Annotated in this window: 59 protein-coding genes (1 of these 59 cut by a window edge); 22 read left to right on the plus strand and 37 right to left on the minus strand. The window is 53.0% G+C overall.

Annotation, left to right across the window (positions count from 1 at the left end):
- Positions 1 to 104 precede the first annotated feature (104 nt).
- The 11 genes from rpoS to I9W95_RS07275 form a co-directional block, all read right to left on the minus strand.
- Positions 105 to 1,079 (minus strand): RNA polymerase sigma factor RpoS, encoded by a 975-nt coding sequence (gene rpoS, locus I9W95_RS07225; RefSeq protein WP_263866130.1) that lies wholly within the window; start codon positions 1,077 to 1,079, stop codon positions 105 to 107.
- Positions 1,080 to 1,162: 83 nt separating this feature from the next.
- Positions 1,163 to 1,939, minus strand: a complete 777-nt coding sequence (locus tag I9W95_RS07230; RefSeq protein WP_225673362.1) for a peptidoglycan DD-metalloendopeptidase family protein — start codon at positions 1,937 to 1,939, stop codon at positions 1,163 to 1,165.
- A gap of 249 nt (positions 1,940 to 2,188) precedes the next feature.
- The gene (locus I9W95_RS07235) at positions 2,189 to 3,082 is read right to left on the minus strand and encodes a DUF368 domain-containing protein (RefSeq protein ID WP_225673365.1); all 894 of its coding nucleotides are present in this window, start codon (positions 3,080 to 3,082) and stop codon (positions 2,189 to 2,191) included.
- Between the two features lie 35 nt (positions 3,083 to 3,117).
- A complete protein-coding gene (locus I9W95_RS07240) occupies positions 3,118 to 3,750 on the minus strand; it encodes a protein-L-isoaspartate(D-aspartate) O-methyltransferase (protein ID WP_263866132.1) in 633 nt (210 codons plus the stop codon).
- 40 nt (positions 3,751 to 3,790) lie between these two features.
- The gene (gene surE / locus I9W95_RS07245; protein ID WP_225673367.1) at positions 3,791 to 4,528 is read right to left on the minus strand and encodes a 5'/3'-nucleotidase SurE; all 738 of its coding nucleotides are present in this window, start codon (positions 4,526 to 4,528) and stop codon (positions 3,791 to 3,793) included.
- Positions 4,506 to 5,513 (minus strand): tRNA pseudouridine(13) synthase TruD, encoded by a 1,008-nt coding sequence (gene truD / locus I9W95_RS07250; RefSeq protein ID WP_225673369.1) that lies wholly within the window; start codon positions 5,511 to 5,513, stop codon positions 4,506 to 4,508. The genes surE and truD overlap by 23 nt, the downstream gene beginning before the upstream one ends.
- Positions 5,510 to 5,992 (minus strand): 2-C-methyl-D-erythritol 2,4-cyclodiphosphate synthase, encoded by a 483-nt coding sequence (ispF, locus tag I9W95_RS07255; protein WP_225673371.1) that lies wholly within the window; start codon positions 5,990 to 5,992, stop codon positions 5,510 to 5,512. The genes truD and ispF overlap by 4 nt, the downstream gene beginning before the upstream one ends.
- 9 nt (positions 5,993 to 6,001) lie before the next feature.
- Positions 6,002 to 6,700 carry a 2-C-methyl-D-erythritol 4-phosphate cytidylyltransferase gene (gene ispD, locus I9W95_RS07260; RefSeq protein ID WP_225673373.1) on the minus strand — a complete coding sequence of 233 codons (699 nt, stop codon included), beginning with the start codon at positions 6,698 to 6,700 and terminating at the stop codon, positions 6,002 to 6,004.
- Positions 6,697 to 7,017 (minus strand): FtsB family cell division protein, encoded by a 321-nt coding sequence (locus I9W95_RS07265; RefSeq protein ID WP_225673375.1) that lies wholly within the window; start codon positions 7,015 to 7,017, stop codon positions 6,697 to 6,699. The genes ispD and I9W95_RS07265 overlap by 4 nt, the downstream gene beginning before the upstream one ends.
- A gap of 127 nt (positions 7,018 to 7,144) precedes the next feature.
- A complete protein-coding gene (eno, locus tag I9W95_RS07270; protein WP_225673377.1) occupies positions 7,145 to 8,437 on the minus strand; it encodes a phosphopyruvate hydratase in 1,293 nt (430 codons plus the stop codon).
- A 36-nt stretch (positions 8,438 to 8,473) separates the two neighbouring features.
- Positions 8,474 to 10,102 carry a CTP synthase gene (locus I9W95_RS07275; protein ID WP_225673379.1) on the minus strand — a complete coding sequence of 543 codons (1,629 nt, stop codon included), beginning with the start codon at positions 10,100 to 10,102 and terminating at the stop codon, positions 8,474 to 8,476.
- A 394-nt stretch (positions 10,103 to 10,496) separates the two neighbouring features.
- Here I9W95_RS07275 and I9W95_RS07280 point away from each other — a divergent pair, with 394 nt between their 5' ends.
- The 4 genes from I9W95_RS07280 (at position 10,497) to I9W95_RS07295 (ending at position 14,331) form a co-directional block, all read left to right on the plus strand.
- On the plus strand, positions 10,497 to 11,414 hold the full coding sequence (locus I9W95_RS07280; protein ID WP_225673381.1) for a DMT family transporter: 918 nt from the start codon (positions 10,497 to 10,499) through the stop codon (positions 11,412 to 11,414).
- A gap of 93 nt (positions 11,415 to 11,507) precedes the next feature.
- Positions 11,508 to 12,164: an Ig-like domain-containing protein gene (locus I9W95_RS07285; RefSeq protein ID WP_225673383.1), complete on the plus strand. Its 657-nt coding sequence runs from the start codon at positions 11,508 to 11,510 to the stop codon at positions 12,162 to 12,164.
- Between the two features lie 81 nt (positions 12,165 to 12,245).
- A complete protein-coding gene (locus tag I9W95_RS07290) occupies positions 12,246 to 13,823 on the plus strand; it encodes a S8 family serine peptidase (protein WP_225673385.1) in 1,578 nt (525 codons plus the stop codon).
- Between the two features lie 10 nt (positions 13,824 to 13,833).
- Positions 13,834 to 14,331: a hypothetical protein gene (locus tag I9W95_RS07295; RefSeq protein ID WP_225673387.1), complete on the plus strand. Its 498-nt coding sequence runs from the start codon at positions 13,834 to 13,836 to the stop codon at positions 14,329 to 14,331.
- Between the two features lie 49 nt (positions 14,332 to 14,380).
- Here I9W95_RS07295 and I9W95_RS07300 read toward each other — a convergent pair whose 3' ends face one another.
- Both I9W95_RS07300 and I9W95_RS07305 read right to left on the minus strand, forming a co-directional pair.
- Positions 14,381 to 15,358 (minus strand): HD domain-containing phosphohydrolase, encoded by a 978-nt coding sequence (locus tag I9W95_RS07300; protein ID WP_263866131.1) that lies wholly within the window; start codon positions 15,356 to 15,358, stop codon positions 14,381 to 14,383.
- Positions 15,359 to 15,522: 164 nt separating this feature from the next.
- Positions 15,523 to 16,281 (minus strand): Nif3-like dinuclear metal center hexameric protein, encoded by a 759-nt coding sequence (locus I9W95_RS07305; protein ID WP_225673391.1) that lies wholly within the window; start codon positions 16,279 to 16,281, stop codon positions 15,523 to 15,525.
- A gap of 71 nt (positions 16,282 to 16,352) precedes the next feature.
- On the opposite strand from I9W95_RS07305, the gene I9W95_RS07310 reads away from it, so the two are divergent.
- Together I9W95_RS07310 and I9W95_RS07315 are read left to right on the plus strand one after the other, a co-directional pair.
- Positions 16,353 to 17,522, plus strand: coding sequence for a trypsin-like peptidase domain-containing protein (locus tag I9W95_RS07310; RefSeq protein ID WP_318653598.1), 1,170 nt, complete (start codon positions 16,353 to 16,355; stop codon positions 17,520 to 17,522).
- A 62-nt stretch (positions 17,523 to 17,584) separates the two neighbouring features.
- On the plus strand, positions 17,585 to 18,700 hold the full coding sequence (locus I9W95_RS07315; protein WP_225673393.1) for a catalase family protein: 1,116 nt from the start codon (positions 17,585 to 17,587) through the stop codon (positions 18,698 to 18,700).
- A 94-nt stretch (positions 18,701 to 18,794) separates the two neighbouring features.
- Here the strand turns inward: I9W95_RS07315 and I9W95_RS07320 are convergent, their stop codons facing one another.
- The 3 genes from I9W95_RS07320 to I9W95_RS07330 form a co-directional block, all read right to left on the minus strand.
- Positions 18,795 to 19,283, minus strand: coding sequence for a hypothetical protein (locus I9W95_RS07320; RefSeq protein WP_225673395.1), 489 nt, complete (start codon positions 19,281 to 19,283; stop codon positions 18,795 to 18,797).
- An 86-nt stretch (positions 19,284 to 19,369) separates the two neighbouring features.
- A complete protein-coding gene (locus I9W95_RS07325) occupies positions 19,370 to 19,549 on the minus strand; it encodes a hypothetical protein (protein WP_225673397.1) in 180 nt (59 codons plus the stop codon).
- 2 nt (positions 19,550 to 19,551) lie between these two features.
- The gene (locus I9W95_RS07330; RefSeq protein WP_225673400.1) at positions 19,552 to 20,259 is read right to left on the minus strand and encodes a hypothetical protein; all 708 of its coding nucleotides are present in this window, start codon (positions 20,257 to 20,259) and stop codon (positions 19,552 to 19,554) included.
- A gap of 617 nt (positions 20,260 to 20,876) precedes the next feature.
- Here I9W95_RS07330 and I9W95_RS07335 point away from each other — a divergent pair.
- A complete protein-coding gene (locus tag I9W95_RS07335; RefSeq protein ID WP_225673402.1) occupies positions 20,877 to 21,872 on the plus strand; it encodes a transposase in 996 nt (331 codons plus the stop codon).
- A 637-nt stretch (positions 21,873 to 22,509) separates the two neighbouring features.
- Here I9W95_RS07335 and I9W95_RS07340 read toward each other — a convergent pair.
- From I9W95_RS07340 to I9W95_RS07390, 11 genes are all read right to left on the minus strand, one after another.
- Entirely contained in the window at positions 22,510 to 23,589 is a 1,080-nt protein-coding gene (locus tag I9W95_RS07340; RefSeq protein ID WP_225673404.1) for a hypothetical protein, read from the minus strand.
- A 473-nt stretch (positions 23,590 to 24,062) separates the two neighbouring features.
- A complete protein-coding gene (gene hisC, locus I9W95_RS07345) occupies positions 24,063 to 25,115 on the minus strand; it encodes a histidinol-phosphate transaminase (RefSeq protein ID WP_225673405.1) in 1,053 nt (350 codons plus the stop codon).
- Between the two features lie 6 nt (positions 25,116 to 25,121).
- Positions 25,122 to 26,426 carry a histidinol dehydrogenase gene (hisD, locus tag I9W95_RS07350; protein WP_225673407.1) on the minus strand — a complete coding sequence of 435 codons (1,305 nt, stop codon included), beginning with the start codon at positions 26,424 to 26,426 and terminating at the stop codon, positions 25,122 to 25,124.
- An 11-nt stretch (positions 26,427 to 26,437) separates the two neighbouring features.
- Entirely contained in the window at positions 26,438 to 27,088 is a 651-nt protein-coding gene (gene hisG / locus I9W95_RS07355; RefSeq protein WP_225673409.1) for an ATP phosphoribosyltransferase, read from the minus strand.
- Between the two features lie 134 nt (positions 27,089 to 27,222).
- Complete coding sequence (murA, locus tag I9W95_RS07360; RefSeq protein ID WP_225673411.1) at positions 27,223 to 28,488, minus strand: UDP-N-acetylglucosamine 1-carboxyvinyltransferase; 1,266 nt, start codon at positions 28,486 to 28,488, stop codon at positions 27,223 to 27,225.
- A gap of 13 nt (positions 28,489 to 28,501) precedes the next feature.
- Positions 28,502 to 28,738: a BolA family protein gene (locus I9W95_RS07365; protein WP_225673413.1), complete on the minus strand. Its 237-nt coding sequence runs from the start codon at positions 28,736 to 28,738 to the stop codon at positions 28,502 to 28,504.
- Positions 28,739 to 28,852: 114 nt separating this feature from the next.
- Complete coding sequence (locus I9W95_RS07370; RefSeq protein ID WP_225673415.1) at positions 28,853 to 29,158, minus strand: STAS domain-containing protein; 306 nt, start codon at positions 29,156 to 29,158, stop codon at positions 28,853 to 28,855.
- An 11-nt stretch (positions 29,159 to 29,169) separates the two neighbouring features.
- Complete coding sequence (locus I9W95_RS07375; protein ID WP_225673417.1) at positions 29,170 to 29,829, minus strand: MlaC/ttg2D family ABC transporter substrate-binding protein; 660 nt, start codon at positions 29,827 to 29,829, stop codon at positions 29,170 to 29,172.
- Positions 29,830 to 29,840: 11 nt separating this feature from the next.
- Complete coding sequence (gene mlaD / locus I9W95_RS07380) at positions 29,841 to 30,299, minus strand: outer membrane lipid asymmetry maintenance protein MlaD (protein WP_225673419.1); 459 nt, start codon at positions 30,297 to 30,299, stop codon at positions 29,841 to 29,843.
- 1 nt (position 30,300) lies between these two features.
- Entirely contained in the window at positions 30,301 to 31,083 is a 783-nt protein-coding gene (mlaE, locus tag I9W95_RS07385) for a lipid asymmetry maintenance ABC transporter permease subunit MlaE (RefSeq protein ID WP_225673421.1), read from the minus strand.
- The gene (locus I9W95_RS07390; RefSeq protein WP_225673422.1) at positions 31,083 to 31,895 is read right to left on the minus strand and encodes an ATP-binding cassette domain-containing protein; all 813 of its coding nucleotides are present in this window, start codon (positions 31,893 to 31,895) and stop codon (positions 31,083 to 31,085) included. The genes mlaE and I9W95_RS07390 overlap by 1 nt, the downstream gene beginning before the upstream one ends.
- Before the next feature lie 180 nt (positions 31,896 to 32,075).
- On the opposite strand from I9W95_RS07390, the gene I9W95_RS07395 reads away from it, so the two are divergent.
- The 12 genes from I9W95_RS07395 to yjgA all read left to right on the plus strand — a co-directional run bounded on the left by I9W95_RS07395 (position 32,076) and on the right by yjgA (position 41,383).
- On the plus strand, positions 32,076 to 33,038 hold the full coding sequence (locus I9W95_RS07395) for a calcium/sodium antiporter (protein WP_225673423.1): 963 nt from the start codon (positions 32,076 to 32,078) through the stop codon (positions 33,036 to 33,038).
- Positions 33,035 to 34,009: a KpsF/GutQ family sugar-phosphate isomerase gene (locus I9W95_RS07400; protein WP_225673424.1), complete on the plus strand. Its 975-nt coding sequence runs from the start codon at positions 33,035 to 33,037 to the stop codon at positions 34,007 to 34,009. The genes I9W95_RS07395 and I9W95_RS07400 overlap by 4 nt, the downstream gene beginning before the upstream one ends.
- Positions 34,009 to 34,557, plus strand: coding sequence for an LPS export ABC transporter periplasmic protein LptC (lptC, locus tag I9W95_RS07405; RefSeq protein ID WP_225673425.1), 549 nt, complete (start codon positions 34,009 to 34,011; stop codon positions 34,555 to 34,557). The genes I9W95_RS07400 and lptC overlap by 1 nt, the downstream gene beginning before the upstream one ends.
- Positions 34,547 to 35,122: a lipopolysaccharide transport periplasmic protein LptA gene (lptA, locus tag I9W95_RS07410; RefSeq protein WP_225673426.1), complete on the plus strand. Its 576-nt coding sequence runs from the start codon at positions 34,547 to 34,549 to the stop codon at positions 35,120 to 35,122. Before lptC ends, lptA begins: the two co-directional genes overlap by 11 nt.
- Positions 35,119 to 35,844: an LPS export ABC transporter ATP-binding protein gene (lptB, locus tag I9W95_RS07415; RefSeq protein ID WP_225673427.1), complete on the plus strand. Its 726-nt coding sequence runs from the start codon at positions 35,119 to 35,121 to the stop codon at positions 35,842 to 35,844. The genes lptA and lptB overlap by 4 nt, the downstream gene beginning before the upstream one ends.
- Before the next feature lie 95 nt (positions 35,845 to 35,939).
- Positions 35,940 to 37,427, plus strand: coding sequence for an RNA polymerase factor sigma-54 (locus tag I9W95_RS07420; RefSeq protein ID WP_225673428.1), 1,488 nt, complete (start codon positions 35,940 to 35,942; stop codon positions 37,425 to 37,427).
- A 41-nt stretch (positions 37,428 to 37,468) separates the two neighbouring features.
- Positions 37,469 to 37,771 (plus strand): ribosome hibernation-promoting factor, HPF/YfiA family, encoded by a 303-nt coding sequence (hpf, locus tag I9W95_RS07425; RefSeq protein WP_225673429.1) that lies wholly within the window; start codon positions 37,469 to 37,471, stop codon positions 37,769 to 37,771.
- 3 nt (positions 37,772 to 37,774) lie between these two features.
- Positions 37,775 to 38,233, plus strand: coding sequence for a PTS IIA-like nitrogen regulatory protein PtsN (gene ptsN, locus I9W95_RS07430; protein ID WP_225673430.1), 459 nt, complete (start codon positions 37,775 to 37,777; stop codon positions 38,231 to 38,233).
- Between the two features lie 22 nt (positions 38,234 to 38,255).
- On the plus strand, positions 38,256 to 39,128 hold the full coding sequence (gene rapZ, locus I9W95_RS07435) for an RNase adapter RapZ (RefSeq protein WP_225673431.1): 873 nt from the start codon (positions 38,256 to 38,258) through the stop codon (positions 39,126 to 39,128).
- Positions 39,125 to 39,394 carry an HPr family phosphocarrier protein gene (locus I9W95_RS07440; protein ID WP_225673432.1) on the plus strand — a complete coding sequence of 90 codons (270 nt, stop codon included), beginning with the start codon at positions 39,125 to 39,127 and terminating at the stop codon, positions 39,392 to 39,394. Before rapZ ends, I9W95_RS07440 begins: the two co-directional genes overlap by 4 nt.
- A 106-nt stretch (positions 39,395 to 39,500) precedes the next feature.
- Positions 39,501 to 40,856: a magnesium transporter gene (mgtE, locus tag I9W95_RS07445; RefSeq protein ID WP_225673433.1), complete on the plus strand. Its 1,356-nt coding sequence runs from the start codon at positions 39,501 to 39,503 to the stop codon at positions 40,854 to 40,856.
- Positions 40,857 to 40,876: 20 nt separating this feature from the next.
- A complete protein-coding gene (yjgA, locus tag I9W95_RS07450; RefSeq protein WP_225673434.1) occupies positions 40,877 to 41,383 on the plus strand; it encodes a ribosome biogenesis factor YjgA in 507 nt (168 codons plus the stop codon).
- 24 nt (positions 41,384 to 41,407) lie between these two features.
- Here yjgA and I9W95_RS07455 read toward each other — a convergent pair whose 3' ends face one another.
- The 8 genes from I9W95_RS07455 to I9W95_RS07490 form a co-directional block, all read right to left on the minus strand.
- Positions 41,408 to 42,805 (minus strand): sodium/proline symporter, encoded by a 1,398-nt coding sequence (locus tag I9W95_RS07455; RefSeq protein ID WP_225673435.1) that lies wholly within the window; start codon positions 42,803 to 42,805, stop codon positions 41,408 to 41,410.
- Between the two features lie 217 nt (positions 42,806 to 43,022).
- Positions 43,023 to 43,817 (minus strand): carbon-nitrogen hydrolase family protein, encoded by a 795-nt coding sequence (locus I9W95_RS07460; RefSeq protein WP_225673436.1) that lies wholly within the window; start codon positions 43,815 to 43,817, stop codon positions 43,023 to 43,025.
- Entirely contained in the window at positions 43,817 to 47,836 is a 4,020-nt protein-coding gene (locus tag I9W95_RS07465; RefSeq protein WP_225673437.1) for a YhdP family protein, read from the minus strand. Before I9W95_RS07465 ends, I9W95_RS07460 begins: the two co-directional genes overlap by 1 nt.
- An 11-nt stretch (positions 47,837 to 47,847) precedes the next feature.
- Entirely contained in the window at positions 47,848 to 49,299 is a 1,452-nt protein-coding gene (gene rng, locus I9W95_RS07470; protein ID WP_225673438.1) for a ribonuclease G, read from the minus strand.
- Positions 49,300 to 49,303: 4 nt separating this feature from the next.
- Complete coding sequence (locus I9W95_RS07475; protein ID WP_318653599.1) at positions 49,304 to 49,957, minus strand: Maf family protein; 654 nt, start codon at positions 49,955 to 49,957, stop codon at positions 49,304 to 49,306.
- Positions 49,870 to 50,349, minus strand: coding sequence for a rod shape-determining protein MreD (gene mreD / locus I9W95_RS07480; RefSeq protein ID WP_225673439.1), 480 nt, complete (start codon positions 50,347 to 50,349; stop codon positions 49,870 to 49,872). Before mreD ends, I9W95_RS07475 begins: the two co-directional genes overlap by 88 nt.
- A gap of 2 nt (positions 50,350 to 50,351) precedes the next feature.
- Complete coding sequence (gene mreC / locus I9W95_RS07485) at positions 50,352 to 51,194, minus strand: rod shape-determining protein MreC (RefSeq protein WP_225673440.1); 843 nt, start codon at positions 51,192 to 51,194, stop codon at positions 50,352 to 50,354.
- Between the two features lie 164 nt (positions 51,195 to 51,358).
- Complete coding sequence (locus I9W95_RS07490; RefSeq protein WP_225673442.1) at positions 51,359 to 52,396, minus strand: rod shape-determining protein; 1,038 nt, start codon at positions 52,394 to 52,396, stop codon at positions 51,359 to 51,361.
- A gap of 151 nt (positions 52,397 to 52,547) precedes the next feature.
- Here I9W95_RS07490 and gatC point away from each other — a divergent pair, with 151 nt between their 5' ends.
- From gatC to gatB, 3 genes are read left to right on the plus strand one after another with little or no spacing between them, the layout of a single operon-like run.
- On the plus strand, positions 52,548 to 52,835 hold the full coding sequence (gene gatC / locus I9W95_RS07495; protein WP_225673444.1) for an Asp-tRNA(Asn)/Glu-tRNA(Gln) amidotransferase subunit GatC: 288 nt from the start codon (positions 52,548 to 52,550) through the stop codon (positions 52,833 to 52,835).
- 56 nt (positions 52,836 to 52,891) lie between these two features.
- Positions 52,892 to 54,343, plus strand: a complete 1,452-nt coding sequence (gene gatA, locus I9W95_RS07500) for an Asp-tRNA(Asn)/Glu-tRNA(Gln) amidotransferase subunit GatA (RefSeq protein ID WP_225673445.1) — start codon at positions 52,892 to 52,894, stop codon at positions 54,341 to 54,343.
- An 11-nt stretch (positions 54,344 to 54,354) separates the two neighbouring features.
- Positions 54,355 to 55,818 (plus strand): Asp-tRNA(Asn)/Glu-tRNA(Gln) amidotransferase subunit GatB, encoded by a 1,464-nt coding sequence (gatB, locus tag I9W95_RS07505; protein ID WP_225673447.1) that lies wholly within the window; start codon positions 54,355 to 54,357, stop codon positions 55,816 to 55,818.
- Between the two features lie 90 nt (positions 55,819 to 55,908).
- On the opposite strand, the gene I9W95_RS07510 is transcribed toward gatB, so the two are convergent.
- Both I9W95_RS07510 and I9W95_RS07515 read right to left on the minus strand, forming a co-directional pair.
- Complete coding sequence (locus tag I9W95_RS07510; RefSeq protein WP_225673449.1) at positions 55,909 to 56,571, minus strand: hypothetical protein; 663 nt, start codon at positions 56,569 to 56,571, stop codon at positions 55,909 to 55,911.
- Positions 56,568 to 56,818: the end of a pesticin C-terminus-like muramidase gene (locus I9W95_RS07515; RefSeq protein WP_225673451.1), read on the minus strand. 307 nt of this gene lie beyond the right edge of the window; 251 of the gene's 558 nt are visible here — the last part of the coding sequence; the start codon falls outside the window, past its right edge — the gene reads right to left on this strand; its stop codon occupies positions 56,568 to 56,570. The genes I9W95_RS07510 and I9W95_RS07515 overlap by 4 nt, the downstream gene beginning before the upstream one ends.

Here is a 56,818-nt window from a genome sequence, read left to right on the forward strand (position 1 = left end):
TATGGGTACCGGGACAACGACTACTTCTTTTTGAAAATCAAAGCGGCGTTTCCCGGTAAAGTGCGATGAACCTTTTTTTATGGGAATGGGAAGTACAGCGGGTATTACACTTCACCGAACAGAGTTGCAGCATTCAGACCCTGTTTTTCCATAATTTCACGCAGACGTTTCAGCGCTTCTACCTGGATCTGACGAACACGTTCACGTGTCAGACCGATTTCGCGACCCACATCTTCCAGCGTGCTGGTTTCATAACCACGCAGACCGAAACGACGGGACAGAACTTCACGTTGCTTTTCAGGCAGTTCTTCAATCCAGCGATCCAGATTGGACTGGATGTCCTGATTCTGCAGCTCTTCACCCGGATCCGTGACACGCTCATCAGCGATGGTGTCGAGGATCGACTTGTCAGATGAAGGCCCCAGAGGGGTATCAATGGAGGTTACACGCTCATTCAGCTTGAGCATGCGTTTAACATCTTCTACCGGCTTCTCCAGCAGCTCAGCGATTTCTTCCGCTGTAGGCTCGTGGTCGAGCTTCTGGGTCAGCTCACGGGCTGCACGCAGGTAGACATTCAATTCTTTAACCACATGAATCGGCAGACGAATAGTACGGGTCTGGTTCATGATGGCACGTTCGATGGTCTGACGAATCCACCAGGTCGCGTAGGTTGAGAAACGGAAGCCACGCTCCGGATCAAACTTTTCAACCGCACGAATCAGACCGAGGTTACCCTCTTCGATCAGATCCAGCAGTGATAAACCGCGGTTAACATAGCGGCGGGAAATTTTGACCACCAGTCGCAGGTTACTTTCGATCATGCGACGGCGACCCATTTCGTCACCTTTGCGGGCCAGACGTGCATAGTGCACTTCTTCTTCCGCAGACAGCAGTGGAGAGAATCCGATCTCATTCAGATACAACTGAGTGGCATCCATTGCTCGGTGCGATGTATCAGCGGCAAAGCGCTCAACCTCTTCTGAAGCTTCAGACTCAGATTCCTCTTCGTCTACCAGCGCCAGTGCTTCTACATCGTCAAAAACGTCTTCTTCACGTATTTCTCGTTGTTGTACTGCCATGTTCATTCCCGCCTTTGGTGGTCATCCTGAACCTGAACCGAAACAGGTTTTGTGCCAGAACGACTGGTTAATTTATGACCACTCTAGCCACCAGGCCTTTCAGGCAGGTATCTGAGTGGATCAACCGGCTTGCCGTTTCGTCGGATCTCAAAGTGAAGTTTCACTTTGTCGGTACCAGTAGATCCTATTTCGGCAATTTTCTGGCCCGCTTTAACGACTTCTTGTTCGCTGACCAGAATGCGGCTGGTGTGGGCGTAGGCGCTGAGAAATGTCTCGTTGTGTTTGACGATGACTAAATTCCCGTAACCTCGCAGTCCCTGACCCGCGTAAACCACGGTTCCTGCCGCTGCTGCCAAAACAGATTCTCCCAAAGACCCGTCGATATCAATCCCCTTGTTTACGGGCTTTTTGGTTGAAAAATAACCAATCAAACGACCGTTTGACGGCCATTTCCAGTCAGTTTCGGCAGGATCGGCGGGCTTTTCTGGCGGGATTTGACTGATTTTCGGTTCAGGACGGGAAACGCTTTGTTTTTTTGGCGAGGGTTTTGACGGTTTTTCGACAGCTGCTACCTTAGTGGAGGGCTGGGATTTAGGGATATTTCGGATGTCAATTTTTTGACCGGGATAGATAACATAAGGGCTGGCGATTGAGTTAGCGTTCGCCAACTCCCGAAAGTCGATTCCATAACGCCAGGCGATGGAAAACAGGGTATCCCCTCGTTCAACGAGATGGAAACCCGTCACGGTTTGCCCTTTACTGAACTTCTCTTCAACTGAGACAAATTCTCGACCGCTGATACACCCAGTTAACAGTGTAGCTATCGTGACTAAAGTGACAGTGCCCAGTACTTTCATCATCGTCCGCCGGTGGTTGTTTTTTGACACTCAAAAATGACAGCTTTTTGAGTTTTTCCACTAACCCGTTTCTTTTTAACCTTTCGAGCTTACAAGGAAAACTTATATTCCAAAAAACTCTAAAAAAAAGGGAATTATTTTCTGAATGCCTGCTTGTTTACCAGAAATGCATAGTGAGTCACAAAGTACCTGCTTGAAAAACTTGCATATCCGTATTTTTAGTTAACACTCGTTCTCTTTTGATTCTGACGATTAATCGTCTTTTGCGACCTTTTCCAGCAGCAAAACCAGACCCAGACCTGCGCCAGCCAGCAGCAATGCCAGTACCGCAGTAGTGGCAGAATCCGGCAGAATATTGCTCTGAATAAACGGCACTTCCACACCTTTGCTGTTTATCCGGGTCAGCAACGTCTCTTTCCAGGGCCACACTTTCACCAGAGATCCCGCCATAAAACCGGTCAGTAAGGCGAACATCACGCTCTGATAATGATGCAGTAACCAGCTCAGCAGACGCGAGAACAGCATTAACCCCAGTCCGGCACCAACGGCAAATAAGCCCATAATGCCTAGGTCCAGAGCTTTAACGGCCCCCAGAATGGGTTCATACAGCCCCATCAACAGCAGAATAAAGCTACCGGAAATACCAGGCAGAATCATGGCACAGATGGCAACGCTGCCGGCCAGGAAGACAATCATTGGCGTCGCCTCAATCTGAGTGGGAGACGCCACACTGATCCAGGCAGCGATAATCGCACCGGCAGCCAGAGCGGCCAGTTCCTGCCAGCGCCAGCGTGGAATTTCCTTTCCTATATGCCAGCACGAGGCCACGATCAGTCCGAAGAAGAACGACCATACCCAGATCGGGTGATTCAGCAGCAAGTAGTGAATGCCGCGCGCCAGGGTAATTAATGCGATCAGGATGCCGCTCAGCAGCGTCAGCAGGAAAGTACCGTTAATGGCCTTCCAGAAGGCCGGAACGCCGTCACGAAAGAGGATCTTCAGAGCATTAAGGTTAATGCTCTTAATAGAATCGAGAAGTTCGGTGTAAATACCAGTGATGAATGCGATGGTTCCGCCGGAAACCCCCGGGACAACATCTGCCGCCCCCATTGCCAGCCCTTTGAGGAACAGCCAGATATGTTTCATTGCTTACTTGTCCTTAAGCAGGTACAGAATAAAAATCAGCGCTGAACCCCAGGTAAAAAGGGAACAAAGCGCACGCTTTCGAGTGTTTTACGGCTGAAATGATCGCCGTGACGGGTAATAAGAACGAGCTTCTGCTCTTCGGTTCCGACCGGCATCACCAGACGGCCACCATCAGCCAGTTGCTCGAGCAGAGAGTCGGGTACATCTTCTGGCGCTGCGGCAGCGAGAATACCATCATAAGGGCCATGTTCCGGCCAGCCCCATGTGCCATCAGACAGTTTCAGCCGCACATTGCTATAACCCAGAGAATCGAGACGCTGTACCGCACGTACATGCAGAGGTTCGATGCGTTCAACGCTGAACAACTTGTCCACCAGCGGGCTCAGTACCGCCGTCTGATAACCAGAGCCGGTACCGATTTCCAGCACGCGCTTAAGCGGGCCTGCCGCCAGCAGCACTTCGGTCATACGCGCAACGGTATACGGCTGGCTGATCGTCTGCCCATTGCCAATCGGCAGTGCAGTGTCTTCATAGGCGCGATGGGATAGTGCCTCATCGACAAACAGATGGCGTGGCGTGGAAGCGATAACATCGAGAACGTCATCATTGCGAATTCCACTTTCCCGCAGGCGCTGCACCAGACGGTTACGCGTCCGCTGGGAAGTCATACCAATGCCATTGCGCAGATGTTCAATCACGTCCCGGTCCTCAAGCCAAAGTGCTGCGCACCAGGTCCAGTGTTGAATGCTGGGTCATATCCATCTGCACCGGGGTCACTGAAACGTTACCCTGTTCAATCGCATAGATATCGGTACCGGGACCAGCATCGGCGAAATCGCCAGCAGCGGATATCCAGTAGCAATCCTTGCCACGCGGGTTAGTCGTAAGAACCGGATTATCCGATTTGTGACGATGACCCAGGCGGGTTACCTCAACGCCGTTGAGCTGCTCATAAGGACAGTCGGGGACGTTGATATTAATAATCGAATTGGCAGGTAACTGCAGAGTTTCCAGCTGTGGCATCAGTTCGAGCACCACGCGGGCTGCGGTTTCAAAATGTTGCTTACCGCACAGGCTTACAGCAATGGGTGTTTTCGCCAGGAAACGTCCTTCCATCGCCGCAGCAACGGTGCCCGAATAGATAACATCATCGCCCAGATTAGCGCCTGCATTGATACCAGAGACCACTCGCTCGCACGTATCTTTGTAGAAAGCGTTGATACCCAGGTGTACACAGTCGGTCGGCGTGCCATTAACACTGATAAAGCCGTTATCCAGCGTCACCGGGTGCAGTGGACGATCCAGTGTCAGCGAGTTACTGGCACCGCTGCGATCGCGGTCGGGCGCTACCACATGGATGTCATAACCTGCCTGCTCCAGCGAGCGGGCCAAGGTACGAAGCCCCGGCGCATGAACTCCATCATCATTCGACAGCATCAGCTTCATGAACAAACTTCCTTTCGGGTTCCTCGGTGGTCATTATTTCCCGGATAACGGACGTCGCATAATAACCGGCAGGCAGGGAAAACGTGAGTACTAAATCGGTACCTGATTCACCTTGCTGCCATTCCCAGCGCAGGTTGTCAGGAACGGCAGCTACGGCACGCCGTTCCTGCTTCAGGCCAGCATGTTCCAGGCCATCACACAGGTCGGCATGTTCGCCACTGACGGATTGTTCCAGAGCCAGCGCGTCGTCGGTGGTTGCCAGGCGGCCACGCCCCCACATTGGCGCCGTCACCTGCCCCATATCGTCGGTCAAATCACCGGCGATGCTCTTCCCCCACAGACCTTGCCGGATACGTGCGGCAATGACGTTGTTAAAAATCAGTGAGCGCACCGCCGACAGGTAAATGCCCTTTTTATTGCTGTTACGCACACGGATCTCACCTGCCAGCATGGCGCGGCCAGATTCAATGTTATTGCCACCGTGACCAAAGCGCTGTTCGCCGAAATAGTTGGGCACACCGTGCTCACGAATCTGCTGCAGGTTGGCATCGACGCTTGCCTGCTCAGCGGCAACATTGCGCAGCGTCAGGGTGAAACGGTTGCCCAGCAGATCGCCTCGACGCAGCTTTTTGCTGTGACGGGTCTGAGTCAGCACCGTCATTTCTTCGTCATTAAGCTGGGCAAAATCCGGCGTCGTGCCCTTAGGCATGTAAATGCTGAACCACTGGCGGGTAATGGCGTTACGGTCTTTCATACCGGCGTAGCCAACGTCCATTTCTTTCACACCTGCCAGCTCAGCCAGTCGTTTGGCGACCCAACCTGTGTTGGCACCATTCTTTTCGATATGCAGCCAGACATGCTCGCCTTCGCCGGATGGCATCTGCAGCGGCAGCTCATCCACGCGGAAGTCTTCGTTGTGTTGCTTCAGAACCCCATGGGCTCCGGTTGCGGGATAGGCCAGCGGCCACTCAGGTAACAGGCTCACAGATTCTCCGCCTTCATTAATAGTGCAACGGCATGCACAGCAATGCCTTCTTTACGCCCGACATAACCGAGTTTTTCGGTGGTCGTCGCTTTTACATTCACGTCATCCAGATGAACGCGCAGGTCTGCGGCAATGCACTCGCGCATAGTCGCGATATGCGGCGCCATTTTCGGCGCCTGGGCAATGATAGTTACATCCACATTGCCCACGCGGTAACCCTTATCGGTAATAAGAGTCACCACGTGACGCAACAGCTCGCGGCTGTCAGCACCGGCGTAGGCGTCATCGGTATCGGGGAAATGCTGGCCGATATCACCCAGTGCCGCCGCACCGAGCAGCGCATCGGCCAGAGCGTGCAATGCAACGTCACCATCGGAGTGGGCTTTCAGCCCCTGATTGTGGGGAATCTGCACACCACCGAGGGTGATAAAGTCGCCATCTTCAAAGGCGTGTACATCGAAGCCATGACCAATACGCATAGGGATTCCTCAGGACCGGGATAAAAAGAATTCAGCCAGCGCCAGATCTTCCGGGCGCGTAACTTTAATATTGTCAGAACGACCTTCCACCAGCAGTGGCGACTGCCCGCAGTGCTCAATAGCGGATGCTTCATCAGTGACTTCGAAGCCATCATCCAGACACTGTGTCAGTGCCTGTTGCAGCTGACCATAGCGAAATACCTGTGGTGTCAGGGCATGCCATAGCTGAGTACGGTCAACAGTGTGATCAATCACACTACCCTCACCACTATGATGGCCGCGTTTCATGGTATCGCGCGTCGGTACTGCCAGAATCGCGCCCGGATCCTGCAACTCATGAAACAGCTGATCCAGATCGCTGTGACGTAAACACGGGCGGGCAACGTCGTGCACCACCACCCAGTCTTCGTCCTGTGCCACACCTTCCAGCGCAGCCAGTCCGTTAAGTACCGAATAGCAGCGTTCGCTACCACCGGGAGCGCGAATCACCCGCGAGTCACCGGCAAACTCGCTCGCTGACCAGTAAGGATCTTCGTCAGATAGCACCACAACCGCGCGCTCGAATAACGGATAGCTGAGCATACGTTCGAGGGTGTGATCCATCAGATAGCGCCCCTGCAGGGACAGGTATTGCTTGGGACGATCAGCCTTCATACGGCTGCCGACACCAGCGGCTGGCAGAACTGGCCAGTAGCGGACGTTACTCATGGTTTCGCTGGGGACTTGGGATCAATAAACAGGATAAAACTCTCGCCTTCACGCACCATGCCCAGATCTTCGCGGGCTTTCTCTTCCAGTAAGGAACTGCCCTGACGCAGGTCCTGCACTTCAGCCATCAGGGCATCGTTCTCAGCCTGCTGCACTTCGTTGTCTTCATGCAGCTTGCTGATGCGATGCTCCAGCGCGCGCGAAGCGACAACGCCACTGTCGTCAAACCAGATACGGTATTGCAGTACCAGTAACAGCAGCAATGGAATCAACAGCAGTAATGCTGCTTTCAGATTGAATGTCAGCTTGTCAGTCATAGCCGGGCGGTGCCCTTATTGTCGTTTGTGCTGAGTCTTACATAACCTTGGCAGACTGTCGCTAACGGCAGTGCCAACACAAACAAAAAACGGGCCTTAAAGCCCGTTTTTTGCAGAAGGCCGGTAATTACTGGCCTTTGATCTCGGAGCGACCTTTGTAAGGTGCGGCAGCACCCAGTTGCTCTTCGATACGCAGCAGACGGTTGTACTTGGATACACGGTCTGAACGACACAGGGAACCAGTCTTGATCTGGCCAGCTGCAGTACCTACTGCCAGGTCAGCGATGGTTGCGTCTTCAGTTTCACCGGAACGGTGAGAGATCACAGCTGTGTAGCCTGCGTCTTTCGCCATTTTGATCGCATCCAGAGTTTCGGACAGAGAACCGATCTGGTTGAACTTGATCAGGATGGAGTTACCGATACCTTTCTCGATGCCTTCTTTCAGGATCTTGGTGTTAGTTACGAACAGGTCGTCACCCACCAGCTGAACTTTGGCACCCAGTTTTTCAGTCTGGTATTTCCAGCCATCCCAGTCAGACTCATCCTGACCGTCTTCGATAGAGACGATAGGGTACTGGTCACACAGCTCTGCCAGGTAGTCAGAGAAACCTTCGGAAGTGAAAACTTTGCCTTCGCCTTTCAGATCGTACTTGCCGTCTTTGTAGAACTCAGAAGATGCGCAGTCCAGAGCCAAAGTCACGTTATTGCCCAGCTCGTAGCCAGCAGAAGATACCGCTTCTTTGATCGCAGCCAGCGCATCAGCGTTGGATGCCAGGTTAGGAGCGAAACCACCTTCGTCACCCACTGCAGTGTTCAGACCCTGTGAAGACAGAACCTTTTTCAGTGCGTGGAAGATTTCAGCGCCGCAACGCAGAGCTTCAGCGAAAGTAGGCGCGCCAACTGGCTGTACCATGAATTCCTGAATATCAACGTTGTTATCCGCGTGCTCACCACCGTTGATGATGTTCATCATTGGTACTGGCATAGAGTACTGACCAGCAGTGCCGTTGATATCGGCGATGTGAACGTACAGCTCAACACCTTTTGCCGCCGCAGCCGCTTTGGCAGCAGCCAGAGACACAGCCAGAATCGCGTTGGCGCCCAGCTTGGACTTGTTTTCAGTACCGTCCAGCTCCAGCATTTTGTTGTCCAGGCCGCGCTGGTCCAGAGCGTCCATACCAATCAGTGCTGGCTTGATGATGTCGTTGATGTTGGCAACAGCTTTCAGTACGCCTTTACCCAGGTAACGGCTCTTATCGCCATCACGCAGTTCCAGTGCTTCGCGGGTACCAGTCGATGCACCGCTTGGCGCGCATGCAGTACCGAAGAAGCCACCTTCCAGAGTTACGTCAGCTTCAACGGTAGGGTTACCGCGGGAATCCAGCACTTCACGCGCTTTGATATCGATAATGTTGGCCATGTGTGTCTCCAATATACAGAGGCTGTTAATTGTTAATCAGTTAGAATTCTTGTGGTCGAAGGCAGCCGCAATAAAGGCGGAGAACAGACCGTGACCGTCGCGTGGCGTCGAAGTAAATTCCGGATGGAACTGACAGCCCACAAACCATGGGTGATCAGCGACTTCCACAACTTCCACCAGATCGCCGTCGATAGAACGACCAGCAATACGCAGACCGGCTTTTTCCAGATCAGCAATGATGGTGGCGTTCACTTCATAACGGTGACGGTGACGCTCAACAATCACGTCTTTGCCATAGGCTGCAGAGGTCAGCGAGCCTTCGGTCAGACGACACTCCTGACCACCCAGGCGCATAGTGCCGCCCAGATCAGAGTTCTCATCACGAGTCTCGGTGTTACCGGACGCATCAGTCCACTCGGTAATCAGACCCACTACCGGGTGTTTGGTGTCGTTGCTGAATTCAGTCGAGTGCGCGTCACTCCAACCCACCACGTTACGGGCGAATTCGATCACGGCACTTTGCATACCCAGACAGATGCCCAGGAATGGGATTTTGTTTTCACGAGCGTGCTGAACCGTGCGGATCTTGCCTTCCACACCACGGTTACCGAAACCACCCGGAACCAGGATCGCATCAACGCCCGCCAGAACTTCAACACCTTTACGCTCAACGTCTTCTGCGTCGATGTAGCGGATGTTTACTTTGGCTTTGTGATGAATACCGGCGTGATCGATGGCTTCGATCAGTGACTTATAGGCATCCAGCAGATCCATGTACTTGCCGACCATCGCAATGGTGACTTCTTTTTCAGGATTCAGCTTGGCGTCAGCGACGTTGTCCCACTCGCCCAGATCCGCTTCAGAACAGGTCAGGTCGAATTTCTCAACGATCAGATCATCCAGGCCCGCTTCGTGCAGCATGCGTGGAATCTTGTAAATGGTGTCGGCATCTTCCAGAGGAATAACGGCACGCTCTTCCACGTTGGTGAACAGTGCAATCTTGCGCAGGGCAGAAGCATCGATCTTGTGATCGGAACGACAGATCAGTACATCTGGCTGCAGACCAATAGTGCGCATCTCTTTTACTGAGTGCTGAGTTGGCTTGGTCTTGGTCTCGCCAGCAGTCGCGATATAAGGAACCAGAGTCAGGTGCAGAGACAGAGCACGCTTGGAGCCCAGCTCTACTTTCATCTGACGAACGGCTTCGAGGAATGGCTGGGATTCGATATCACCAACGGTACCACCGATTTCCACCAGTGCCACGTCAGAGCCTTCAGCACCTTCCAGTACACGACGTTTGATTTCGTCAGTGATGTGCGGAATTACCTGCACAGTACCACCCAGGTAATCACCACGACGCTCTTTCGCCAGAACATCGGTGTAAATACGGCCGGTCGTGAAGTTATTACGACGGGACATGGTGGTACGAATGAAGCGTTCGTAGTGACCCAGATCGAGGTCGGTTTCTGCGCCATCATTGGTCACAAAAACTTCACCGTGCTGGAACGGGCTCATGGTGCCTGGGTCAACGTTGATGTATGGGTCCAGCTTGAGCATGGTCACTTTAAGACCCCGGGCCTCCAAGATGGCAGCCAGAGATGCTGATGCGATGCCTTTCCCCAACGAAGAAACAACACCGCCCGTGACAAAGATAAAACGTGTCATAGAAGGTCCGCGAAACGAGATTTGAATTCAATTCGGAAGGTGTAGAACCTTCGCTCAAGATGGGAGGGCAGAATACCAGAAGAGGCCATCCGGGTAAATTCAAAAGCGTCTTTTCCGGTGCAATTTTCTGTGCCAGACTGTTGTCTTTTCGTACACCTGCAATCAGACAGACGATGACACTGACCTCAGGCGACAACAGCCACATGCTCAACAGCGCAATTATTGCCCGTTTCCCTCAGAAACGCTGGCTATGGTGCCCTGTGCCTGTGGCCTGTAAGAACCTGTGTCCGTCTGACCACTGACACCTTTTTTACCGGCTGCGATCAGATTCGCTGCCGGAAATGCCAAAGCTCACTGATCACAGCCATATACTCCACTGTAAGGAAACACCCCTATGGCTGACTCACAGAGAACTCTGCAACCTGACTCATCGACGCATCTGCGCCTTGGACTGACACTGGCGCTGGCCGCGGCCTTTCTGTTCTCAACCAAGCCCATCATCATTAAATGGCTGTATGAACTGGGCATGAGTCCTCTGCCACTGATGTGGCTGCGCATGCTGATGGCCATGCCGGTGTACATTGTGGTCGGCTACTTCGCATGGCAGCGGCTGCCAGTTAAACCCGATATCAGGCAAATATCCGCCGCTGCGGGTATCGGCCTGATGGGCTATTACCTGGCCTCATTGCTGGATCTGCAGGGGCTGCAGTATGTCAGTGCCCAGCTCGAGCGGCTGATGTTATATGCCTATCCCACGATGGTTATCGTGCTCGGCGCCCTGTTCTTTGGTCAGCGACTGGGTCGGCAACAGGTGTCCGCCATGGTACTGACCTATGCTGGTCTGTTGCTGGTTTATGGCCAGGATCTGTCACTGGGCGATGCTCAGGATACCCGTCTGGGGACTCTGTTGATTCTGGCCAGCGCGCTGTCGTTCTCGCTGTACATCCTGTTCAGCAAGAAGGCCATTGGCCAGATGGGTAGCCTGCTGTTTACCAGCATAGCGATGGGTGCCGCCGGCGTAGCCACCTGCATCCACTATGCTGTGTTACACGGCGTGGAGCTGCCGCCAATGGATAATCAGCGCTGGGCCGGCACCGTACTACTGGCGATTTTCGCAACCGTTGTCCCCTCGTTTCTGGTCAGTGAAGCCATTAAACGTATTGGTCCGGCCAGAGCCGCCGTCAGCGGTACCATCGGACCGGTGATGACCACACTGATGGCTGTCGTGCTGCTGGGAGAACCCTTTGGCTGGATGACAGCGGCAGGGATGGTGTTGGTATTAACCGGTGTATCGCGTTTACAGAAACAGTAAATAACGTGCGACAGCGCAAGAATGCTACAGCAAACGGTTGATGTACCGGGATATTCGGGCAGAATTCCCGGTGCCTATTTATCAGGGAAATGTATGAGAACCCTAACAAGCAGCAGGGTTGCATTGCCGTTGCTGACATTGATCATCAGCGGTTGCGGTGGCGGTAGTTCAGCAGGCAATAGTGCACCGGTAATTGCGGATCAGTCTTTCACTATTACTGAAGACTCGGGCTCACTGGAAATCAGCCTGGGGGCGACCGACAAAAACGGCGATTCCCTCACCTACTCGACGGCCACACCCGCGACCAGCGGTTCTACCTTCTGGCTGGATAAAATCAACGGCATTATCGAATACTACCCTGCAGCCAACTTCAGTGGCGATGACGCGTTCGCAGTAACGGTCAGCGACGGCGAACTATCTGCCACAGCACAGATCAGCATTACCATAACAGCCGTCAACGATGCTCCGTCACTGACAACCCGCAGTATCTCCGTGCGAGAAACACAGGCTGTCAGTGGTCAACTGGAGGCCAGCGATGCCGAAGGAGACAGCATCACTTTCAGCCTGATATCGGCGGTGCCGGAGAACGCCACGTTAACGATCAGCAATGATGGCATGTACAGCTATCAGAACAGCACCCTGCCTGACAGCCCTGTAGTGGTAACGGTTGGTTTATCCGACGGTAACAACAACACCACAGCAAGCTTGTCCTTTATCCATCAGACAGACCCGCTGACCTATCAGCAGTAGCATCTGGAGAACACAGGTCAGGATGCCTACTCATCATCGGGCGGCACCGCAGGTAAGGATATCAACATTGGTTCTCTGCACATGCAGGATCAGACCGGCTCCGGTGTAAAGGTAGCTGTGATCGACAGCGGCCTGGAAATCGCACACGAAGATCTGAAAGCTAACGTTCTGTCCGGGCGTTCCTACGATTTCATCAACTCAGACAATGATCCGACGTCTTGGTCAAGGGATGGCGATCACGGCACGTCAGTGGCCGGACTTATCGCCGCCACCGGCTTTAATGATCTGGGTGGACGCGGCGTAGCTCCGGATGCATCACTGATGGGTCTTAACTGGCTTCAGTCGCAGAGTTTTCTGCACTGGCAGCAGAGTCTGGGCGGAACCCGAACCGACGATGCCCGTGTCATTAACCTCAGTTACGGTCTCGATGTTTCCGGTCCTATGACCTTCTTCGACAGCTGGAATAATGCTGCGGAAAGCCATCTCGCTCAGGTACAGGCCAGCAATAATTCCGGCAAAGGGATTGTCCTGATGAAATCCGCTGGCAACTCATTCGAAGAGGTTGGTACCAGCATGACCATTAATGGCCGGAATATTTATGCCATTGGTAATTACCATTATGTTCACCGCTGGAGCGGTCACATAGCCGGTACCGAGCCTGAATCATCCAGTATCTACTACACCGTCATATCAGCCTTGAATGCCTATGGCAGTCGTTCCTCGTACTCCAGCACCGGCGCCTCAGTATGGGTGTCGGCACCTGGCGGAGAATATGGCACCAGTTCACCGGCCATGATTACCACCGACCAGAGCGGTTGCTCATCAGGCTACGCCAAATCCTCTGAATCGGGATTCGATGGTGGCAGCGAAGAAAATGAAAGCTGCAACTACACCTCCAGTTTTAACGGTACATCGTCCGCCGCCCCGGTTGCCTCAGGCGTTGCCGCACTGATCATTGCCGCCAACCCGGATCTGCACTGGCGCGATGTTCGCCATATCCTGGCCGCTACCGCAGTGAAGATCGACAAAAGTTTCCTGCCCGTATCGTTTTCCGACAATGGCCAGTCTTTCTATGCGGAACCGGGCTGGATAACCAACAACGCGGGCTATCATTTCCACAACTGGTACGGCTTCGGCATGGTCGATGCGACCGCTGCAGTTACCATGGCTACCGATGCGGGCTATGAATCTCTCGGCCCCCTGCAGAGCACCGGTTTTGTCAGCGCAACCACTGTCTCACCGGTAACCATTCCGGAAAGCGCGGATGGCGTTACCCGCACGGTCGCGATCAGCGATAACTACAGCGTCGAAGGCGTGCAGGTACGTTTTTCCGCCAGCCATTCGCGTGATGCGGATATTTCTGTAGAAATAACCTCACCTGCCGGCACCCGCTCTCTGGTTTTGCCACCGCGTAGTTTGCTGGTGCTGGATCAGGACGACTATCAGGATGCAGATTTTGCTGACACCGTTCTGTTATCCAATGCCTTCTATGGTGAAAGCTCTCAGGGCAACTGGACCATTACCGTGCGCGATACCAACAGTGGCGATTTTAATTTCTTTGGCTACGACGCGAACACCGATCAAACCGTTCTGATTACCACCAGCAACCCGGCCAGCGGCACACTTGGCAGCGTATCCCTGAGAATTTACGGACACTAAGGTAAATACCATGCAACTTCTGAAAAACTTCACATTGCTGTCTCTGCTGGCCGTGGCTGCTTTTTCCCAGGCAGACGTTCAGGTCAGAGTTATTGCCATGAGCAAAACCCCGCAGAAAGTGACAAACGATATTGCCGATCGCTATCACGATCAGCTACCGGACAGTCGCGTTACGCTGACCAGCCAGGGCAAGCGTTTCCAGCCACTGCTGCCGTCTGGCCAGAGTGCTGTCAGTGAAGAGCCGAAACTCTATCGTGGGCAGACAGTAAAGCAGGAAAATGCCGCCGTGTATGGCAGTGTCAGCGGCAGTATTCTGGTTGAGTTGCAGGCTGGTGAAACCAGTATTCAACTGACAGGTGCCGAAACAACAGCCATTGGTAATGGCTTTGTTTTACTGACTTTTGAGGAAGATGCCGAATTACTGTCCGTTCTGAAAACACTGCAAAGTGATGAACGCGTCAAGCAGGCCGAGCTGGAGATCAACACCCGCCGTTACAAGGCGCACTGATCATCTTTCAACGCTGACAGGCAGCATCTGCTGCCTGACGGTAGTTGTGTCACTCCGAGCTGTCTCCGATAAAATTACTCAGTCGTTTTTTCTTGTTTTCAAGATCAGCGTCACTGTCGACGAAGCGCGCAGCAATATCCTGAAGTTCGTCCGACATCGCCATAAAATAATCAACAATCAGCGGATCGAAATGCGTGCCCCGCCCCTCAAGAATAATCGCCAATGCCTTCTCATGTGGCATAGGCTCCTTATAGACGCGCCGACTGATCAGCGCATCGTAAACATCAGCGATAGCCATTAATCTTGCAGCCAGAGGGATATCTGTTCCCTTCAAGCCTTCCGGATAGCCAGAGCCATCCCACTTTTCGTGATGCGAATAGGCAATTTCTTTCGCCGTATTGAGAAAGTCGACACTGATCCCCAGTTGCTCCTCTGCATGCACAATGGCATCCCGACCATAGTTAGTGTGGCGGCGCATTTCTGTAAATTCTTCGTCCGTTAATTTACCGGGCTTCAGAAGAATTCTGTCGGGGATACCAACCTTACCAATGTCGTGCAGGGGCGCAGACTTAAACAGGGCGTCCAGATACTGATCGGTAATCTGTTGCTGGTAATCAGGATGAGCTCTTAATTTCTGCGCGATGGCACGCACATAATACTGTGTGCGACGGATATGATTACCGGTATCCGAATCGCGGGTTTCTGCCAGTGAAGCCATAGCCATAATGCTGACGTCCTGCACCATGGTTACTTCCGCCGTTCGGCGCCGGACCTCCTGCTCAAGAAAGTCATTCTTATCATTGAGGAAATCGGTGTGCGCTTTAAGCATCAGATGGTTTTTAACCCGCGCCATCAGAATCGCAGGCTTTACCGGTTTGGTAATGTAATCGACTGCACCTAACGCCAGCCCCTGGGCTTCATCTTCCGTCTCAGATTTAGCCGTCAGGAAAATAACCGGAATAGATGAGGTACGCTCATCCTGCTTCAGTCGCTGGCAAACCTCATAGCCATCCATTTCCGGCATCATGATATCCAGCAATATGATGTTATGGGCTGGACCACCGAGCAGTTAATTGCCGATATTATCGACCAGTACGAAAAACATCTGCACTATCTTGAAGCTCTGCGATAGCAACTTCACCACAAGGCACAGCCGGTGCTGTGTCTTGTGGACCTTTGCCAAGGTCGACGTCAGACCGGGTTATCGATGTCGATAAACTCAACGTCCAGGCTGAACTCTTCCGCCAGATACTCTCCCAGCGCCTTCACGCCGTAGCGCTCCGTAGCGTGGTGGCCAGCGCTGAAGAAGTGCGTACCGGTTTCCCGTGCCAGATGCACGGCAGGCTCATTAATTTCACCCGTTAAGAATGCATCGACGCCGGCATCCACTGCCAGTTGCAGGTAGCCCTGCGCACCGCCGGTACACCAGGCAATGGTCTCAATGGTGTCGTTCTCTTCACCAATGTGCAGCGGCTCGCGCTGCAGACACTCGCCCAGCCAGGCACAGAACTCTTTACCGCTCATTGGTCTGGGTAAGCGTCCGATATTACCGACCGAATACGGGTCTGCTTCGTTCAGCAGGCCATCCGTTTGCAGATTAAGAATATCCGCCAGTTGGGCGTTATTACCGTACACCGGATGAGCGTCCAGCGGCAGATGATAAGCAATCAGATTGATGTCGTTAGTAAGCAGCGCTTTCAGGCGCTCCTTCTTGATGCCCACAACCCGTTCGTCTTCGCCTTTCCAGAAGTAACCATGATGAACCAGAACAGTATCGGCCCCGAGAGCAATCGCCTGATCAATAAGCGCCTGACTGGCGGTCACACCCGTGACAATGCGGCTGACATGCTCACGCCCGGCCACCTGTAACCCGTTCGGGCAGTAATCTCGAAAGCGGCTTGTTTGCAATAAAGCGTCAAGGTGCTTCAGGAGTTCACGGCGATCAAGCATGATAGGCCTCGTAAGGTTCTGGTAACATTGCGTTTTGCGACTAGTTTATGGACTTGGTGGAGGTTCAGCAAATGCGATCCGTGCAGTCGCTTGTTAACATCGTTCTCGTTCCCGCACTGACCGGACTCAGCGTTGCTCTGGCCGTGCTGCTATGGCTGCCGGGCGCCATGTCGCCATCACACAACGAGACCAGTACGACAGGCACCTACTCCGCTACCGACACCAGCCTGCTGCCAAGCGCGCAGGGCCCGGTAAGCTATGCCGATGCCGTGGACCGTGCAGCACCGGCGGTGGTGAACATTTTTACCCGCAAGATTGTACGCCGCAAAACGCACCCGCTGTTTGACGATCCGTTTTTTCAACGATTTTTCCGTACCAATCCACAACCGAGTGAACGTATTCAGTCGAGCCTCGGTTCCGGCGTGATCATGTCCGCCGACGGTTACATCCTCACCAACAACCATGTGATTAATGGCGCGGATCAGATTGTGGTTGCGCTGCATGATGGCCGCGATGTGAATGCCACCATCGTTGGCACCGACCCGGAAGCCGATCTCGCCGTACTGAAAATCGACCTGCAGGAACTGCCGTACATTCAGGTTGCACAGAACCGCCAGCTGCGTATCGGTGATGTTGTGCTGGCCATTGGCAACCCGTTCGGCGTCGGCCAGACCGTGACGCTGGGTATTGTATCCGCCACCGGCCGTAACCAGCTGGGGATCAATACGTACGAGGATTACATTCAGACCGATGCGGCCATCAACCCGGGAAACTCCGGTGGCGCACTGATTAATGCACACGGCGAACTGGTTGGCCTGAACACCGCAATCTTTTCCAAGTCCGGCGGCAGCCAGGGCATCGGTTTTGCGATTCCAGCGGCCGTCGCCACGCGCACACTGACCGACATTGCCACCCACGGCACGACCATTCGCGGCTGGCTCGGTATTGAAGTTCAGGAATCCACACCGCAATTACTGGAAGCCCTGGGGTTAACGGAGGCCCTGACCGGGCTGATCGTTACCGGTATTTACCCGGATGGCCCGGCCGACAAAGCGAAGCTGGCGATTGGTGACATCCTCACCCACATTAACGGCGAAGAAGCCGCCAATGCCCGTCACGCCATGAATCAGATTGCTGCGCTACGCCCGGGCGATGATATTGATCTGGAATTTATACGTGCCGGTCAGGTAGCGACTACTCGCGCCACTGCCGGGCTGCGAGAGTCCCATCAGCCGCAATAAGCCATAGCCGCTGTTAAATACGCGCGGTACACTCGACGCAGAGATACAACAAGGATGTGTATATGAAAACCACCAGGGAATACGGTGGCTGGATGGCTGCCCTGCTGGCAACCACCCTGCTGCAGGCCTGCACCCCAACTCCGGACGTTCCGCTCGGACAGGAACTCCGTCCGCAAGGCGAAGAGAAAATCGTCAGCAATATCTCCACCCTGCTTATTGATAACCTCAAAGTTCAGTATGCCGATACGGAAAAGCTGCGAGACACCCACCCGAAAGACAACGGCTGCATTCGTGGCACGCTTAAGGTAAACGACAATATTGCAGATGCTTACCGTCAGGGCATTTTCCAGCCGGGCAGTGAATACCCGCTATGGATACGTTTATCCAATTCGGTAGAGGAAATCACCAGTGACCATGAAAAAGATTTCCGCGGTCTGGCGATGAAACTCACTCAGGTGAATGGCAGTCGCCTGCCACTACCCGGCGACGAACAACACACTCAGGATTTTCTGTTTCTGGGTCACGATGCCTTTTTCGCGGCCAACCCACAGCAGTTTTTTGATTTCTTCTTTGAGAATTTCCACGGCAGTCGTCTGAAATTCCTGCTGACTCATCCACGTGGAGCATGGAACATCCTGCAGGGAGCGAAGGTATATAACAACCCGCTGGATGTTAACTGGAACAGCGTAACGCCTTACGCCCTTGGCCTGCCTGAAACCGCAGAAAACGGACAGCCGGTTTACCCGCAGGTGGTGCGCTATGCGTTACGCAATTGTGGCTCAAACAGCGGGAAGATGACCGATTCTGATGACTATCTGGCCGAGAACCTGGCTACTCAGTTAAAGACTGGAACTGGCTGCCTGGACTTCTATATTCAGTTGCAGAAAGATCCGCAGGACAACCCGGTGGAGAACGCATTAATCAGCTGGAGCGAAAACGACTCCCCTCTGATTCCATTAGCACGTATTACCATCCCATCGCAGACGTTTACCTCCGAGGCACAGAAACAGTTCTGCGAAAACATTTCGTTTAACCCATGGCATGGGTTACAGCAGCATCGTCCGCTGGGCGGCATTAACCGTGCCCGTCAGGTGGTGATGAAAGACCTGTCGGATTTCCGTTTAAAAGTGAACGGCATGAAAAGGTTTGAGCCAACGGGCAACGAACAGTTTGAATAAAAAAAACGGGGCGTTAGTGTGTGGCGAAGCAGTAGAGGGAATACTCGAATTGCACATGCTATCTTGCGTATAGCGCCTCAAACAGGGGAGCACGTTAGCGCGTCCCCGCCGCTGGCCCCTGCTGAGTTGATTTGTTAAGTGCCTGCGCTTCGAAGGCTACTTTAGCTTTGTTAAAAAAATCAACAAGGTTAGTTTCACTTACCTTGGAGTAGCTGACTGGCATTGAATTGAACAGGTCCCGCCCCTTTTCCGAGGGTTTATATAGCATCAAATTTCCAAGTAAGCGACCACCATTACCCCATGCACTCAGTATAAACTGCGCCGACTCGCCAAGATCTATAACCACATATCCATCTTGGAAAGTTACATCTTTTGAAGTGAAGCAGTTCTCCAGATATTGTTCATGATCGTTAAAAACTGACCAGCAGCCAGAGAAATCATCATTTATGACAAATCGCTCATACGAGCGCATATATTGATAAGAATACGCTTCCCACTCACCTACTAGTACATTTCTATTCCAGCCTTCGCCTAATGCATTCCATGAAGAAAATATTAAGCAAAGTAATAACAGCCTTCTCATAATTTCATTCCTTGCATCCAACTAACGCCACGCCCAGGGCGTTAAAGCGGGTCAAGATCAGCGTCAACTGCAACGCTTTGCTATACCTACTCTTCGCCCCAGAAGTTTTTGTATAGAAATTTTGACATTGAAACAAATATGCCACCAGAAACCAAAATCACAATCACCCCAAATATGCTAATTCTTCCAATAAAATAAAGCCAAATTAAGAAGGCTAAAAAAATCGCTACGAATACAGAGCTAGCTACAATAGAACGTACATTCATACCTAACTCCAGAATGAATCAAATACAATTTCGGCGCCGATAGCGAACATAACACCACCAACAAAGATGCCAATACCAACGCAGACAGGTGCTCCAGGCCCGCACGCCAAACCTGCTGCGGCACCGCCTGCCACGGAACCAAGCAAACCGCCACCGACAACAGCCCCTTCCTTAGCAGTTGCTTGGGCTTTATCTTCGGCTGTAGCAATATTGTAAACAGCTACTGTTAGCGTAAATGCAATGAAACCTTTTCCTGCAACACCAAGAGTTTTTGCCAATTTATTTGCTTTTAATTGTGGGCGACCGGATGCAAATACGAGCTCCCTCCATATTTTGATTTTCTGGCTATCTGAGAGAGATTGGAATGACTTCCCAAACATTCTCTTAGCGTATTTTTCTTCAAGTTCCTGAAGGGTTTTTCCAACAGCCTTTTGCCTAACCGCATACGCTTGTGCTATCTCAGAGGTTTTACCTCGTAGAGCATCCATTAGGAGATTTCTCATCTCCGAGGCTTTCCTTGCACCTTCGGCAGCAGAAATTTCACCAGAACTAACCTCTCGCAATATTTCGGTTGAGAGCTGCTTAGCCTTGGCATTATATTCTGCACGAACCCTTGCATCAGGAATGAATCTAACGCCAAAATTCATTGCGGAACTCTCGAATCCAGAAAGAGCAGATCTTAGTTCTATCGATTGTATTTGTTCAGTCATGTAGCTTCTCCTTTGCTTGACTGGCATGACAGTTCATTCCTGAGCGTGCTCATTTTGACGCTCCGCTTCCTATGAGCATATAACCAGACACCCACGCCAACACACTTGTTCGATTGGCTGTCGAGATCTGTTTTATTAGTGTGGCTGTCCTATTTATTCGCTTGCTATTTATTCGCTTTTTGTGCCCGAAACGAATTTTACGGCCTTGTTATGATTTAACCTAACCGGCTTAACTCGCCTTTGACCTTAAGTTTTGAAAACTCCTCTGTCACCAGTTTCAAGCATTCTGAAAGCTCGTCTTCTAGATAAAAGAAGTCTTCCGCCTTTTTATGCAATGCTTCCATGTTTGGATTGGAGCCAATGGTAACTAAAAGTGCTTCGTCATGTATTGAGACACCCACGTCATGTATTGAGACACCCACGCTACCACATTCTTCCGATTGATCAATATCCAGCCACTGGCTACGCTGAAAATTCAGCCAGCATAAGCGACATGTATTGAGACACCCACGCTACCAGATCATGTATTGAGACACCCACGCTAACACATTCTTCCGATTGAGCAATATCCAGACACTGACTACGCTGAAAATTCAGCCAGCATAAGGAAGATGATTATGCCAAAGCCAAGGAAGCAACAGGTATCCATTGAAGATACGCCCTACTATCATTGCGTTTCACGCTGTGTTCGCCGAGCATTTCTTTGTGGAACAGATTCTGTTACCGGTGAAAGTTATGAGCATCGTCGTGGCTGGCTTGAGAATAAACTCTTAGAACTTCCAAAGCTCTTCGCTATTCAGATTGCCGCTTATGCCATCATGAGCAATCACTACCATGTCGTTCTATATGTCGATTCCGATTCCAGCAAGTCCTGGGCGGATGAAGAAGTCATTGAGCGCTGGCACTCCCTGTTTAAAGGCAACCTGCTATCTCAGCGATTTATGCGCGGAGACGCACTGAACAAAGCCGATCTGGCCAGACTCCAGATATACATTGCCGAATGGCGATCACGATTAACCGATATCAGTTGGTTTATGCGGATATTGAATGAATCCATCGCTCGCGAAGCAAATCTTGAAGATGACTGCACCGGAAGATTCTGGGAGGGCCGTTTCAAATCGCAGGCTCTGCTTGATGAAGCCGCACTAGCAGCCTGTATGGCCTATGTTGATCTCAATCCCATTCGAGCCTGTATGGCAAAAACCCCGGAGGACTCTGAATACACGTCGATCAAACTCAGAGCAGAAAAAGCGCAAGCTGCACATTCACCTAACCACTTACATCAACAACCCAAAGAGCTACTGCCCTTCGCGGGAAACCCGCGTCAGGATATACCTAAAGGCATCGCAATGAAGCTGACCGATTATCTGGAACTGGTCGACGCAACCGGGCGAATTATCCGCGATGACAAACGTGGCTTTATTTCTGACAACTCTGCGAAAATTCTGGAACGACTGGGATTAGATGAAGAGCGCTGGCTAAGCATGACGCAGAACTTCGAGAATACCTTCAGCACATTTGCTGGCAACGAACAAAAACTACGTTCGACCTGCGAGAGGCTACAATATCAGCGTCCGCCAGGGCTAAATCGTTGTCGGACAGCCTTCGGTTAGAACATTCCCTTCATAGTTTCATCATAATCAGGAGCACCTGAGGTTGCTGCGTGCCTTCAGTTCAGAATTTCACAACATAATTCAGACTATTGCCCCAGACTTACCCCGTAGAACTACAACCAGAACCGATTGGGCTTAGCGCAGCACTGCTCTCGGTGCCGAAACTGGATTTTCTTAGGGTGGCTGTCCTAGTTATTCCCCCCAGACTTACCCCGTAGAACTTCAACCAGAACCGATTGAGCTTAGCGCAACAGTAGCTCTCATTGTCGAAACCTGTTTTTCTTAAAGTGGCTGTCCTGGTTATTCCCGTTATTCTTAGAACCGATTGGGCTTAGCGCAGCACTGCTCTCGGTGCCGAAACTGGATTTTCTTAGGGTGGCTGTCCTATTTATGTGGTAGAACTACAACCAGAACCGATTGGGCTTAGCGCAGCACTGCTCTCGGTGCCGAAACTGGATTTTCTTAGGGTGGCTGTCCTAGTTATTTACACTGCTCTCGGTGCCGAAACTGGATTTTATTAGGGTGGCTGTCCTATTTATTTTGTTAGGGTGGCTGTCCTATTTATTTTAAAGCGGGGCAAGATCACGGTCCGACAGCAGTCGCTTGTTAGGTGCAATATTTCGCATACTGTCAATGGCTAATCTGAGAATAATTCGATTTGATGATTTTTTACTGAGCTTTCTTTACAAGCTCTATATTTAATATTATGAGTTCTAACAACAGACATTATATTTTCATATCTTTCTTTTGAATAATCATCGGGAATATAATCTTTATAAATATGGTTGTAATCTTCTGGGCCACCGCCGTATAGATTAATCAGCCTTCTGACTTCTTTCTTTTTAGCTTCCCAAACGCTCTTTTTATATTCGAACTCTTCTTTTGAAAGTATACCTTTCCCATCATCGAAAACACCACACCTAGCAATGATCCATTCATTATAGAAAGGTTCTTCTAGATTAATCATATCCCTAAATTCTGAATCGATGACTAAATCAATCTCGTTTGATGCACTTTTGAACATTCTATCTATTAGCTTTTGCGTAGCTCCTATTTCTTCTAAGTAACCTCTGACTAACTTTTCGAGTTTTTTATAAGCAGCTTCAGCTTCATGTGCGCCAAGCTCAGCATACTGCTCTTTTGTAAAATAAGGTCGATGCAGGCCAATAACAGGAATATCTTCACTCTCATCTGCTCTAAACCCGTCAATCCAGTAGTGATTGTCACTTATTTGCTTTTGGGTTCCACCCAAAAGCATAAGAACACAAGCGCTATAGCATTTTTTAATATCTTGCTCTGTAATAGGCCGTTGTTCTGAATAGATTACGTTATTTTGAGTTTCATACTTTTCAGCCCAGCCTTTCGAGCGATGATTCATAATCCATTGAGCATCACTTTCAGACTCATGAAGCAACCTGTTACCCCAAACATACACTTGTGAAAGCGATTTTCTAAATAGCATCCCTATTTTGATAGCCTCTTCAACATCACCTCCCTCACTATTAAGAATAAACTTTAATTCTTCATCGCTATCTTTAAGTATCAGGTTGACGTAATTTTTAGCTGCTTTCTTAACCTTAACGTAATCACCTTTTTCAATTTTTCCGGTAATAAATATGGCGGCTTTGTTAAATTCATCATTTCCAACTTTCACCTCTGCTGAGAATCCAGCACTGGACATAAAAATGGAAACAAACAAAGTTAAAACAATTCTCATATTTATCCTTCCTCTAAGGAATTACCTAGCCCTTGGCGAGCACCTAACAGTTTATTCGTGAGCGTGCGCATTTTGACGCTCCGCTTCCTTTCGAAGTTTCGAGCATAACCCCCTGTAACCACTATGAAAAGTGCCCCAGACGACGCCTTTTGCAAGAGCGAAAGCGTGCTTGTGCATTTACACACCCATGTCGTCTTTACATTTGGCCTGTTATCACGCCTAAGCCCATCATAACCTGCTGATTTATTTAACTTTTTCCTTACTAATGGTTTGCAAAGCGAGCCACAGAGCAACGCTGAAGTCATGTAAACGCGCATTGATTTTCAGGGAGAAGGTCGCATAGAAAGCACTCCACTTCTCAATGAAGTGGGTGCATCAATCAGGCTCAGAAGAGTGAGCCTGATGAGGGAAGTATTCGGCTAACAGGTGGCGGGGTTAGCACCCCGCTTTTTTATTTATGCAAAACAATCAGATTACAGCGCTTTTAATGCGTCGATTAATTCGCTGTTCTGCTCTGGCGTACCGATGGTAATCCGCAGGAACTGGGCAATACGCTCGGTCTTGAAGTGACGCACGATAATGCCCTGCTCACGCAGTGCAGCTGCAATAGTCGCCGCATCTTTCTGTGCATGACGGGCAAACACGAAGTTAGCCGCCGATGGCAGTACGTCGAAACCCAGTGCAGTTAATTCAGCCGCTACCCATTCGCGGTCGCTGATGACCTTCTGGCAGGTTTCGTTGAAATAATCGCGGTCTTCAAATGCAGCCGCCGCACCAGCTATGGCCATGCGGTCCAGCGGGTACGAGTTAAAGCTGTTTTTAACGCGCTCCAGCGCTTCGATTAAATCCGGGTGACCCACCGCCAGACCAACACGCAAGCCAGCCAGAGAACGGGACTTGGACAGCGTTTGCGTAACCAGCAGGTTCGGGTATTTGTTCACCAGTGCGATCGCTGTTTCGCCACCGAAGTCGATGTAGGCTTCGTCCACCAGCACGACGGTTTCGGTGTTTTGCTGCAGCAGCTGTTCGATAGCGGCTAATGGCAGCAGGCAACCGGTTGGTGCATTCGGGTTAGGAAAAATAATGCCGCCGTTTTCACGGGCATAATCTTCAACACGAATCCGGAAGTTTTCGTCCAGTGCCACCGGGCCGGACTCAATGCCATACAAACCACAGTAAACCGGATAAAAGCTGTAGGTGATATCCGGATACAGCAGGGGTTTACCATGCTGAAACAGGCCATGAAAAGCATGGGCCAGCACTTCATCGGAACCGTTACCCACGAACACCTGACTGGTTTGCACACCGTAGTAGTCAGCGATTGCCTGCTTCAGGCGATCGCTGTTCGGGTCCGGGTACAGACGCAGATCGTCATTGAGCTGCGCCTGCATGGCCGCAATCGCTTTCGGCGACGGGCCATACGGGTTTTCGTTGGTGTTCAGTTTCACCAGCCGTGTCATTTTCGGCTGCTCACCCGGTACGTAAGGCACCAGGTCTTTAACAAACGGGCTCCAGAACTGGCTCATTCAGATTCAGTCCTTAATGCGGTATTCAGCACTGCGTGCGTGGGCGGTAAGGAACTCGCCACGAGCCAGCACAGATGCTGTTTTGCCCAGTTCAGAAGCACCATCGGCCGAACACATAATCAGCGACGAACGTTTCTGGAAGTCGTACACACCCAGCGGCGAGGAGAAACGCGCGGTGCCGGACGTTGGCAGTACGTGGTTCGGACCCGCACAGTAGTCGCCCAGCGCTTCAGCGGTGTAACGACCCATAAAGATAGCGCCGGCGTGACGAATGGTCGGCAGCCAGGACTCCGGATCTTCCACTGACAGCTCTAAGTGTTCCGGCGCAATGCGGTTAGCAATGGCAATGGCGTCGTCTTTGTCTTTGGCCAGAATCAGTGCGCCACGCTCGGTCAGCGAGGTGCGAATAATGTCCTGACGTTCCATAGTCGGCAGCAGTTTGTCGATGGAGGCTTTTACCGCATCGAGGTAGTCGGCATCGGTGGATACCAGAATCGACTGCGCGTCTTCATCGTGCTCGGCCTGGGAGAACAGGTCCATAGCAATCCAGTCCGGATCGGTTTTGCCGTCACACACCACCAGAATTTCCGATGGGCCGGCAATCATATCGATACCAACCTGACCGAATACGGCGCGCTTGGCTGTAGCCACGTAGATGTTTCCCGGGCCAACAATTTTATCGACCTGCGGAACCGTGTCAGTACCGTATGCCAGTGCCGCAACCGCCTGTGCACCACCAACGGTGAATACACGGCTTACGCCAGCCGCAGCGGCCGCTGCCAGTACCAGCTGGTTCAGTTCACCACCCGGAGTCGGCACCACCATGATGATTTCCTGCACACCGGCAACGTGAGCCGGAATAGCATTCATCAGCACGGACGAAGGATAAGCCGCTTTACCACCGGGCACATACAGGCCCACGCGGTCCATCGGCGTTACTTTCTGGCCCAGCATAGTGCCGTCGGCTTCGGTGTAGCTCCAGGAGTCCTGCTTCTGTTTTTCGTGGTAGGCGCGTACACGCTCTGCTGCCACCAGCAGGGCTTCGCGGCGATCGGCAGGCAGACCGTCGAGGGCTTCCTGCAGCTGCTGCTGATTCAGTTCCAGCTCGGCCATGGAAGAAACTTCCATGCGGTCGAACTTGTTGGTGAACTCAATCAGAGCTTCATCACCACGGGTACGGATGTCATAAATAATGTCGGCAACGGTCTTCTGCACAGCGGCATCGGATACCGATTCCCAGGAAAGCAGGCCTTCCATCTGTTGTGCGAAATCGGCCTGTTGTGAGCTGAAACGACGAATTTCAATAGTCATAAAATAATCTCTCAGGCTTTTGCCTGGCGCTGGCGTTCAATCGCCGCCGCCATTTGTTCAATAATCGGCTGAATCTGTGCGTGCTTCACTTTCATCGCAGCACGACCCGCAACCAGACGGGAGCTGATTGGCGCGATCAGATCGCGGGCTTCCAGGCCGTTGGCTTTCAGGGTATTACCGGTATCAACGATATCGACGATCATATCGGCCAGACCCATAATCGGTGCCAGCTCCATACCGCCGTACAGTTTGATGATATCGACCTGACGGCCCTGTTCAGCAAAGTAACGCTTGGCCACGTTGACGAACTTGGTGGCTACTTTCAGGCGGCCCTGCGGCATTTCGGCATCTTTGATTGCCGCGGTCATCAGACGACAGGTAGCGATATTCAGATCCAGTGGTTCACACAGGTTGTCGCTGCCGTATTCCATCAGCACGTCTTTGCCTGCCACACCCAGGTCAGCGGCACCGTACTCAACATAGGTTGGTACGTCGGTGGCACGGATCACCACCAGCTTGATATGGTCATGGTTTGTGTCAAAGATCAGCTTACGACTCTTTTTGATATCCTCGGCCGGATGAATACCGGCTTCCGCCAGCAGTGGCAGAGTGTCATCGAGAATACGCCCTTTCGACAGAGCAATCGTCAGTGGTTGAGTCATAAGTTGCTGATCCTCTTTATTCAGCGTGTTTTAAATCTGTTTCGTTCTTCAGTTTTTCGCCAACGCAGGCCGTGAAAGCGTTGGCGAAGCAGCCAGCTTTCACTCTTTTACTGATAGCGTCGGCGAGGCCGATATCAGCCAGATACTCTACGGATATTCGCACCTAACTGCTGAAACTTTTCTTCAATACATTCATAGCCACGGTCTATGTGATAGATGCGGTTAACATCCGTCACGCCGTCGGCCATCAGCGCGGCAATCACCAGCGATGCCGAGGCACGCAGGTCGGTTGCCATTACCGGAGCGCCATTCAGCTTCTCTTTACCGGTTACGATGGCAGTGTTGCCTTCAACATGGATCTCGGCACCCATGCGCACCAGTTCCTGTGCATGCATGAAGCGGTTTTCGAATACGGTTTCAATCACGGTACCCGTGCCTTCTGCCAGCGCATTCAGCACCATGAACTGTGCCTGCATATCGGTCGGAAATGCCGGGTGCGGCGCGGTGCGGATATTGACCGCTTTCGGACGCTTGCCATGCATGTTCAGTTCGATCCAGTTTTCACCGGTAGTAATTTCAGCACCCGCTTCTTCCAGCTTGTGCAGTACCGCTTCCATAATCACAGGGTCGGTATCTTTGGTTTTTACGCGACCACCGGTAACCGCTGCAGCCACCAGATAGGTGCCGGTTTCAATACGATCTGGCAGCACATCAAAAGAACAGCCATACAGCTTTTCAACACCTTCAATCACCATGGTGTCAGTACCGGCACCGGTGATTTTTGCACCCATAGCGTTCAGGCAGTTGGCCATATCGACGACTTCCGGCTCGCGCGCGGCATTTTCGATGGTAGTGGTACCATCCGCCAGGGCTGCAGCCATCATCACGTTTTCAGTACCGGTAACCGTCACGGTATCGAAGAAAATATTGGCGCCGGTCAGACGACCACCCGGCACGTATGCCTTGATATAGCCATCCATTACTTCGACTTCGGCACCCAGTGCTTCCATACCGCGAATGTGCAGATCCACCGGACGGGAACCAATGGCACAACCACCCGGCAGGGATACTTCTGCAGCACCGTAGCGTGCCAGCAGCGGGCCCAGTACCAGAATCGAAGCGCGCATGGTGCGCACCAGATCGTACGGCGCAACGTGGCTCTTCACATTGGCACAGTCAGTTTCTACTGACATATCTTCATTAATAGCAACTTCAACACCCATGCAGCCCAGCAGCTCGAGCATGGTGGTGATGTCGTGCAGGTGCGGCAGGTTACCTACCCGCATTACACCTTCGGCCAGCAGCGTCGCAGCAAGGATCGGCAGTGCCGAGTTTTTCGCGCCGGAAATGCGCACCTCACCATCAAGGCGTCTGCCGCCTTCAATTCTCAGTTTGTCCATAGGGAAGCTCTTATTATGCGTCGGCTTTTTCGGCAGGCGTAAAGGTCCGGATAGAAACGGCATGCAGACGGCCATCCGCGATGTACGGATTCAGAATGCGGTACACAAACTGCTGACGCTTAACCGCGTTCAGGCCTTCAAAGACCTCACCAACGCCTTCAACAACGTTATGGTACCCATCACCATCGGTGGTCCAGGTGACTTCAGGGGATTCAGTTTGCAGGACTTGCAGAATTTCTGCCGGAGACATCGCTCTACCACTCAGCTCAGGAAAACGCCGAATGATAGCGGATTTACGCCGCTGGGCGAAGCGCGGGAATGTGTTTATATGATAACCAGAGCACGATCCTGAGCGCGTACTGACTCAGATCAGCACAGTCTCGAACACAGGATCAAGATCACTGATGCTGATGATTGGGCGCATGTGTTCAGGCAGATCCGCTATTCGCAGGGTTACAGACTGTTTTTCGGCTTCACGCATCCACTCCAGCAACAGGGCAACACCCGCGCTGGACACTTTATCCACAGCAGCCAGAGAAACCGTCCATTGACCACCAGCAGCCGCAAGCAGTTTGAGCCCCTGCTCAAGCACAGGGACAACCGTGGAATTCAGCAGATCACCACGCACTTCGGCGTTCTGATCATCAGTGCGGACAATAGTGGCAGACATCGGGGGCTCCGTTAAACTGCTGGCTTCTGCTTACGCAAACGACGTCCCTGCTCCTGCAGGGCTTCAATCCAGGCATCAATAGCTGCGCCGATGTTGCCATCGTTTTCGTAAACCATCTGTTCAAACTGTTCGCCGAACAGACGACCAACATTAATGCCGTTAACAATCACATTCTGCGCCATCCACTGACGCTTGCGGTGATGGAAGTACATGCTCTGGGTGATCGGGAATACACGACCACTGGGAGTTACGACCTCAAGATCCACCAGGGTGTTACGCAGGCTATGCTCCACATCGGTCTTGGGTGGCAGCATACGAACTTCATAATCTTCAAACTCGATGAGGCCGGTGGCATAGCTGCTCAGCAGGCTACGCTTGAAAGCACTGGCGAAGCGCTTGCGCTGCTCCACACTGGCTTCCCGGTAGTGACTCCCCATGATTCGCCGCGTCAGACGCTGAAAATCAATCATCGGCCCCAGAACATCTTCCAGTTCCCAGAAGAATTTGGCGTTATCGCTTTCGTAGATATGGCGATTGCGGTTGATCGATTCCAGCACTTTCTCAGTGGTGCGTTTAACCACCTCATGCGCCTGTTCAGCCAGAACGTCAGATTCTGCAGCCCAGTTCAGCGAACTGAATGCAAGTGTCCAGACAAGTATCAACCAACGCATGGCAGTCTCCTTCAGCCTTCTGCTTTGTTAAACAGGAATCGTCCTATCAGTTCTTCCAGTACCAGAGCCGACTGGGTATCTTCGATCCAGTCGCCTTCTTTCAGATAGTCTTCCTCAGCCCCTACCGTGAGGCCGATGTATTTTTCCCCCAGCAACCCGGCAGTGAGAATGGCCGCCGAGGTATCCGCAGTGAGTGTGCTCATGGAACGATCAATTTCCATTTCCACGACGGCTGAGTACCACTCAGGGTCCAGGTAAACCTTCGTCACCCGCCCGATTGTAACACCAGACATCGACACCTTTGCCTTGTCTGTCAGGCCACCTAAATTCTCAAAGCGAGCCTTGATAGTGTAGGTGTCGCCACTGCCCGCCATGGTCAGCCCGCTGACCCGGAAAGCCATCAGCACGATAGCCACCATGCCCATGACCATAAAGGCACCAACAGAAATTTCGATATATCGCATGCGCATGTTAAACGCCTCCCAGCATGACTGCGGTCAGAACAAAATCGAGTCCCAGCACCGCAAGAGATGAAATAACCACAGTCTGTGTTGTTGCCTTACCGATGCCTTCGGACGTCGGTTCCGAATCATAGCCCTGATAGACCGCAATCCAGGTGACGACGGCACCAAAGACCAGGGATTTGATAATCCCCTTAACCACATCGTTATAGAACTCTACCGAGGCCTGCATATTGCCCCAGTATGCGCCCTCGTCGATGCCGAACATATCAATGGCGACGAAAGCACCACCCCAGATACCGACCGTCGAGAACAGCAATGCCAGAATCGGCATCGAGATAATGCCTGCCCACAGGCGCGGGGTAATGACTCGTTTGAACGGATCAACCCCCATCATCTCCATCGCCGACAACTGTTCAGTGGCCTTCATCAGACCAATTTCAGCCGTCAGCGCCGAACCTGCACGCCCGGCGAACAGCAATGCCGCAACCACCGGTCCGAGTTCACGCAGTAATGACAGAGACACCAGCGTTCCCAGCGCGCCTTCTGAACCATAGCGGGCAAGGATGTACTGCCCCTGCAGGCTCAGCACCATGCCGACGAAAAAACCAGCCACGACAATAATGATCAGTGAGCGCACACCCACGGAATAAATCTGTTTAATCAGGTCAGCAAATCCGGCACTGCCCGGACCACCCCAGAGCACGGAGTTGCGGAACAGAATCGTGGCCCGACCGATCGATTCAATTGCATCGGTCCCGCGCCGGCCGATTGCCTGCAGCTTACTCAGCATTATTTGCCTCCTGCCAGCAGGTCAGCACGATAATCACCGGCCGGGAAATGGAAAGGCACAGGGCCGTCCGGCTCTCCGCGCAGAAACTGTTTCACTTCATCATTTCCTTCGTTGATCAGCTCTTCCGGCGTGCCGAAACCGATTACGCGGCCTTCTGACACGACACACAGATAATCGGCAATGGAGCAGGATTCTTCGACATCATGGGACACCAGCAGGCTGGTCAGCCCCAGCGCCTGATTCAATCCGCGGATCAGTTTAACAATCATGCCCATGGATATCGGATCAAGACCAGTGAACGGCTCGTCATACATGATTATTTCCGGGTCCATGGCAATGGAACGCGCCAAAGCAACCCTGCGCGCCATACCACCTGACAGTTCCGCCGGCGTCAGATCACGGGCACCACGCAGCCCCACCGCTTCGAGCTTCATCAGCACCAGATCACGGATCATGGATTCCGGCAGGTCGGTGTGAACACGCAAAGGGAAGGCGACGTTATCGAATACATTCAGGTCGGTAAACAGGGCACCGGTCTGGAACAGCATGCCCATTTTCTGACGGCGCAGCTCAAACAGCTCTTTGCGGCTCAGCGCAGGAACGTTGCGGCCATCTACAATGATGTCACCGGATTCAGGCAGCAGCTGACCACCGATAAGACGCAGCAGCGTGGTCTTACCAGTACCACTCGGGCCCATGATGGCAGTGACCTTACCGCGGGGGAAATCGACACTCATGTCGTTATAGATCAGCCGGTCGCCCCGACTGAAACTCATTCCGCGAATAGATACGTATGCCTGACTGGCGGACATGAGCACCGTCCTGTTGCCGTTGATAGTTCGGGCTTAGCTTAACGGAATGTAACAACAGAACCAACCGATGAAGAGGCCAGTAAAAACCCGCCAGTAAAACGCTAAGTTGCAATTGCGTGCAGAATCCCCTTCGGTACAATGACCGGCTTTATCTTTTACTGTTTCGGGCATCGTTCTTTCATGCTGTCTGCATCTGCTGCTGTTATTGTTGGTCTGGTTATTCTGGTCTGGAGTGCCGATAAATTTGTTATTGGTGCCGCAGCCACCGCCCGCCGCCTGGGCATGTCACCGTTACTGGTTGGCCTGACGATTGTGGCTATGGGCACATCTGCGCCAGAAATGTTCGTATCAGCGATGGCTGCACTGGATGGTGCCGGTAACCTCGCCGTCGGCAACGCTCTGGGTTCCAACATCACCAACATAGCGCTGGTGCTGGGTGTTACCGCTCTGATCAGCCCTATTCCGCTACAGAAAAAACTGCTGAAAAAAGAACTGCCATTGCTGGTACTGATCAGCATTATTGGTGGTCTTACGCTGGCTGATCTTGAGCTGAACATGATCGACGGCCTTATCCTGATTGGCGCGATGATCGTTGCCCTGTACCTGATGTTTCAGGAATCCAGCGAGTCCGGCGAAGCCGTTGTCGAGGAAGATGAAGCAGCGGAAATTGAAAATACACCACTGAGCAAAGCAGTGATTGAACTGCTGATTGGTCTGCTGGCGCTGATGATCAGTTCTAAAATGCTGGTATGGGGTGCCACCCTGATTGCACGCGAATTCGGAATCAGCGATCTGGTAATCGGCCTGACGATCGTAGCGATCGGTACCAGTTTGCCCGAGCTGGCAGCCTCTGTGGTCAGCGCGCTGAAAGGCCATCATGACATTGCCATTGGCAACGTCATTGGCTCCAATATGTTTAACTTACTGACAGTAATGCCGATTCCCGGCCTGCTGGCAGTCACCCAGGTGGACGCCCTGGCACTTTATCGCGATTACGCGGTCATGATGGTATTAACCATCGCTTTACTGGTTCTGTTCCTGCTCAGCTATCGTAAAGGCAAACTCGGGCGCATCCCGGGAGCCATGCTGACGACCAGTTTTGTCGCGTATATGACTACCCTGTTTTTTATGGCGAACCAATGACAACAAATTATAGCTTTAACTTTCTGGCTTCAGCCCGCCGTACCATCAATCTCGAAAAAGATGCCGTTGCCCAGCTGGAACAACGCCTGACCGACGATTTCACCCGTGCCTGCGATATGATCCTGACCTGCACCGGCCGCGTGGTTGTTACCGGCATGGGTAAGTCCGGGCACATTGGCAATAAGATTGCTGCCACACTGGCCAGCACGGGTACGCCTGCCTTCTTCGTACACCCGGGTGAAGCAAGCCACGGCGACATGGGGATGATTCAGCCGGATGACGTGGTTATTGCCTTGTCTAACTCCGGCGAAAGCAGTGAAGTCACCAGCCTGTTACCGCTGTTCAAACGCCTGGGCAGCAAGTTAATCAGTATGACCGGCAAACCGGAATCGACTCTGGGTCTGGCAGCCGATGCACACCTGAACACCGGTGTGGATCAGGAGGCCTGCCCACTGAACCTGGCACCAACCTCGTCCACCACCTGTGCGCTGGTAATGGGAGACGCCCTTGCCGTTGCCCTGCTGGAAGCCCGCGGTTTTACCGCTGAAGACTTTGCTTTCTCTCACCCGGGCGGCTCACTGGGGCGCCGTTTGCTGCTGAAAGTGGAAGATATCATGCACGCAGGCGATCAGATTCCGGTGGTTGGCCCCGACGCCCCGCTGGCCGAAGCCCTGCTGGTTGTCACCTCTAAAGGTCTGGGTATGACTACCGTGCAGCAGGATGGCAGCCTGCTGGGTATTTTCACCGACGGCGACCTGCGCCGCGCCATCGACAATGGTGTTGATATTCACAGCGCAACCATGGCCGATGTGATGACTGCCGGTGGTAAATCCACCACCCCGGGCACCCTGGCTGCCGAAGCACTGAAGAACATGGAAGACAACAAAATCAACGCACTGGTGGTTAAGGAAAATGACAAAGCCGTTGGCGTTATTACCATGCACGATATGCTGCGTGCCGGCGTTATCTGATGCGTAAGCGTTACCTGCTGCTGATCGTCACTCTGGTGTTCGGCCTGGCTCTGATGGCGGTAGACCGCTACACCCAGGAACTGGTGCCGTTCCAGACAGACAGTTCAGTGCGGGAAGCCGACTACTACGGCGAAGGGCTGTTCAGCCGTCAGTACGGCGCCTCTGGCAGCCTTGATCAGACATTTATGGCCGCTCGTTCGATACATTACCCGCAAGAGCAACGAACGGAGTTTTCCGGCCCCATTCTGACCAGTACAGACGATGACGGTAAACAATGGCAGGTTACCGCCCTGCAGGGTGAAATTCAGGATAATGACCACTTACTGTATCTGATCGGAGATGTTGAAATCCGCCCGGTGAGTGACAACGCCATGATTATTCAGACGCCTGCGCTGGTGTATAACAGCGATACCCGCATTGCTGAAACCAGCGACCCTGTCACCATTACCAGCCCGCAGATTCGCGTCAATGCCACCGGCATGACCATGGATCTGGATCGTCAGCGAATTGAGTTCCGCTCAGAGGTAACAACCCACTATGTTCCTTAATCGTATTCCGACATTCCTTGGCTCCCTCTTGCTGCTGGTCAGTTCAGTCAGTCAGGCCTTGCCTGACGATTGGCAGCAGGAAATGACCATTGTTTCCGACCGGGCAGAAATCGACCGCAAAACCGGCATCGGAGTGTATGAAGGCAATGTCATTCTCACTCAGGGCACGCTGAAGATTGAAGCCAGCCGCCTGACCCTCATCCGTAACGACGACAAACTGGAAAAAGCGGTGGCAGAAGGTCAGCCGGCCCGCTACCAACAGCAGATGGCCGCAGACAAACCTCTGACCCGGGCACAAGGTAAGCGCATTGACTATTTCGCCACTCAGCGGGAAGTTCGGGTAAAGGGCAGCGCCCGTCTTGAGCAGGAAGGTAATTTATTCACCGGTGATTTGCTGACCTACGACATGACCGCAGAAACAATCAGCGCATCAGGCGGACAAGCGGCCACATCATCGGCCGAAACCAGCTCCGGCGATGGCGAAACCAGCCCGGGGCGAATCCGTATGGTTATTCAGCCGCAGTCATCCAGCGACAATTCGGAAAAAGCCGGAGAAGCACAATGAAAACGCTGAAAGCCGAACACCTGGCGAAAAGCTACAACGGCCGCGAAGTTGTTAAAGATGTTTCCATGTCCGTTCACAGCGGCCAGATTGTTGGCTTGCTCGGGCCGAACGGCGCCGGAAAGACCACCTGTTTCTATATGATCGTCAACCTGGTCCAGGCCGATAAAGGCCGCATCAAGATCGATGATGAGGACATCAGCCACCTGCCGATGCATGGCCGTGCGCAGAAAGGCATTGGCTATCTGCCGCAGGAAGCGTCCATTTTCCGCAAGCTCAGCGTTGCCGATAACATCCTCGCCATTCTGGAAACCCGCAACGACCTGAACCGGGCGCAGCGTCTGGAAAAACTGGAAGAGCTGCTCAACGAATTCAATATCCAGCATATCCGTAACAGCCTTGGCATGGCCCTGTCAGGCGGTGAACGCCGCCGTGTCGAGATCGCCCGGGCGCTGGCCGCCGAACCGCTGTTTATTCTGCTGGATGAGCCTTTCGCAGGGGTTGACCCTATATCCGTGGCTGACATCATGGACATCATTCGCCAATTGAAAGCGCGGGGCATCGGTGTTCTGATTACCGACCACAATGTGCGTGAAACTCTGGCGATCTGCGAGAAAGCCTATATCGTAGGTGGTGGACATATTATCGCTGAAGGCAGTGCCGACGAAGTACTGGCCAGCGAGCAGGTACGCAAGGTGTACCTGGGCGAAGACTTCCGACTCTGATCCGTATCACGTTATTGATCAGGAAAGATTCCAAGGGAAACCGGTTGGCGTATAATGCACAGACCGTGCCGATACTGAGTGATTACTGAACTTCTATGAAAGCGTCTCTTCAGTTAAAGATGGGTCAGCAGTTGACCATGACCCCTCAGTTACAACAGGCGATTCGTCTACTGCAACTGTCTACTCTCGACCTACAGCAGGAAATCCAGGAGGCGCTGGACTCCAATCCAATGCTGGAAGTGGAAGAGCATGAAATGGATGACCTGCCAGACCTTTCCGGTCCCGAGAGCAAGGAAAGCAGCCCGGAGGTATCCAGTCACGATGATCATGGTGATACCCCGGAACTTGATGAGCAGTGGTCACAGGAGCAACTGCCGGATGATCTGCCGGTCGACAGCCAGTGGGAAGATACCTACCAGACCACCGCCTCGGTCGCGTCAGGCAACAGTGGTGCTATCGACGACGACTTCGATTACGACTCCCGTCATGCCAGCACCGATGACCTGCAGGATCATCTGCTGTGGCAACTGAACCTGACCCCGATGTCTGATACCGACCGTGAAATCGCATTGATGCTGATTGATGGTGTCGATACCGATGGCTATCTGCACACCACCGTCGAAGATATCCTTGAAAGTATGGACCCGGAACTTGACGTCGAAGAAGACGAAGTGATGGCCGTACTGCACCGCCTGCAACAATTTGATCCGGCAGGTGTGTTTGCCCGCGATCTGCGTGAATGTCTGCAGCTGCAACTGCAGCAACTGCCACCGGCCACGCCATGGTTGAAAGAAGCGCGTATCGTTATTGGCGAGTACATCGAATTATTGGGCAGTAAAGACTACCCAACACTGATGCGTAAAACCAAGCTGCGCGAAGACGACCTGAAAGAAGTACTGCGCCTGATTAAAGAACTGAACCCGAAACCGGGTGCAGGTATCAGCCCGGAACAAGCCGAATACGTTGTTCCGGACGTCATTGTCCGTAACGTGCGCGACGAATGGCGTGTGGAACTCAATCCGGATATCGCGCCAAAGCTGCGCGTTAATGCCGACTATGCTGCTCTGGTACGCCGATCTGACAACAGCACAGATAATACCTTTTTGCGTGACCACCTGCAGGAAGCGCGCTGGTTTATTAAAAGCCTGCAGAGCCGCAACGAAACCCTGCTGAAAGTCGCCACGAAAATTGTGGAATACCAGATCGAATTTTTCGAAGAAGGCGAAGAAAAAATGAAGCCTCTGGTTCTGCATGATATTGCCGAGGCTGTTGGCATGCATGAATCGACCATTTCCCGTGTCACCACACAGAAATACATGCATACACCTCGCGGTATTTTTGAGCTGAAATATTTCTTCTCCAGTCATGTCAGTACAGATGGTGGCGGAGAGTGTTCTTCTACCGCTATCCGTGCCATGATCAAAAAACTGATTGCCGAAGAAAATGCACGCAAACCATTGAGCGATAACAAGATTGCATCAATTCTTGGTGAAAAAGGTATTCAGGTTGCACGCCGAACCGTAGCAAAATACCGCGAAGCCATGATGATTCCGCCATCCAATGAGCGGAAGCAACTGATTTAATAATGACAGAAAAGTAAGCCAGCAATAAAAGGAGTCTGGACATGAAAATCAATATCAGCGGTCACCACGTAGATATTACTGAGTCTCTGCAAGCCTACGTTGAGGAAAAAATGTCCAAGCTGGAACGTCACTTTGACAACATCACAAATGGCCAGGTAACCCTGACCGTTGTTAAAGAGCGTATGACAGCCGAAGCGACCATTCACGTCAGCGGTTCTGATCTGCACGCCAGCGCAGAAAACGATGACATGTACCACGCTATCGATCAGATGGTCGACAAGCTGGATCGTCAGGTACTGAAATACAAGGAAAAAATGGTAGCTCGCTCACACGGTCAGGCCTGATATATGACAATCGGTATCGAAGATATCCTGACACCGGAACGTGCTCTGCTGAACGTTGCGGTGACCAGTAAGAAGAAACTGCTTGAATTTCTTGCGGGGGTTGTCACGGAACAACTGCCTGGCAGTACCGCCGACGATATCTTCGACCGATTACTGAGTCGCGAACGACTCGGCAGTACCGGCATTGGGGAAGGCATTGCTATTCCTCACTGCCGTTTACGCTTTTGCGAACAGGCAATCGGAATTCTGATGAAGCTGGACGAGCCAGTGGACTTCGATTCTATTGATGGAAAACCCGTGGATCTGGTATTTGCACTTCTGGTACCAGAAGAAGCCACGGAAGAACACCTGCAGATACTGGCAATGCTGGCAGAGAACTTCAGCAACGCTCAGTATCGCGAAGCACTTCGTAATGCGCCTGACACACGCCACCTGTATCAACGTGCTCTGTCTGGTAAATAATCGAATTTAAGGAGAAGAGCGTATGCGTCTGGTGGTTATCAGTGGTCGATCCGGATCGGGTAAATCCAGCGCTCTTCATGTCCTCGAGGATCAGGGCTTTTATTGCATTGATAACCTGCCCATCGGTCTGCTGCCGGCACTGGTTCAGCAAACCGAAGGGGAAGAAAAACTGGCCAAGGTTGCAGTCAGTATTGATGCCCGCAATATCCCCCACGCCTTTGATAATATCCACAGCGTTCTGCACGAGCTGCCAAAAGACGAATATCAACTGGACGTTGTCTATCTCGATGCCAGCGAAGAAGTGCTGCTGCAACGCTTCAGTGCCACACGTCGGAAGCATCCGCTGACCAGCAGCCAGGTATCTCTGGCCGAAGCCATTAAACGAGAGCGGGATCTGCTCGAACCGGTTGCCAACATTGCCGACCTGACGCTGGATACCACGCAAATGTCGGTGCACGAATTACGCAGCCTTATTCGCTTGCGGGTTGCCGATAAAAACAGTGCTGAAATCGCAATTCTGTTTGAGTCCTTTGGCTTTAAGCATGGCATTCCGATTGATGCTGATTACGTTTTCGACGTGCGCAATCTGCCAAACCCATACTGGGACCCGAGTCTGCGTCAGTTCACCGGACGGGATAAGCCCGTCATCGACTTTCTCGCCGCCGAAAATCAGGTCGCTATGATGGAGCAGGACATCAGCGCTTTTATTCATCGCTGGCTACCGGCCTTTATCGATGCCAGCCGCAGTTACATGACCATCGCCATCGGCTGCACTGGCGGCCAGCATCGATCTGTGTATATTGTCGAGCAACTGACCAAAGAATTCAGCGCACGCTATCCGAACGTGCAATGCCGCCACCGCGAACTGGCTGGTGCAGACCAGGAGACATCATGATCGAAACCCAGGTAACCATTATCAACAAGCTGGGCCTGCACGCCCGCGCAGCCGCTAAGCTGGTGTCGACGGCATCAGCGTTTGGCAGCCGTATTAAAGTCGGTTACCCGGACAAGATGGTCGACGGAAAAAGTATCATGGCGGTAATGATGCTTGCTGCCAGCAAAGGCACCGAGCTACTGCTACAGGTCGAGGGAGATGATCAGGAGCAGGCAATGGAGGCCGTGCTGGATATCATCAACCGCCGCTTCGACGAAGAAGAATAATTCTGCAAAAACAAGCTGCTACACGCATTCGTGCGAGTAGTTTCATGGTATCTGTGGTCTGATCAGGCTAGAATTATTCACATCTTAAACAGGACCTGCCCTGACCATGGCACAGCAATCTGAAAAAGCCAGAGCTAAGCTCCATAGTCTTAACGCTGCCCTCGAAAGCGGGGCCATGGCGCAGGTTAAACGCATCCTGAATTCCGGTCTGGCACCGGTTGATATTGCCCACCTGATCGAGTCCTCCCCGCCTAAAGCGCGTAAAGTGCTGTGGGAGATGGTCGAAAAAGAACTCGAAGGTGAAGTTCTTCAGAATCTGAGCGAAGAGCTGCAGAGTCACTTCCTGAGCGACATGAGCGCCGAGGAAGTCGCCGACATCGCTGCCGAACTCGACACCGATGACGTGGCCGACATGCTGCAGCAGCTGCCGGAACGTGTGACCCAGGAAGTTCTGGAGTCCATGGACCAGCAGGACCGCGCACGACTGGAATCCGTGCTGGGTTATGCCGAGGACAGTGCCGGTGGTCTGATGAACACCGACACCATCACTATCCGTCCGGATATTACCCTTGAGGTGGTGCTGCGTTATCTGAGGCGACATAAATCGCTTCCTGCCACCACGGATAACCTGCTGGTTGTCAGTCGTAACAATGAATTCATCGGTACGCTGCCAATCAGCAAGCTGCTGGTCAGCGACCCGAACCAGACGGTGCGGGAAGTGATGAGCACCGATGTCAAAATCATCCCGGCCAGCATGCATGATACTGATGTCGCCAAACTGTTCGAACGTCACGACCTGGTATCCGCTCCGGTGGTCGACGAAGACGGTATTCTGGTCGGCCGTATCACCATTGACGACGTGGTTGACGTAATTCGTGAAACAGCGGATCACTCGCTGATGAGCATGGCAGGTCTGGATGATGAAGAAGACACCTTCGCTCCGGCCCTGAAAACCAGCCGCCGCCGCGCCGTCTGGCTGGGTATCAATTTGCTCACCGCATTAGCCGCTTCTGCCGTGATTGGTCTGTTCGATAAAACCATCGAGCAGGTGGTCGCGCTGGCGGTCCTGATGCCAATCGTTGCCAGCATGGGCGGTATTGCCGGCAGCCAGGTACTGACTCTGGTAATCCGCGGCGAAGCACTGGGCCACTTAAGTGGCAGCAACTTCCGCTGGCTGTTCAATCGCGAGCTGATTGTTGCCGCTATTAATGGCGTTCTGTGGGCAATCGTTATCGCCATTATTACCTTTGCCTGGTTCCGCGACCCGGCCATCGCCATCATTATCGGCTCAGCCATCATCATCAATCTGATGGTTGCGGCGATGAGCGGTGCTGTACTGCCTATGATTCTGAAAGCCCGCGGCATAGACCCGGCACTGGCAGGCAGTGTGATTCTTACCACAGTAACTGACGTTGTGGGCTTTATGTCCTTCCTTGGGTTAGCTACCCTGTTCTATCTCTGATATCGCCAGAACCAAATTCCATGAAACACACCGACTATGAAGATGACGATGACTTCGTCAGCAAATCCGAACTGAAGCGTGAAGCACAGCGTTTTCAGGATCTGGGCAAAACCCTCACCGGCCTGCCGAACAACAAGTGGAAGGAACTGCCGATCTCGGAAAACCTCTACAACGCACTGGTTGAGAATGCCCGACTGAAGCAGAACGAAGCCAAACGTCGTCACCTGCAGTACATCGGCAAGGTGATGCGCGATGAAAACTGCGAAGCGATTCAGGAAGCGCTGGACCTGCTTGATCCATCCAGTGAAGCCTACGGCCGTCGTATCCGTCAGCAGGAACTGTGGCGCACGCGCCTGGTATCCGACCCGAAAGGGCTGAATGCTTTTATCGACGAATACCCTGAGGTAGACCGCCAGCAGTTGCGTAATCTGGTGCGTAATGCACAGAAAGAAATGAGCAGCGAACCGCCGAAACCTGGCACCAGCTATAAGAAGCTGTTTCAGCTGATTAAAGAGTACACGAACTGATAACAAAGGGAGCCTGGCTCCCTTTTATTTTGCAGCGCGATTACCGATAGCCGGAGCCAGAATCAGCAGGCCAGCAAGCACGGCGGGCGCTCCCTCATACACTGCACCGTGCCACCCCAACTCACGCCACAGCAGACTGACCAGCAACCCGGTCAACATCGCCACAACCGATAGCCGCTGGGATGGTTTTGCGCCAAGGGCCAGAGCGATCAACAGCGGCGCCAGAGCACTGCCCAGCGCCGACCAGCTGAGAATAACCAACTGAAATACCGTCTGGTTATTACCCAGAGCAAGGCCCAGAGCCAGCAGAGTCACCAGCAGCGTCGCTGCTTTTATCAGCCACATTGGCAATTTATCCAGCGGCAATAAATCCTGAGTTAATGACGAAGAGCAGCTCAGGATCAGCGAATCTGCGGTCGAGATTGTGGCAGCAAATATGCCCGCCAGAATTAACCCGACCAGCACCGGTGGCAGCAACTGCAATGCGATTGTTGGCAGCGCCAGTTCAGCATCAAAGCCAGCGGTATCCGGCAACAACACCCTTGCCAGTAAGCCAACGCCAGTCGCCATCAGGTAAAAGGCGGTAAACCACAGGTAATACCAGAAACGTGCACGATTAAGGTTGCCGCTTTCATTCAATGCCATAAAGCGCACCATAATGTGCGGCTGACCAATCACCGAAAATCCGGCAAATGCCCAGCCAAGAGCAAACAGCAAACCACCAGCCAGGCCTGGAATAATGAGATCCTGTGGAAAAAGATTGAGAAAGCCCGGCACCTGCTGCATCGCGTCAATGGCGTCCGCACCGCCGCCCAGTGATGCAACCGCGACAACCAGTAATACCCCCATCGCCATCATCATGACCACCGACTGCGCTGCATCAGTCCAGATCGAGGCGCGAATGCCTCCCGCCATGCAATAGGCCGCAACAATAACGGCCCCAAGCACAGCACCGGCCCACATTTCCCAGCCGAAGAGCACGGACAGCGCCTTACTGCCGGCCATCAGCTGAGCACTGGCGTACGCCAGCAGAAACAGCACCGACACCAGACCAATTAAGCGCTTCAGCAGAGGGTTGGCTTTTCCTCCCCAATGACTCACAACACCGGCATAACTCAACTGACCAGTCTGTTGAGTTGCCTGACGCAGCGGCCGGTGAATCCATTGTGACGCGATAAAGTCGCCCGCGATCCAGCCAACCATAATCCACAAGGCCGCCAACCCCGTGCTGTAGGTGTAACCAATAACGCCAATAAACATATAGCCACTGTTATTGGTGGCCACAGCCGATAATCCCACCAGTAATGGCGACACCGACGAACTGGCTAAATAGTAATCTTTTTGCGAACGACGACTGTGTATGACTGAACTGATGCCAATAGCGGCAAAAATAGCGAGAAAGAGAAGAAAACTGCCAAGCATGGTGATTCCTGTCCCCACGACTGAGCGTGGTCCGGTCCATTTGCGTTGCCCGGAGCAACATGAGCAATGCGAAAACGCATCAAAGCAGAGCTGATACAGCCCTGAAAACAGCACTCACGAGGAGTACTAACGCAGCCTGTTTAAGGCCAGAGAGTTGCCAGTTATTCAACTGAGCAGTCGTTATCATTCCAGATAAGAAGCAAGACTGCAAAAGTGCTCAGCGTAACTGGCGCTTGAGAGGAATACGTTCACGCACAGCAAGCAGTGAAGCAGAATCTGTGTCTGCCAACGCAATACCCGGTTGTTCCTGCAAAGCAGCAAGAATCTCACCCCACGGGTCAATAATCATCGAATGCCCCCAGGTCTGACGCCGCTCATCGTGCCAGCCACACTGATTGGCCGCCAGCACATAGCACTGGGTTTCAATCGCCCGTGCACGCAGAAGAATTTCCCAATGGGCCTGACCTGTGGTGTAGGTAAAGGCCGCCGGTACACAGATAAGTTCAGCGCCTTTGTCACGCAGTGCCCGGAACAGTTCGGGGAAGCGCACATCAAAACAAATCGATAAACCCAGCCTGCCTAACGGGGTATCAACCACCACCAGTTCGTCACCAGGCGCAAAGCGATCTGACTCACGGTAGCGCCCCTGAGCATCGCCAACCTCGGCATCGAACAGATGAATCTTGTCGTAGCGCGCCACACACTCTCCGCTGGCTGAGATCACCAGAGAGGCGGAGCGCACTCGAGGGTCTCCGTCGGGGGAAGGCAACGGCATCGCACCGGCCACCAGCCAGATATCATGCTGCACTGCCAGCCGACACAACCAGCTCAGATAGCCATCATCCGCTGCAATCGCAGCGTACTGCTGACCATCCATGCTGAGAAACATCTCCGGCAGCAGAGCCAGCAAAGCCCCCTGTGCTGCAGCTTCAGCCACCGCCTCTTCAATCGCTTTCTGGTTCGAGACGATATCAGTCTGACTGCTGATCTGAATAACGGCTGCGCGGGTCATCAGTCACCCCCGAAAATATTGAAGATGCTTTTAACCCGGTCCCACAGGGAGCGACTTTTCTTGCCATCGACATCATCATCGAAGGCCTGATTAATCTTCAGCTCGGGTTTTTCCCAACTGCCTTTAACGTCATAACTGGCACTGGTGAAGCGGGCAATTTCTTCACCGATCAGCTTTTCAGTTACGTATATGGAAGCCGCTACCGGCGGTGCCAGTCCGGCCAGCAAGGCGACCACAGGTAAGGTACTGGATACCGGGAAGGTCACGACCATCTTCATATCCAGCGACTGGTCGGTCATCAGGGTGCTGCCCGACATCAGGAATTTTGCCCCCGGACCATCCAGCGCCAGAGGTTCGGTGAAGGTCAGCAATCCATCCTCAATACGGGCCTTGGCTTTCAGCGAGTAAAACGACACACCGGACTGATAAAGATCAGAAAAGTCGAGTTTCAGACGGCGGGCAACCGAAGCAAAGTTCAGCGCACCGAAGGCTTTCAGTGCACCGGTGCCCTCTGCAGCCATACTGCCATCGCGAATGCGTACACTGGCCAGCCCGTTCAGGGTGCGGGTATTAAATGCCAGCGGTGAGCCATGCCAGCTCAGACTCAGAGTCGAACGCATATCCTTACCTTCGATAATCGCATCCTGACGAAATGCTCTCTGCACTTTACCAACGTCGTTGCTGCTCAGGCTGAGCGTATCCAGGCGCGTGGTATGCAAGTCACCGTCACGCAACCACTGCACGTCGCCAGTCACTTTCAGCGCCTTCATATCACTGTCCAGAATACGAACGCTCAGCCCACCGGCAACCGGCCGGCTTTCCAGCTGCCAGCGACCATAGTTGCGGTCACCCACGTACAGTTCCGCCAGCGTCATATCAAGGGCTGGCAAATCGGCCGGAATCAAATCCGCCAGAGGATCATTCTCAGGCCAGTAGTCGGCCGCACTGACCATCGGTCTGTCGCTATCGGTTGCGACAACGGTTGACGGCTCATCCGCCTCGTCAGCACCATCGTGCGGCATATGAATGTAATCAAGATTCAGGACCAGTGGCTGATTACCGGGCTTCATATTGATGCCTCCCTTAACCAGCTCACTATCGACGACGAAGTTCCATTCATTCCAGCGCTGTTCGGCCGTAACGCGGGTCGGCCCCATTGGCGTTCCCCAGGCATCCACGGCGGCCAGATTAATATCGACCGAGCGTACCGGCCCATGACTGGCAGCCGTGCTGGTTGGCGATGTATTGCCACCGGCGCTACTGTCGTTGTCCAGCAGGCTCATCATATGCTGCCAGGTTACCCACCAGTCTGAAGCATTCAGTGGCTCGTCAATGCGCCCACGGATTTCCAGCCCCGGATCGCTCGGCAGGAAGGGTTCAGTGTTGCCGAAGTAAACCTGACCGCGTTCCAGACCTCCGCCAGCCAGAGCCACCACACTGCGCATCTGGTCGTTGTAATTCATGCTGATGCGGGTTTCTTTGCCCGGATGAATCTCAGTCAGTAGCGAACGCGTTTCGTCTGCGCGCTTACCCAGGGGATACGGCAAATCAATGGCGGTACCCTGCAGATCCGACAGCAGACGGAAATCAACACCATCCTGCCCCACCACCAGCTGCGTTTCATAAGTCAGCTTGCCTGACAGAGGGTCGAGCAGGAATAACGGCAACCATTCACGGAAAGGTGCCCAGTCTGCTTCGCCCTGACCACCAACCAGCAAATCAAAGCCCCCTGGGCGAGGACGGGATTCAATACCACCGCTGAAGTGCCCGCCGAAGATATCGCCTTCAAGCCACTCCGACGTCAGGCCGTAAGCCGTGCTGTAACGCATCCGTCCCTTGAGGTTATCAAAGGTGAGGTTCAGCGACTCAACCGTCAGACGCGTGTCTGCCAGAGCGATGTCCAGGTCAACATCCGGCACTGTGCCTTCAACCCCGAGCGGCATCGACAGTTGAAACTTAGCATTTACCGTCCCCTGGCTGCGCCAGTCATCCAGCGCATGATTGACGGCCTCGGCCAGCGGCGTATCGGTCAGATACAGCAGTGCCTCGTCAGCTCCTCCCGACAAATGTGCACGCACATCCAGACGCACATGCCCTTCGTTATCCGGTGCCAGCTGAATCCGACCACTGCGTTCAACCAACTTACCGCCTAACGTCGTTCCTTCATCCAGATTAACTTCCAGCTGCGGGCTGCGCATCAGCAGGCGTCCACGTAACGCTGAAATATCGGGCCAGTTCTCCATATAGCGCAGAGTGGCATCCTCAAAGCCGAGGTGCAGTTGCGTGGTCAGGCTGTTCTGCGGACGCTCAGAGCCAGGCTTGCCCTGCATAACGAACGCACCATCACTGAAGTGCCCGGCGAGAATAGCGCCGTCGATCCAGTGGCGTACGCCCTCATCCAGAATCGAAGGGATCAGCTGACTTTTCAGCGATGCGGGCGCGTCAGGCAACCCCAGTAACAATGAAAGCGACGCTTCATGCTGGCTGTCACGGTGTGGTACCGCCATCGCGAACTCAGCTGTCAGTGGCCAGCTGACACCGTCTGTACCGTCTTCGCTCAGACGGCCGCGCGCATCACGTACCTGCAACTGTGAATACTGAGGGTGAATTGACCAGTAAAACGCGCCATCAAATTGCTGCAGCTGCCAGGGCTGGTCGTACACGCCCTCCAGGTGCATAACGAAATCTTCCTGCGCCAGGCGCAAGACACCGCCGTGCGGCTGCAGATGCAACTCACCACTGAGATTGGTAAAGGATGGAATGCCGTGATAAGCAACCGAGGAGGCTTCCTGCAAAGCCGCACGCACATCCACTTTCCAGGGACTGCCCGGCAGCAGAGAGATACGCACCTGGCTGGCCTGACCGGTACCCTGAGTTTCGCCAATATAGCTATCGAACGGAGGCGGAAGCAGCTGATGACGAATCAGAAATTCACGTGCGGCCCCCATATCCAGTTGTGGAATGCCAATCTGCCAGCCTTTCTGATCTTTCAATGCCACTGCCGACAGCGTAACCGTCGGGAACGGTAGTTGCTCAGCAAACTCAGGAGTAATCTGCAGGTGCCAGTCATCACCGTTGTGGCGACCACTGGCGCTCAGATGCCCATTGGTCAGCGTCAGCGGCTCGGCGCGGGTGGCAATTTCCAGCTGTGGAATATCTGCATCAAGATGCAGGGCATTAAGATCACCATTGCGGATGCTCAGCCAGGCTTCGGCACCTGCAACAAAGCGGTTTACACGAATTTCAGCAGGCAGGTTGGTTGGAATCCAGCGACTCCAGTCCTGAGATTCGAGGTGAACGTAGACCTCACCGTTCTGGCTTTTCCATGGCCATAGCTCGCCTTCCATGGTGCCCATCACGCGCAGATTGGTCATCTGCTCGCGTCCCCAGGCGACCTGACCATCAAGATCGTGGTTGTCGCCCTGATTACGCCACAGCATCTGATCGATGATCAGGCCTTCCCGGGTATTTTCGGGATCATAAGAGGTAATTTCCCAGTCTTTCAGCAGAATAGCCTGCTGCAAAGACAGCCAGTTCAGCCAGGCCGGTGTTTCAGCAGGCGTCGCGTTTGTCTCAGTCGTGGGAGTTTTACCGGCCTTACCCGCCAGTGAGGGCAGCAGCCACTGACTGCCGATGCGCCATTCGGTATTGCTGAGCTGATGCAATTCGGCAATGACGCCTTCAATTTCGACATGACGGAAAACCGGCTGGCGATAGAATAGTGTGGCACTGACATCCAGCTCAGCTTCCATGGCTGAAATGTGTATACCGTCTGCCGCAGGCCCCAGCTGCACATCATTAAGATGGACCACCGGAGAAAAGACACGCCAGTCTCCTTTCAGCTGACCAATGCTGACCGGCTGTTTAAGTACAGCCGACAGCTTTTGCTCAAGATCCGGGCGATAGGTTTCGATCAGCGGAATCAGCTGACGGCCAACACTGGTGTACAAAGCCAGACTGACTGCCGCAACAACCAGTGTGATCCAGATTTGTGTCCAGGTTTCCCGCAGCCAGAGCATTACCGGTTCCGCTATTGAAGAATAATGTCGTACTGGTCCTGAGCGTACAGCGCTTCGACCTGTAACTTGATCGCTTTACCTATAAAGGCTTCAAGATCTGCCAGGCCATTGCTGTCTTCATCCAGCAAGCGATCGACTACCTGCTGACTGGCCAGAACCAGATAGGTTCCCGCACCATAGGCACGTTCTTCACGCAGAATTTCGCGGAAAATTTCGTAGCAGATGGTTTCAGCGGTTTTCACCGACCCTCGTCCTTCGCAGTGCGGGCAAGGCTCCATCAGCATCTGCTCAAGGCTTTCACGGGTACGCTTACGCGTCATCTCCACCAGACCCAGCTCAGACACTCCGCTGATTTTGGTTTTGGCGTGGTCCTTTTCCAGCACCTTCTCCAGCATGCGCAGAACCTGACGCTGGTGCTCGACTTCGGCCATATCAATAAAGTCGAGAATGATGATGCCGCCGAGATTACGCAGACGCAGCTGACGGCCAATGGCTGTTGCGGCTTCCAGGTTGGTTTTGAAGATGGTCTCTTCGAGGTTACGTCGTCCGACAAAACCACCGGTATTTACATCAATGGTGGTCATGGCTTCGGTCTGATCAATCACCAGATAACCGCCGGACTTCAGCTGTACCTTGCGTTCCAGTCCGCGCTGAATTTCATCTTCGACGCTGTACAGTTCAAACAGTGGTCGTGGCCCTGGATAGTAGCTGATACGGTCAGCGACTTCCGGCACATACTGCTGCACAAACTGCTCTATTTTCTGGAAAGTCTCACGCGAGTCGATCAGGATTTTACTGACATCCGGGCGCGCATAATCGCGCAGCGTGCGCAGTGATAATGGCAGCTCGTCGTACACCAGACTCGGTGGCTTATTGTCTTTGATACGTTCTTCCAGCTTGCGCCACAAACGACGCAGGTAGCGGGTATCGGCCAGAATCTCATCTTCACCCACACCTTCGGCCGCAGTACGCAGAATAAAGCCGGCTTCGCCGGTCAGGCCTTCGGCTTCCATACAGGCAGAAACCAACTGTTTCAGACGATCACGCTCACCCTCGTCATCAATGCGCTGCGACACACCCACATGCGCTTCGCCTGGCATATACACCAGATAGCGAGATGGAATAGCCAGTTGCGTGGTCAGGCGCGCGCCCTTGGTGCCTATCGGATCTTTGGTGACCTGCACCACCAGCGACTGACCTTCATGTACCAGCTGGTTAATCGGTGTATTAGCGTTACCTTCACCAATTTCGGCCGCGTGAATAAACGCGGCACGCTCCAGACCAATGTCGACAAAAGCAGCCTGCATACCGGGCAGCACGCGTACGACTTTTCCTTTGTAAATATTACCGACCAGACCACGGTGATTGGTTCGCTCGATAAAAATTTCCTGCAGTACACCGTTTTCGACGACCGCGACCCGCGTTTCAGTCGGGGTGACGTTCATTAAAATTTCTGCATTCACGCTGTTATTTCTCCCAGACCGGAACACCCAGCTCGCCTAACAAGGCGGCGGTCTCCGTCAATGGCAGGCCCACCACATTGCTGTAGCTGCCACTGATCGATGCGACCAGCACGGCTCCGAGCCCCTGAATTCCATAGCTGCCTGCTTTATCTGCAGGCTCTCCGGTGGCGATATAAGCGTCGATCTGCTGTGCACTCAGCTCACAGAAGCGAACGTCCGTAACCACCGTAATCTGTTTTTCGGTACTGTCCTGAACCAGCGCCACCGCCGTCATCACCTGATGACTGTTGCCTGACAGTTCGGTCAGCATCTGCCGCGCCTGCGAATCGTCCTCAGGCTTACTGAGAATACGATCATTCAGCACCACAGTGGTATCAGACCCCAGTACCACCCGGCCTGGATGACGCTGCGCGACAACCCGCGCCTTCGCCAGCGACAGTCGGGCAACATAATCGGCTGGCGTTTCACCCGGCAGCGGTGTTTCGTCGATATCAGCCACGTCGGTAGTGAAGCGCACACCGATCTGCTGCAGCAGTTCACTGCGGCGCGGTGAAGAAGAGGCCAGTATCATCATGTCAGATGCAACCGCACCATGATGATGTGCGTCAGCCCGTACACCCATGGCCAGACCAGTGCCGACGTTAAAGCAGGCCCCCACAGGGGTACCGGACCCATGGTTTCACTGACCAGAGCCCCGGCCCAATAGACCAGCAATTGCTGCACCGCCACCAGCAGAAATACCACACCGGTCTGCTGCAGGAAGTTGAACATAACCATACGCCGGTACAGAACCTGTAACAGGAAGATATGAATGGCCAGCGTCAGTATGTGTGTGCCCAGCAAAGTACTTTGCTCGACATCCAGCATCAGCCCGAGCGGAAATGCGATCCACAATCCCGCTGTCTGCGGAGCAAACATCACCAGCAGGGTAACCACCATAAGTACCCACGCCGGCTGCAGCCACAGCAGCAGATCGGGCATCGGCAAATGCTCAAGCATAAAGGCAATAAATAAACCTGCTGCCGCCAGAATCAGTGCACGGATATTCATACTCAGTGCTCCTTCCAGATTTCAGTCGCAGGCACTTTCGCTGCCCCCTGACTGAACACCAGCAACAAATGACGGCTGCGATCAAGACGAGCACTGGGCTCTGCAGTCACCTGCGCAAACGACTTACCGGGAATATTCTCCACGCTGCTCACGGTTGCTACCGGATAACCGCGGGGGTAGCGACCACCCAGTCCGGAACTTACCAGCAGATCGCCTTTGATAATATCCGCGGTATTCGGCACATAAATCAGTTCAAGCTCATCCAGCGCGCCGGTGCCGACAGCAATCGCGCGCACACCATTACGGTTAACCTGCACCGGAATTGCGTGGTTGGAATCCGCAATCATCAGAACCCGTGACGTGTATGGTGCTACATCAATCACCTGCCCCAGCAGTCCATAGGCATCCAGTACTGGCTGACCGATGAAGACACCGTCTTCACCGCCTTTGTTAATCAGAATCTGCTGGGTAAACGGATCGGGGTCGACTGCAATCACTGAGGTCACCAGTACGCGGTCATCAACCTGCTCAGATGCCGACAGCAGTTCCCGCAGCTCGATGTTTTCAGCTTCCAGTGCCGCCAGGCGCTGTGAACGGGTTTCCAGTACCAGCGTGCGCGCCTTAAGCTGTTTATTTTCAGCCAGCAATTCCTGCCGGGTTGTGGACGATTCGCTGTACCAGTTGCCAATAGCACCCGGAATCATGGCGGTTTGCTGTGCCGGCGCCAGCACAAAACCGGTGATATAGCGCACCGGCTCTAACCAGGTGACACGGCTGTCCAGCCACATCAGCACCAGTGCCAGTACAACTATGCCGAGAACGCGTTGTCGCTGAAACGGCGACACCTGAAACTGCGATTTGATAACCCTTTCTCCGCAGAGTGAAAATCAAGGCACTAACTATACCGTCTGGCCCCAGCGGGAACCAGCATCCACGGTGAATCCGGCACCTTTTTCATGGCATAAAAAAACGGAGCCGAAGCTCCGTTTTTTGTGACTCAGGATAAGTCTTAATCCAGCGCCAGCATTTCCAGTTGCTGCTCGGATGCCGTTTCCAGGAAACGACCACCGCCACGAGCAACACAGGTCAGCGGATCATCAGCTACCAGAACCGGCAGACCGGTTTCTTCGCTCAGCAGTTTATCCAGATCTCGCAGCAGTGCACCACCACCGGTCAGAACCATACCGCGCTCTGCAACGTCAGACGCCAGCTCTGGTGGAGATTGTTCCAGCGCACCTTTAACCGCTTGTACGATGGCTGCCAGCGATTCCTGCAGCGCTTCCAGAATCTCGTTGGAGTTCAGGGTAAAGCTGCGCGGAATACCTTCCGCCAGGTTACGACCACGCACATCAATTTCGCGCACTTCACCACCCGGGTATGCGGTACCGATTTCCTGCTTGATGCGTTCTGCAGTCGCCTCACCGATCAGGCTGCCGTAGTTTCGACGGATATAAGCGACGATAGCCTCGTCAAAGCGGTCACCACCGACTTTCACAGACTCTGCGTAAACTACGCCACTCAGCGAGATAATGGCGATTTCGGTAGTACCACCACCGATGTCCACCACCATTGAGCCGCGTGCTTCATCCACAGGCAGACCCGCACCGATGGCGGCCGCCATTGGCTCGTGAATCAGGTAAGCGCGGCTGGCGCCAGCACCCATCACAGAATCACGGATCGCTTTGCGTTCAACCTTGGTTGCCTGGTAAGGCACACATACCACAACGCGCGGGCTTGGTGGCAGGAAGCTTTTCTCATGAACTTTTTTGATGAAGTACTGCAGCATTTTCTCAGTGACTTCGAAGTCAGCAATCACGCCGTCTTTCATCGGACGGATCGCCTGAATATTACCCGGCGTACGGCCCAGCATGCGTTTCGCTTCGGTACCTACCGCCGCCACGCTCTTCTGATGCCCCTGCAGTCGGATTGCCACCACCGACGGCTCGTTCAGAACAATCCCCTGGTCACGCATGTAAATCAGAGTGTTCGCTGTCCCAAGGTCAATGGACAGATCGCTGGAAAACATGCCTCGTAACTTCTTAAACATCCAATCGTTTCCTGTTTACAGGTGGCAAAAAATTGCCAATAACTCTAGCAATGGTGGGGATTCAGGGCAAGGAGCATTTATGCTACCCTCGTCACCTTTTCGGGGCCCCGCTAAAACTGGCCTCAACGACATCTATTACTGGAGTAAGCACATGGCTCTGGACCAGCAACAGGTTCGTGACATCGCCGAACTGGCTCGTCTGCAAATTGACGAAAATCAGGTCGCCGAATACCAGAAAAATCTCAGCAGCATTCTTGATCTGGTTGATCAGCTGTCTGCGGTCGACACCTCCGCCGTGGAGCCTATGGCCCACCCGCTGGATGCCGTACAACGTCTGCGCGCAGATGCCGTGACGGAAGACAATAACCGCGAACACTTCCAGCAATGCGCCCCACACACTGAAAACGGCTACTACCTGGTTCCACGCGTCGTTGAATAACAGCCAACCGGGCACAACGAGCGACCAGAAGACCCCAACGGGTAAAAGGATTCATTATGCATAACAAAACCATTGCCGAGATTTCCCGCGATCTGGCGGCTGGCGAATACAGCAGTACGGAAATCACCACCGACCTGCTGAACCGCGTTAAACAGCTGGACGGCGACATCAACAGTTTTATTACGGTTACCGAAGAACAGGCGCTGGCACAGGCCAAAGCCGCTGACGAACGTCGCGCTGCCGGCAACGCTGACGCATGGACCGGTGTGCCGATCGCACACAAAGATATTTTCTGCACCAACGGCGTTCTGACCACCTGCGGTTCAAAAATGCTGAGCAACTTTGAAGCTCCGTACGACGCTACCGTTATCGAAAACTTCAATAACGCAGGCGCAGTATCTCTGGGCAAGCTGAACATGGACGAGTTCGCCATGGGCTCATCCAACGAGAGCTCGTTCTTCGGCTCGGTTGCCAACCCATGGGATAAAGAGCGTGTTCCGGGCGGTTCGTCCGGTGGTTCTGCGGCAGCCGTTGCTGCGCGTTTGGTTCCGGGTGCCACAGCAACCGATACCGGCGGCTCTATCCGTCAGCCTGCAGCCCTGTGTGGTGTAACGGGCCTGAAGCCCACCTACGGTCGTATTTCCCGCTGGGGCATGATCGCTTACGCCTCCAGTCTCGATCAGGCCGGCACCATTACCCGCACCGCCGAAGACGCTGCACTGATGATGAACGTCATGGCCGGTTTCGACGCCAAAGACTCCACCTGCGTCAACGAGCCGGTACCGGACTACACCGCCACGCTGAATAACAGCATCGAAGGCATGACCATTGGTCTGCCAAGCGAATACTTCCGCGACGACCTGAGTGCCGACATGCAACAGGCCGTACGCAACGCCATCGGCGAATACGAAAAAATGGGCGCTAAAGTGAAAGAAATTTCGCTGCCAAACGCCCACCTGGCGATTCCGGCGTACTACATCATCGCGCCAGCGGAATGTTCCGCTAACCTGTCGCGTATGGACGGCGTACGTTTCGGTTACCGCTGCGAAGATCCGAAAGATATCAACGACCTGTACAAGCGTTCCCGTGGCGAAGGTTTCGGCAACGAAGTAAAACGACGCATTATGGTCGGTGCTTATGCACTGTCAGCAGGCTTCTACGATGCTTACTACAAAAAAGCCCAGCAGGTACGTCGTTTAATTAAAAACGACTTCAGCGAAGCACTGAAAGAAGTCGACCTGATTGCCGGCCCGGTAACCCCAACGCCGGCCTTCAAACGTGGTGAACACACCACCGATCCGGTTGAAATGTACCTCGAAGATATCTTCACCATCGCCCTCAACCTTGCCGGCATGCCGGGCATGTCTGTGCCATGTGGCATGGTCAATAACCTGCCTGTGGGCCTGCAGTTAATCGGCAACTATTTCGACGAAGGCCGCCTGCTGAATGCAGCGCACAAGTTCCAGCAGGCAACTGACTGGCACCTGAAAACCCCGGCTGGTATCTGAGGAGCATAAGAATGGAATGGGAAGTAGTTATCGGCCTTGAGATTCATGCTCAGCTGGCCACTAAATCAAAAATCTTTTCCGGCGCCTCCACCCAGTACGGTGCCGACGCCAACACCCAGGCCTGCGCCGTAGACCTCGGTCTGCCGGGTGTACTACCGGTATTTAACGAAGAAGCACTGCGCATGGCAGTGAAATTCGGCCTGGCTATCGATGCTGAAATTGGCAAAAAATCCGTATTCGACCGTAAGAATTATTTCTACCCGGATCTGCCAAAAGGCTATCAGACCACCCAGCTGCATCACCCGATTGTTGGTATGGGTCACATTGATATCGAACTGGAAGACGGTAGCACCAAACGCATTAATGTGACCCGTGCACACCTGGAAGAAGATGCCGGAAAATCTGTGCACGAAGGTTTCAGCGGCATGTCCGGAATCGACCTTAACCGCGCCGGTACACCGCTGGTTGAAATCGTATCCGAACCAGAAATGCGTACTGCCAAAGAAGCGGCAGCCTATTTCCGCAAAATGCACAGCATCGTGACGTATCTGGGCATTTGTGACGGCGACCTGTCACAGGGTTCCATGCGCTGTGACTGTAACGTTTCCCTGCGTCCGAAAGGTCAGGAAGAATTCGGTACCCGTACCGAAATCAAAAACGTTAACTCCTTCCGTAATGTTGAGCGTGCTATCGAAGCGGAAATCGAACGCCAGATGGACATTCTCGAAGACGGCGGAAAAATCCTGCAGGAAACCCGCCTGTACGATGCCGATAAAAACGAGACCCGCGGCATGCGTTCAAAAGAAGTGGCGAACGACTACCGCTACTTCCCATGCCCGGATCTGCTGCCGGTGATTATCGACGATAATTACATCGAAGCCGTACGTGAAACACTGCCGGAACTGCCGGACGCAAAACGCGCGCGCTTTGTGAAAGATCACGGCCTGAGCACCACTGATGCTGCCGTACTGGCATCCGACCGTAATCTGGCGCACTACTTCGAAACCGCCGCCAAAGCCGCTAACGACTACAAACTGGCTGCCAACTGGGTACAAGGCGACGTTAACGCTGCACTGAACCGTCTGGAAATCAGCATTGGTCAGCTGAGCGTTTCTGCCGAACAACTGGGCCGCATTCTGCAGCTGATTAAAGACAACACCCTCAACAATGGCGGTGCTAAAGAAGTCTTTAACGCACTGGTTGAAGGTAAAGGCGACGACAATGTAGAAAGCGTGGATGCACTGGTCGACTCACTCGGTCTGAAACAGGTATCTGATACCGGCGCGATTGAAGCTATCGTCGCACAGGTACTGGCCGACAACCCGAAACTGGTTGAAGGCTACCTGGCCACACCGGAAGACAAACGCGCCAAAGCCATTGGTCCGTTTATTGGTTTAACCCGTAAAGCCGCTGCCGGTGTAAACCCGCAGGTGGTGATGGATGTGTTGAAGAAGAAATTATCCGAGCTGGGATGATTTGGTAGCTGGACGCTGTAAGTCGGACGCTGAAGGCTTGAAGCTTGAAGCTGGACGCAATAAAAAACCGGGCAATCGCCCGGTTTTTTATTACTTATCGTATAGCTCTGCCTGATAAGGCTTATTCATATCAGGGTCATAAATCACGTACGTCCCATAGCTACGATAATTACCATCCAGTGACTCATCAACAACCCAGATTACCCAATCAGCACTTCCACTTGCGTTAAGATCCAGAGTCGCAACGACACTGACAGATAAATTCCAATCCTCAAGATATAACCGAACTGTTTCTGCCAACACGTCCGATTCAGCCGGAAATAACTCTTCAAAACTGTATTTTGTCTCTTCCGCCAATTGCCGAACAGAGGATGGAAAAGACCTCAAATCCAGTCCACTGCGTAATGCCTGACCAAAAGCAACGTCAACACTATCAACCGCAGATAGCGTTGTATTTTCGAGAATATTAAGCGCATCGCATACCAGATACTCTCCCCTGACCTGCTGATTGCTAACGGATTCATCAACCCGTCCTGCCAGGCTCAACTGATAATAACTATTACAATCGGTAGCGACCCCACCGCTCTTAAAAATAAGATCTGAGCGGACGATGGATAGTGACTGAGGCACGGCAGAATATGCACTGTAAAGCTCTGCACTGTAGATAGTCGCCTGTTGCTTTCCACTCCCAAGCAACTGACAGCCACCAATAAGAAATGCCATCCCGAACAAAAAGAGCAGCTTCAATTTCATTTCATTGTCTCCAGCAAAGCAGCTTCTTTGCGTCGTCTTGTTGGGTACGCATCACCGAAAGCCTTAAGCTGCACTATTGCCGCCTCCCAATCCTGCCGTATTACTGATGACCAGAACTTAGGCGCCCGGATATGCAAACCAACTCCGTACTGAAACGACACAGAAGCAATGACAGTCTGCGCTTCTGCCGGCAAATCATAAAACTTCAAATTACCTTTCACATCAGCATTGTATTTAATACATAACT

The organism is Thalassolituus marinus (assembly GCF_020320395.1).
GTDB classification, from domain to species: Bacteria; Pseudomonadota; Gammaproteobacteria; order Pseudomonadales; family Oceanobacteraceae; genus Venatoribacter; species Venatoribacter marinus.

Excerpts from the sequence above, each read along its gene's own strand:
- I9W95_RS07310 (WP_318653598.1), top strand. The coding sequence starts at position 16,353 with ATGCGATCCGTGCAGTCGCTTGTTAACATCGTTCTCGTTCCCGCACTG.
- I9W95_RS07375 (WP_225673417.1), bottom strand. The coding sequence starts at position 29,829 with ATGCGTTGGTTGATACTTGTCTGGACACTTGCATTCAGTTCGCTGAAC.
- I9W95_RS07400 (WP_225673424.1), top strand. The coding sequence starts at position 33,035 with ATGACAACAAATTATAGCTTTAACTTTCTGGCTTCAGCCCGCCGTACC.
- ptsN (WP_225673430.1), top strand. The coding sequence starts at position 37,775 with ATGACAATCGGTATCGAAGATATCCTGACACCGGAACGTGCTCTGCTG.
- I9W95_RS07340 (WP_225673404.1), bottom strand. The coding sequence starts at position 23,589 with ATGAGAATTGTTTTAACTTTGTTTGTTTCCATTTTTATGTCCAGTGCT.
- I9W95_RS07460 (WP_225673436.1), bottom strand. The coding sequence starts at position 43,817 with ATGACCCGCGCAGCCGTTATTCAGATCAGCAGTCAGACTGATATCGTC.
- I9W95_RS07240 (WP_263866132.1), bottom strand. The coding sequence starts at position 3,750 with ATGACTTCCCAGCGGACGCGTAACCGTCTGGTGCAGCGCCTGCGGGAA.
- surE (WP_225673367.1), bottom strand. The coding sequence starts at position 4,528 with ATGAAGCTGATGCTGTCGAATGATGATGGAGTTCATGCGCCGGGGCTT.
- I9W95_RS07420 (WP_225673428.1), top strand. The coding sequence starts at position 35,940 with ATGAAAGCGTCTCTTCAGTTAAAGATGGGTCAGCAGTTGACCATGACC.
- I9W95_RS07300 (WP_263866131.1), bottom strand. The coding sequence starts at position 15,358 with ATGATGCCGGAAATGGATGGCTATGAGGTTTGCCAGCGACTGAAGCAG.
- lptB (WP_225673427.1), top strand. The coding sequence starts at position 35,119 with ATGAAAACGCTGAAAGCCGAACACCTGGCGAAAAGCTACAACGGCCGC.
- hisC (WP_225673405.1), bottom strand. The coding sequence starts at position 25,115 with ATGAGCCAGTTCTGGAGCCCGTTTGTTAAAGACCTGGTGCCTTACGTA.
- I9W95_RS07370 (WP_225673415.1), bottom strand. The coding sequence starts at position 29,158 with ATGTCTGCCACTATTGTCCGCACTGATGATCAGAACGCCGAAGTGCGT.
- ispF (WP_225673371.1), bottom strand. The coding sequence starts at position 5,992 with ATGCGTATTGGTCATGGCTTCGATGTACACGCCTTTGAAGATGGCGAC.
- I9W95_RS07440 (WP_225673432.1), top strand. The coding sequence starts at position 39,125 with ATGATCGAAACCCAGGTAACCATTATCAACAAGCTGGGCCTGCACGCC.
- I9W95_RS07280 (WP_225673381.1), top strand. The coding sequence starts at position 10,497 with ATGGCTGACTCACAGAGAACTCTGCAACCTGACTCATCGACGCATCTG.
- I9W95_RS07455 (WP_225673435.1), bottom strand. The coding sequence starts at position 42,805 with ATGCTTGGCAGTTTTCTTCTCTTTCTCGCTATTTTTGCCGCTATTGGC.
- I9W95_RS07265 (WP_225673375.1), bottom strand. The coding sequence starts at position 7,017 with ATGACTGACAAGCTGACATTCAATCTGAAAGCAGCATTACTGCTGTTG.
- I9W95_RS07465 (WP_225673437.1), bottom strand. The coding sequence starts at position 47,836 with ATGCTCTGGCTGCGGGAAACCTGGACACAAATCTGGATCACACTGGTT.
- mreD (WP_225673439.1), bottom strand. The coding sequence starts at position 50,349 with ATGAATATCCGTGCACTGATTCTGGCGGCAGCAGGTTTATTTATTGCC.
- gatA (WP_225673445.1), top strand. The coding sequence starts at position 52,892 with ATGCATAACAAAACCATTGCCGAGATTTCCCGCGATCTGGCGGCTGGC.
- I9W95_RS07335 (WP_225673402.1), top strand. The coding sequence starts at position 20,877 with ATGCCAAAGCCAAGGAAGCAACAGGTATCCATTGAAGATACGCCCTAC.
- eno (WP_225673377.1), bottom strand. The coding sequence starts at position 8,437 with ATGGCCAACATTATCGATATCAAAGCGCGTGAAGTGCTGGATTCCCGC.
- I9W95_RS07235 (WP_225673365.1), bottom strand. The coding sequence starts at position 3,082 with ATGAAACATATCTGGCTGTTCCTCAAAGGGCTGGCAATGGGGGCGGCA.
- yjgA (WP_225673434.1), top strand. The coding sequence starts at position 40,877 with ATGAAACACACCGACTATGAAGATGACGATGACTTCGTCAGCAAATCC.
- I9W95_RS07365 (WP_225673413.1), bottom strand. The coding sequence starts at position 28,738 with ATGTCTCCGGCAGAAATTCTGCAAGTCCTGCAAACTGAATCCCCTGAA.
- I9W95_RS07305 (WP_225673391.1), bottom strand. The coding sequence starts at position 16,281 with ATGCTTGATCGCCGTGAACTCCTGAAGCACCTTGACGCTTTATTGCAA.
- gatC (WP_225673444.1), top strand. The coding sequence starts at position 52,548 with ATGGCTCTGGACCAGCAACAGGTTCGTGACATCGCCGAACTGGCTCGT.
- I9W95_RS07275 (WP_225673379.1), bottom strand. The coding sequence starts at position 10,102 with ATGACACGTTTTATCTTTGTCACGGGCGGTGTTGTTTCTTCGTTGGGG.
- gatB (WP_225673447.1), top strand. The coding sequence starts at position 54,355 with ATGGAATGGGAAGTAGTTATCGGCCTTGAGATTCATGCTCAGCTGGCC.
- hisG (WP_225673409.1), bottom strand. The coding sequence starts at position 27,088 with ATGACTCAACCACTGACGATTGCTCTGTCGAAAGGGCGTATTCTCGAT.
- I9W95_RS07295 (WP_225673387.1), top strand. The coding sequence starts at position 13,834 with ATGCAACTTCTGAAAAACTTCACATTGCTGTCTCTGCTGGCCGTGGCT.
- I9W95_RS07330 (WP_225673400.1), bottom strand. The coding sequence starts at position 20,259 with ATGACTGAACAAATACAATCGATAGAACTAAGATCTGCTCTTTCTGGA.
- murA (WP_225673411.1), bottom strand. The coding sequence starts at position 28,488 with ATGGACAAACTGAGAATTGAAGGCGGCAGACGCCTTGATGGTGAGGTG.
- I9W95_RS07325 (WP_225673397.1), bottom strand. The coding sequence starts at position 19,549 with ATGAATGTACGTTCTATTGTAGCTAGCTCTGTATTCGTAGCGATTTTT.
- hisD (WP_225673407.1), bottom strand. The coding sequence starts at position 26,426 with ATGACTATTGAAATTCGTCGTTTCAGCTCACAACAGGCCGATTTCGCA.
- I9W95_RS07510 (WP_225673449.1), bottom strand. The coding sequence starts at position 56,571 with ATGAAATTGAAGCTGCTCTTTTTGTTCGGGATGGCATTTCTTATTGGT.
- mlaE (WP_225673421.1), bottom strand. The coding sequence starts at position 31,083 with ATGCTGAGTAAGCTGCAGGCAATCGGCCGGCGCGGGACCGATGCAATT.
- I9W95_RS07285 (WP_225673383.1), top strand. The coding sequence starts at position 11,508 with ATGAGAACCCTAACAAGCAGCAGGGTTGCATTGCCGTTGCTGACATTG.
- ispD (WP_225673373.1), bottom strand. The coding sequence starts at position 6,700 with ATGAGTAACGTCCGCTACTGGCCAGTTCTGCCAGCCGCTGGTGTCGGC.
- lptC (WP_225673425.1), top strand. The coding sequence starts at position 34,009 with ATGCGTAAGCGTTACCTGCTGCTGATCGTCACTCTGGTGTTCGGCCTG.
- I9W95_RS07320 (WP_225673395.1), bottom strand. The coding sequence starts at position 19,283 with ATGAGAAGGCTGTTATTACTTTGCTTAATATTTTCTTCATGGAATGCA.
- rapZ (WP_225673431.1), top strand. The coding sequence starts at position 38,256 with ATGCGTCTGGTGGTTATCAGTGGTCGATCCGGATCGGGTAAATCCAGC.
- mgtE (WP_225673433.1), top strand. The coding sequence starts at position 39,501 with ATGGCACAGCAATCTGAAAAAGCCAGAGCTAAGCTCCATAGTCTTAAC.
- I9W95_RS07230 (WP_225673362.1), bottom strand. The coding sequence starts at position 1,939 with ATGATGAAAGTACTGGGCACTGTCACTTTAGTCACGATAGCTACACTG.
- I9W95_RS07290 (WP_225673385.1), top strand. The coding sequence starts at position 12,246 with ATGCAGGATCAGACCGGCTCCGGTGTAAAGGTAGCTGTGATCGACAGC.
- rpoS (WP_263866130.1), bottom strand. The coding sequence starts at position 1,079 with ATGGCAGTACAACAACGAGAAATACGTGAAGAAGACGTTTTTGACGAT.
- hpf (WP_225673429.1), top strand. The coding sequence starts at position 37,469 with ATGAAAATCAATATCAGCGGTCACCACGTAGATATTACTGAGTCTCTG.
- mlaD (WP_225673419.1), bottom strand. The coding sequence starts at position 30,299 with ATGCGCATGCGATATATCGAAATTTCTGTTGGTGCCTTTATGGTCATG.
- I9W95_RS07490 (WP_225673442.1), bottom strand. The coding sequence starts at position 52,396 with ATGTTTAAGAAGTTACGAGGCATGTTTTCCAGCGATCTGTCCATTGAC.
- lptA (WP_225673426.1), top strand. The coding sequence starts at position 34,547 with ATGTTCCTTAATCGTATTCCGACATTCCTTGGCTCCCTCTTGCTGCTG.
- I9W95_RS07315 (WP_225673393.1), top strand. The coding sequence starts at position 17,585 with ATGAAAACCACCAGGGAATACGGTGGCTGGATGGCTGCCCTGCTGGCA.
- I9W95_RS07390 (WP_225673422.1), bottom strand. The coding sequence starts at position 31,895 with ATGTCCGCCAGTCAGGCATACGTATCTATTCGCGGAATGAGTTTCAGT.
- I9W95_RS07395 (WP_225673423.1), top strand. The coding sequence starts at position 32,076 with ATGCTGTCTGCATCTGCTGCTGTTATTGTTGGTCTGGTTATTCTGGTC.